The 57348-nt window shown below is 53.6% G+C and carries 54 protein-coding genes, 2 tRNA genes and 1 pseudogene (1 of these 57 only partly in view); 50 read left to right on the top strand and 7 right to left on the bottom strand.

Going from position 1 to position 57348, the window contains the following annotated elements:
- The 4 genes from hrcA to dnaJ all read left to right on the top strand — a co-directional run.
- Nucleotides 1-665, top strand: the 3' portion of a protein-coding gene (gene hrcA / locus OCV69_RS10885) for a heat-inducible transcriptional repressor HrcA (protein ID WP_022273187.1). It extends 373 nt beyond the left edge of the window; only the last 665 of its 1038 coding nucleotides appear in the window; its start codon lies off the left edge, out of view; its stop codon occupies nucleotides 663-665.
- Nucleotides 666-690: 25 nt separating this feature from the next.
- Complete coding sequence (gene grpE / locus OCV69_RS10880; protein ID WP_262563099.1) at nucleotides 691-1323, top strand: nucleotide exchange factor GrpE; 633 nt, start codon at nucleotides 691-693, stop codon at nucleotides 1321-1323.
- Between the two features lie 45 nt (nucleotides 1324-1368).
- A complete protein-coding gene (dnaK, locus tag OCV69_RS10875; protein WP_158359137.1) occupies nucleotides 1369-3237 on the top strand; it encodes a molecular chaperone DnaK in 1869 nt (622 codons plus the stop codon).
- Between the two features lie 101 nt (nucleotides 3238-3338).
- A complete protein-coding gene (gene dnaJ / locus OCV69_RS10870; RefSeq protein WP_158359135.1) occupies nucleotides 3339-4478 on the top strand; it encodes a molecular chaperone DnaJ in 1140 nt (379 codons plus the stop codon).
- 46 nt (nucleotides 4479-4524) lie between these two features.
- Here the strand turns inward: dnaJ and OCV69_RS10865 are convergent, their stop codons facing one another.
- A complete protein-coding gene (locus tag OCV69_RS10865; RefSeq protein WP_158359134.1) occupies nucleotides 4525-5235 on the bottom strand; it encodes a hypothetical protein in 711 nt (236 codons plus the stop codon).
- A gap of 648 nt (nucleotides 5236-5883) precedes the next feature.
- Between OCV69_RS10865 and OCV69_RS10860 the strand changes: the two genes are divergently transcribed.
- Together OCV69_RS10860 and OCV69_RS10855 are read left to right on the top strand one after the other, a co-directional pair.
- Nucleotides 5884-6228, top strand: a complete 345-nt coding sequence (locus OCV69_RS10860; protein WP_022273192.1) for a PadR family transcriptional regulator — start codon at nucleotides 5884-5886, stop codon at nucleotides 6226-6228.
- The gene (locus tag OCV69_RS10855; protein WP_158359132.1) at nucleotides 6225-7631 is read left to right on the top strand and encodes a DUF4097 family beta strand repeat-containing protein; all 1407 of its coding nucleotides are present in this window, start codon (nucleotides 6225-6227) and stop codon (nucleotides 7629-7631) included. The genes OCV69_RS10860 and OCV69_RS10855 overlap by 4 nt, the downstream gene beginning before the upstream one ends.
- Nucleotides 7632-7716: 85 nt before the next feature.
- On the opposite strand, the gene OCV69_RS10850 is transcribed toward OCV69_RS10855, so the two are convergent.
- Nucleotides 7717-8199, bottom strand: a complete 483-nt coding sequence (locus OCV69_RS10850) for a hypothetical protein (RefSeq protein WP_158359130.1) — start codon at nucleotides 8197-8199, stop codon at nucleotides 7717-7719.
- A 401-nt stretch (nucleotides 8200-8600) separates the two neighbouring features.
- Here OCV69_RS10850 and OCV69_RS10845 point away from each other — a divergent pair, with 401 nt between their 5' ends.
- Nucleotides 8601-10124, top strand: a complete 1524-nt coding sequence (locus OCV69_RS10845) for a 4Fe-4S dicluster domain-containing protein (RefSeq protein WP_158359129.1) — start codon at nucleotides 8601-8603, stop codon at nucleotides 10122-10124.
- A gap of 238 nt (nucleotides 10125-10362) precedes the next feature.
- Here OCV69_RS10845 and OCV69_RS10840 read toward each other — a convergent pair whose 3' ends face one another.
- Complete coding sequence (locus OCV69_RS10840; RefSeq protein ID WP_158359127.1) at nucleotides 10363-11769, bottom strand: phospholipase D family protein; 1407 nt, start codon at nucleotides 11767-11769, stop codon at nucleotides 10363-10365.
- Nucleotides 11770-11894: 125 nt separating this feature from the next.
- On the opposite strand from OCV69_RS10840, the gene OCV69_RS10835 reads away from it, so the two are divergent.
- From OCV69_RS10835 to thiI, 6 genes are all read left to right on the top strand, one after another.
- On the top strand, nucleotides 11895-12392 hold the full coding sequence (locus OCV69_RS10835; RefSeq protein ID WP_158359125.1) for an HD domain-containing protein: 498 nt from the start codon (nucleotides 11895-11897) through the stop codon (nucleotides 12390-12392).
- Between the two features lie 195 nt (nucleotides 12393-12587).
- A complete protein-coding gene (locus tag OCV69_RS10830) occupies nucleotides 12588-13346 on the top strand; it encodes a sulfite exporter TauE/SafE family protein (protein WP_158359123.1) in 759 nt (252 codons plus the stop codon).
- A gap of 126 nt (nucleotides 13347-13472) precedes the next feature.
- On the top strand, nucleotides 13473-14429 hold the full coding sequence (gene prmA, locus OCV69_RS10825; RefSeq protein ID WP_022273722.1) for a 50S ribosomal protein L11 methyltransferase: 957 nt from the start codon (nucleotides 13473-13475) through the stop codon (nucleotides 14427-14429).
- Complete coding sequence (locus tag OCV69_RS10820; protein ID WP_158359121.1) at nucleotides 14429-15184, top strand: 16S rRNA (uracil(1498)-N(3))-methyltransferase; 756 nt, start codon at nucleotides 14429-14431, stop codon at nucleotides 15182-15184. The genes prmA and OCV69_RS10820 overlap by 1 nt, the downstream gene beginning before the upstream one ends.
- A gap of 8 nt (nucleotides 15185-15192) precedes the next feature.
- Entirely contained in the window at nucleotides 15193-16359 is a 1167-nt protein-coding gene (locus OCV69_RS10815; protein ID WP_158359119.1) for a cysteine desulfurase family protein, read from the top strand.
- A gap of 46 nt (nucleotides 16360-16405) precedes the next feature.
- The gene (thiI, locus tag OCV69_RS10810; protein ID WP_022273718.1) at nucleotides 16406-17587 is read left to right on the top strand and encodes a tRNA uracil 4-sulfurtransferase ThiI; all 1182 of its coding nucleotides are present in this window, start codon (nucleotides 16406-16408) and stop codon (nucleotides 17585-17587) included.
- A 48-nt stretch (nucleotides 17588-17635) separates the two neighbouring features.
- On the opposite strand, the gene OCV69_RS10805 is transcribed toward thiI, so the two are convergent.
- On the bottom strand, nucleotides 17636-17872 hold the full coding sequence (locus OCV69_RS10805; RefSeq protein WP_022273717.1) for an HPr family phosphocarrier protein: 237 nt from the start codon (nucleotides 17870-17872) through the stop codon (nucleotides 17636-17638).
- A gap of 136 nt (nucleotides 17873-18008) precedes the next feature.
- Here OCV69_RS10805 and mtaB point away from each other — a divergent pair, with 136 nt between their 5' ends.
- The 26 genes from mtaB (at nucleotide 18009) to OCV69_RS10675 (ending at nucleotide 45497) form a co-directional block, all read left to right on the top strand.
- Nucleotides 18009-19331, top strand: coding sequence for a tRNA (N(6)-L-threonylcarbamoyladenosine(37)-C(2))-methylthiotransferase MtaB (gene mtaB / locus OCV69_RS10800; protein WP_158359117.1), 1323 nt, complete (start codon nucleotides 18009-18011; stop codon nucleotides 19329-19331).
- A gap of 36 nt (nucleotides 19332-19367) precedes the next feature.
- Nucleotides 19368-19631: an IreB family regulatory phosphoprotein gene (locus tag OCV69_RS10795; RefSeq protein WP_022273714.1), complete on the top strand. Its 264-nt coding sequence runs from the start codon at nucleotides 19368-19370 to the stop codon at nucleotides 19629-19631.
- Nucleotides 19632-19721: 90 nt separating this feature from the next.
- Entirely contained in the window at nucleotides 19722-20156 is a 435-nt protein-coding gene (gene ruvX, locus OCV69_RS10790; RefSeq protein ID WP_215653610.1) for a Holliday junction resolvase RuvX, read from the top strand.
- 10 nt (nucleotides 20157-20166) lie between these two features.
- Complete coding sequence (locus tag OCV69_RS10785) at nucleotides 20167-20439, top strand: DUF1292 domain-containing protein (RefSeq protein WP_022273712.1); 273 nt, start codon at nucleotides 20167-20169, stop codon at nucleotides 20437-20439.
- An 11-nt stretch (nucleotides 20440-20450) separates the two neighbouring features.
- Nucleotides 20451-20810, top strand: a complete 360-nt coding sequence (locus OCV69_RS10780; protein WP_331485710.1) for a Fur family transcriptional regulator — start codon at nucleotides 20451-20453, stop codon at nucleotides 20808-20810.
- Between the two features lie 104 nt (nucleotides 20811-20914).
- A complete protein-coding gene (locus OCV69_RS10775) occupies nucleotides 20915-22591 on the top strand; it encodes a ribonuclease J (RefSeq protein ID WP_262427511.1) in 1677 nt (558 codons plus the stop codon).
- 33 nt (nucleotides 22592-22624) lie between these two features.
- Entirely contained in the window at nucleotides 22625-23008 is a 384-nt protein-coding gene (locus tag OCV69_RS10770; RefSeq protein WP_158359115.1) for an MltG/YceG/YrrL family protein, read from the top strand.
- On the top strand, nucleotides 23008-23664 hold the full coding sequence (locus OCV69_RS10765) for an O-methyltransferase (RefSeq protein WP_022273708.1): 657 nt from the start codon (nucleotides 23008-23010) through the stop codon (nucleotides 23662-23664). Before OCV69_RS10770 ends, OCV69_RS10765 begins: the two co-directional genes overlap by 1 nt.
- The gene (locus tag OCV69_RS10760) at nucleotides 23661-24887 is read left to right on the top strand and encodes a peptidase U32 family protein (RefSeq protein WP_158359114.1); all 1227 of its coding nucleotides are present in this window, start codon (nucleotides 23661-23663) and stop codon (nucleotides 24885-24887) included. Before OCV69_RS10765 ends, OCV69_RS10760 begins: the two co-directional genes overlap by 4 nt.
- An 18-nt stretch (nucleotides 24888-24905) precedes the next feature.
- Nucleotides 24906-25727, top strand: a complete 822-nt coding sequence (locus OCV69_RS10755) for a YdcF family protein (protein WP_158359112.1) — start codon at nucleotides 24906-24908, stop codon at nucleotides 25725-25727.
- Between the two features lie 346 nt (nucleotides 25728-26073).
- Nucleotides 26074-29028 carry an insulinase family protein gene (locus OCV69_RS10750; protein ID WP_158359110.1) on the top strand — a complete coding sequence of 985 codons (2955 nt, stop codon included), beginning with the start codon at nucleotides 26074-26076 and terminating at the stop codon, nucleotides 29026-29028.
- A 34-nt stretch (nucleotides 29029-29062) separates the two neighbouring features.
- On the top strand, nucleotides 29063-29965 hold the full coding sequence (gene era, locus OCV69_RS10745) for a GTPase Era (RefSeq protein ID WP_022273705.1): 903 nt from the start codon (nucleotides 29063-29065) through the stop codon (nucleotides 29963-29965).
- Nucleotides 29966-29971: 6 nt separating this feature from the next.
- Complete coding sequence (gene recO / locus OCV69_RS10740; protein WP_022273704.1) at nucleotides 29972-30631, top strand: DNA repair protein RecO; 660 nt, start codon at nucleotides 29972-29974, stop codon at nucleotides 30629-30631.
- A 73-nt stretch (nucleotides 30632-30704) separates the two neighbouring features.
- Nucleotides 30705-31358: a hypothetical protein gene (locus OCV69_RS10735; RefSeq protein ID WP_158359108.1), complete on the top strand. Its 654-nt coding sequence runs from the start codon at nucleotides 30705-30707 to the stop codon at nucleotides 31356-31358.
- 49 nt (nucleotides 31359-31407) lie between these two features.
- Entirely contained in the window at nucleotides 31408-32796 is a 1389-nt protein-coding gene (locus OCV69_RS10730; RefSeq protein WP_022273702.1) for a glycine--tRNA ligase, read from the top strand.
- Nucleotides 32797-32926: 130 nt separating this feature from the next.
- Nucleotides 32927-33505: a Maf family protein gene (locus OCV69_RS10725; RefSeq protein ID WP_334307932.1), complete on the top strand. Its 579-nt coding sequence runs from the start codon at nucleotides 32927-32929 to the stop codon at nucleotides 33503-33505.
- A gap of 12 nt (nucleotides 33506-33517) precedes the next feature.
- A complete protein-coding gene (locus OCV69_RS10720) occupies nucleotides 33518-34309 on the top strand; it encodes an HAD family hydrolase (RefSeq protein ID WP_158359104.1) in 792 nt (263 codons plus the stop codon).
- Nucleotides 34309-35310 carry a peptidylprolyl isomerase gene (locus OCV69_RS10715; RefSeq protein WP_158359102.1) on the top strand — a complete coding sequence of 334 codons (1002 nt, stop codon included), beginning with the start codon at nucleotides 34309-34311 and terminating at the stop codon, nucleotides 35308-35310. The genes OCV69_RS10720 and OCV69_RS10715 overlap by 1 nt, the downstream gene beginning before the upstream one ends.
- A complete protein-coding gene (locus tag OCV69_RS10710; protein WP_158359100.1) occupies nucleotides 35307-35801 on the top strand; it encodes a DUF5721 family protein in 495 nt (164 codons plus the stop codon). Before OCV69_RS10715 ends, OCV69_RS10710 begins: the two co-directional genes overlap by 4 nt.
- Before the next feature lie 10 nt (nucleotides 35802-35811).
- Nucleotides 35812-36762, top strand: coding sequence for a LysR family transcriptional regulator (locus tag OCV69_RS10705; protein WP_158359098.1), 951 nt, complete (start codon nucleotides 35812-35814; stop codon nucleotides 36760-36762).
- An 89-nt stretch (nucleotides 36763-36851) separates the two neighbouring features.
- Entirely contained in the window at nucleotides 36852-38231 is a 1380-nt protein-coding gene (locus OCV69_RS10700; RefSeq protein WP_158359096.1) for a YfcC family protein, read from the top strand.
- Between the two features lie 15 nt (nucleotides 38232-38246).
- The gene (locus tag OCV69_RS10695) at nucleotides 38247-39455 is read left to right on the top strand and encodes a M20 metallopeptidase family protein (protein ID WP_022273695.1); all 1209 of its coding nucleotides are present in this window, start codon (nucleotides 38247-38249) and stop codon (nucleotides 39453-39455) included.
- 155 nt (nucleotides 39456-39610) lie between these two features.
- Nucleotides 39611-41323, top strand: coding sequence for a M3 family oligoendopeptidase (locus OCV69_RS10690; RefSeq protein ID WP_158359094.1), 1713 nt, complete (start codon nucleotides 39611-39613; stop codon nucleotides 41321-41323).
- Between the two features lie 241 nt (nucleotides 41324-41564).
- Nucleotides 41565-43580 carry a molecular chaperone HtpG gene (gene htpG, locus OCV69_RS10685; RefSeq protein WP_022273693.1) on the top strand — a complete coding sequence of 672 codons (2016 nt, stop codon included), beginning with the start codon at nucleotides 41565-41567 and terminating at the stop codon, nucleotides 43578-43580.
- 9 nt (nucleotides 43581-43589) lie between these two features.
- Nucleotides 43590-44555, top strand: a complete 966-nt coding sequence (locus OCV69_RS10680) for a CPBP family intramembrane glutamic endopeptidase (RefSeq protein WP_158359093.1) — start codon at nucleotides 43590-43592, stop codon at nucleotides 44553-44555.
- Between the two features lie 105 nt (nucleotides 44556-44660).
- Nucleotides 44661-45497: a DegV family protein gene (locus tag OCV69_RS10675; protein WP_158359091.1), complete on the top strand. Its 837-nt coding sequence runs from the start codon at nucleotides 44661-44663 to the stop codon at nucleotides 45495-45497.
- 23 nt (nucleotides 45498-45520) lie between these two features.
- Here the strand turns inward: OCV69_RS10675 and mnmL are convergent, their stop codons facing one another.
- On the bottom strand, nucleotides 45521-46444 hold the full coding sequence (gene mnmL, locus OCV69_RS10670; RefSeq protein WP_158359089.1) for a tRNA modification radical SAM protein MnmL/YtqA: 924 nt from the start codon (nucleotides 46442-46444) through the stop codon (nucleotides 45521-45523).
- 115 nt (nucleotides 46445-46559) lie between these two features.
- On the opposite strand from mnmL, the gene OCV69_RS10665 reads away from it, so the two are divergent.
- The 7 genes and pseudogenes from OCV69_RS10665 to OCV69_RS10635 all read left to right on the top strand — a co-directional run bounded on the left by OCV69_RS10665 (nucleotide 46560) and on the right by OCV69_RS10635 (nucleotide 54436).
- Nucleotides 46560-47846, top strand: coding sequence for a galactokinase (locus OCV69_RS10665; protein ID WP_158359087.1), 1287 nt, complete (start codon nucleotides 46560-46562; stop codon nucleotides 47844-47846).
- The gene (locus OCV69_RS10660) at nucleotides 47833-48849 is read left to right on the top strand and encodes a TAXI family TRAP transporter solute-binding subunit (protein WP_262563098.1); all 1017 of its coding nucleotides are present in this window, start codon (nucleotides 47833-47835) and stop codon (nucleotides 48847-48849) included. The genes OCV69_RS10665 and OCV69_RS10660 overlap by 14 nt, the downstream gene beginning before the upstream one ends.
- Nucleotides 48850-48892: 43 nt before the next feature.
- Nucleotides 48893-49831 (top strand): DUF1177 domain-containing protein, encoded by a 939-nt coding sequence (locus OCV69_RS10655; RefSeq protein WP_158359084.1) that lies wholly within the window; start codon nucleotides 48893-48895, stop codon nucleotides 49829-49831.
- A 106-nt stretch (nucleotides 49832-49937) separates the two neighbouring features.
- A pseudogene (locus OCV69_RS10650) lies at nucleotides 49938-50744 on the top strand (tyrosine-type recombinase/integrase).
- A gap of 158 nt (nucleotides 50745-50902) precedes the next feature.
- The gene (locus OCV69_RS10645) at nucleotides 50903-52687 is read left to right on the top strand and encodes a C40 family peptidase (RefSeq protein WP_262427527.1); all 1785 of its coding nucleotides are present in this window, start codon (nucleotides 50903-50905) and stop codon (nucleotides 52685-52687) included.
- A gap of 147 nt (nucleotides 52688-52834) precedes the next feature.
- A complete protein-coding gene (locus OCV69_RS10640) occupies nucleotides 52835-53242 on the top strand; it encodes a hypothetical protein (protein ID WP_158359082.1) in 408 nt (135 codons plus the stop codon).
- A gap of 102 nt (nucleotides 53243-53344) precedes the next feature.
- A complete protein-coding gene (locus OCV69_RS10635; protein WP_331485706.1) occupies nucleotides 53345-54436 on the top strand; it encodes an N-acetylmuramoyl-L-alanine amidase in 1092 nt (363 codons plus the stop codon).
- Between the two features lie 223 nt (nucleotides 54437-54659).
- Here OCV69_RS10635 and OCV69_RS10630 read toward each other — a convergent pair.
- Together OCV69_RS10630 and OCV69_RS10625 are read right to left on the bottom strand one after the other, a co-directional pair.
- A tRNA-Ala gene (locus tag OCV69_RS10630) sits at nucleotides 54660-54732 on the bottom strand.
- A 20-nt stretch (nucleotides 54733-54752) separates the two neighbouring features.
- Nucleotides 54753-54826: transfer RNA gene (locus OCV69_RS10625), tRNA-Val, on the bottom strand.
- Between the two features lie 409 nt (nucleotides 54827-55235).
- Here OCV69_RS10625 and OCV69_RS10620 point away from each other — a divergent pair.
- The 4 genes from OCV69_RS10620 to OCV69_RS10605 are packed head-to-tail and all read left to right on the top strand — an operon-like array spanning nucleotide 55236 to nucleotide 57175.
- Nucleotides 55236-55406 (top strand): hypothetical protein, encoded by a 171-nt coding sequence (locus OCV69_RS10620; RefSeq protein ID WP_262563097.1) that lies wholly within the window; start codon nucleotides 55236-55238, stop codon nucleotides 55404-55406.
- Between the two features lie 16 nt (nucleotides 55407-55422).
- The gene (locus tag OCV69_RS10615; RefSeq protein WP_158359080.1) at nucleotides 55423-56805 is read left to right on the top strand and encodes a DUF6138 family protein; all 1383 of its coding nucleotides are present in this window, start codon (nucleotides 55423-55425) and stop codon (nucleotides 56803-56805) included.
- 10 nt (nucleotides 56806-56815) lie between these two features.
- Nucleotides 56816-56962 carry a hypothetical protein gene (locus OCV69_RS10610; protein ID WP_262563096.1) on the top strand — a complete coding sequence of 49 codons (147 nt, stop codon included), beginning with the start codon at nucleotides 56816-56818 and terminating at the stop codon, nucleotides 56960-56962.
- 21 nt (nucleotides 56963-56983) lie between these two features.
- Nucleotides 56984-57175: a hypothetical protein gene (locus OCV69_RS10605; protein ID WP_470207084.1), complete on the top strand. Its 192-nt coding sequence runs from the start codon at nucleotides 56984-56986 to the stop codon at nucleotides 57173-57175.
- Nucleotides 57176-57348 lie beyond the last annotated feature (173 nt).

Genomic DNA, 57348 nt, shown 5'->3' with positions numbered 1-57348 from the left:
CCAATTACCACCAGACGAAGCTGAAGTTCATCCAGCTTTCGAGAGTAGAGGCCAACAAGCTTCTGATCGTGGTGGTGGTGGAAGGAAATATCATCCGGAATTCCTTTGTGACTTTGGATGAAGAGCTTTCCAATGAAGAGATATTAAACTTAAATATCCTTTTGAACAACAGTCTCAACGGGCTTACGATCCAGGAGATCAACCTGGGAGTGATCGCAAGGCTCAAGGAGCAGGCGGGGATCCACAGACAGGTGGTGGAATTTGTCCTCAACGAGGTCTCTGAGGCCATTGGCTCCCAGGCGGAGGATCTTCAGATTTATACCAGCGGAGCTACAAATATTTTCAAGTATCCGGAGCTCTCCGATACGGAAAATGCCAGCAAGCTGATCAGTACCCTGGAGCAAAAGGAACTTTTAAAGGGACTGTTTGATGAAAGCCAGGCGCCGTCGGCATCGGATTCCCAGATCCAGGTTTATATCGGAGATGAAACGCCGGTGAAGACCATGAAGGACTGCAGCGTGGTCACTGCCAACTATGTGCTGGGAGACGGCCTTAGGGGAACCATCGGGATCATCGGACCCAAGAGGATGGACTATGAAAAGGTCGTCGGGACCCTAAGGACTCTGGTGACCCAGCTGAATGAAACATTTAATAAGCAGCAGTAAATAGAAATGAAAGGTGTCGAGTCAAGTGGAAGAGAAGGAACTGGAAAAGAAAGCTCCAGGAGAGGCAGAAGCAGAAAATATTCCCGAAAACGGAGCGGGAGCTGAAAACACAGCTGAAAACGCGGCTGGGCCGGCAGGGGCCAGCGCAGACGGAGAAGCTGCTCCGGAAAATGGAAAAGAAGAAAAGAAAGAGAAAAAGGGGCTTTTTGGAAAGAAGAAGGACCCGAGAGATAGCCAGATCGAGGAGCTGACAGATCAGTTAAAGCGGTCCATGGCAGAGTTTGACAATTACAGGAAGCGGACGGATAAAGAAAAGTCCGCTATGTATGAGATCGGAGCCAGGGATGTGATCGAGAAGATCCTTCCTGTGGTGGATAATTTTGAGCGAGGCCTTGCCACCGTTCCCGAGGATGCGAAGGAAACGCCCTTTGCCGAAGGAATGGAGAAAATATATAAGCAGCTTATGAAGACCCTGGACGACATGGGCGTAAAGCCCATCGAAGCTGTGGGCAAGCCGTTTGATCCCAATTTCCATAATGCAGTGATGCATGTGGACGACGAATCCCTGGGAGAGAACGTGGTGGCATCGGAGCTGTTAAAGGGATATATGTACCGGGATACTGTGGTACGCCACAGCATGGTGCAGGTTGCCAACTAACTGGAAGTAATTTATCATTGTTTATAAATTCAGGAGGAAATCACTATGAGCAAGATTATTGGTATTGACTTAGGTACAACAAACAGCTGTGTAGCAGTTATGGAAGGCGGTAAACCGACCGTTATCGCCAATACAGAAGGAATCAGGACCACACCGTCCATCGTGGCATTTACAAAAAATGGAGAAAGACTGGTAGGTGAGCCGGCAAAACGTCAGGCCGTGACCAACGCAGACCGCACCATCTCCTCCATTAAGAGACACATGGGTACAGATTATAAGGTAGACATCGACGGAAAGAAATATACTCCCCAGGAGATCTCCGCAATGATCCTCCAGAAGCTGAAAGCAGACGCAGAAAGCTATCTGGGCGAGAAGGTGACAGAGGCAGTTATTACCGTTCCGGCTTACTTTAACGATGCTCAGCGTCAGGCTACCAAGGATGCAGGTAAGATCGCAGGCCTGGAAGTAAAGCGTATCATCAACGAGCCCACAGCCGCAGCCCTGGCTTATGGCCTTGATAATGAAAAAGAGCAGAAGATCATGGTATATGACTTAGGCGGCGGTACCTTCGATGTTTCCATCATTGAGATCGGTGACGGCGTCATCGAGGTTCTGGCTACCAACGGCGATACCCGTCTCGGCGGCGATGACTTCGACAACCGTGTGACCCAGTGGATGATCGACGAGTTCAAGAAGGCAGAGGGCATCGACCTGTCCGGCGACAAGATGGCTCTCCAGAGATTAAAAGAGGCTGCTGAGAAGGCAAAGAAGGAGCTGTCCACAGCCACCACCACCAACATCAACCTTCCGTTCATCACAGCCAACGCAGAGGGACCGAAGCATCTGGATATGAACCTGACAAGAGCGAAATTTGACGAGCTGACCAGCGATCTGGTGGAGAGAACTGCGATCCCGGTACAGAATGCCCTGAAGGATGCCGGACTTTCTGCATCTGAGCTTTCCAAGGTCCTCCTGGTAGGTGGCTCCACCCGTATGTTAGCCGCACAGGAGAAGGTAAAACAGCTGACAGGCAAAGAGCCCAGCAAGACCCTGAACCCGGATGAGTGCGTTGCCATCGGAGCAGCGATCCAGGGCGGTAAATTAGGCGGCGATGCAGGCGCAGGCGATATCCTCCTTCTGGATGTAACACCGCTTTCCCTGTCCATCGAGACCATGGGCGGCGTTGCCACAAAGCTGATCGAGAGAAACACCACGATCCCCACCAAGAAGAGCCAGATCTTCTCCACTGCAGCCGATAACCAGACTGCCGTTGATATCCATGTGGTACAGGGTGAGAGACAGTTTGCAAGAGACAATAAGACTCTGGGCCAGTTCCGTCTGGACGGCATCCTTCCGGCCAGAAGAGGCGTTCCGCAGATCGAGGTTACCTTTGATATCGACGCCAACGGCATCGTAAACGTATCCGCTATGGATAAGGGAACAGGCAAAGAGCAGCACATCACCATTACCTCCGGCTCCAACATGTCTGACGCAGATATTGAGAAGGCCGTGAAGGAGGCAGCCGAGTTCGAGGCCCAGGATAAGAAGAAGAAAGAGGCCATCGACACAAGGAACGATGCAGATTCCATGGTATTCCAGACCGAAAAGGCCCTGGAAGAGGTAGGCGATAAGATCGATGCCAACGATAAGGCAGCCGTTGAGGCAGACTTAAATACACTGAAAGAGGCTGTAAACCGTGCGCCCATCGATCAGATGACAGACGCCCAGGTGGAAGACATCAAGGCCGCAAAAGAAAAACTGATGCAGAGCGCACAGCAGCTCTTCACAAAGGTTTATGAGCAGGCCCAGGCGGCTGGCGGAGCCCAGGGAGCAGGTTCCCAGGCAGGACCCCAGGACGCAGGCCAGGCAGGCTACGGCGATGATGTGGTAGACGGAGATTACAAGGAAGTCTAATAATAAAAGCTGCGAAGCGTATAAATCGAAGGTATGGGGATTAGGCGGCATTCCGCCTAACCCCTTTCCCACTATATAGAGTTTGAAAGGTAAGACTTGAAATGGCAGAGAGCAAGAGAGATTATTATGAAGTCCTTGGCGTGCCGAAAGATGCAGATGATGCGGCGTTAAAGAAGGCATACAGAGTTCTGGCGAAGAAGTACCATCCCGATGCCAATCCGGGAGATAAAGAGGCGGAGGCTAAGTTCAAGGAGGCTTCCGAGGCATACAGCGTGCTCAGCGATCCGGAAAAAAGAAGACAGTACGACCAGTTTGGCCATGCGGCCTTTGACGGAGGCGCCGGCGGGGCCGGAGGCTTTGGAGGCTTTGATTTCAGCGGCGCAGACATGGGCGATATTTTCGGCGATATTTTCGGCGATTTCTTCGGCGGCGGCAGGAGCAGGGGGCGCAGCAACGGGCCCATGCGCGGAGCGAATTTAAGGACCGGTGTCCGGATCACCTTCGAGGAGGCGGTATTTGGCTGTCAGAAGGAGATTGAATTAAACCTGAAGGATGAATGCCCCAAATGCCATGGAACGGGTGCAAAGCCGGGAACCTCTCCGGTGACCTGCCCCAAGTGTAACGGGAAAGGAAAGATCGTTTATACCCAGCAGTCCTTCTTTGGACAGGTACAGAACGTGCAGACATGTCCGGATTGTCAGGGATCCGGCAAGATCATAAAGGAGAAATGCCCGGACTGCTATGGCAGCGGATATATTTCCAGCAGAAAGAAGATCCAGGTGACGATCCCGGCAGGTATCGACAACGGACAGAGCATCCGGATCGCCGGAAAGGGAGAGCCGGGGATCAACGGCGGTGACCGGGGAGACCTTCTGGTGGAGGTGACTGTATCCAAGCACCCGATCTTCAAACGGCAGGAAACCACCATCTTCTCCACCGTGCCCATTTCCTTTGTAACAGCGGCACTGGGCGGCCCGATCCGTATCAAGACCGTGGACGGGGAAGTGGAGTATGAGGTAAAGCCTGGCACCCAGACCGATACCAAGGTACGGCTCAGAGGAAAGGGCGTTCCGTCCTTAAGGAATAAGAATATCCGTGGAGATCATTTTGTGACCCTGGTGATCACAGTGCCTGAAAAGCTCAATGAAGAGCAGAAGGAGGCCCTGCGGCGCTTCGACGACGCCATGAACGGCATTGCGCCGGAAGGCGGAAAGAAGAAGCGGGGACTTTTTGGAAAATAAAACAGGATGATCCGGGAGCTGCTGCAAAATTTTTGCAGCAGCTTTTTTATTCGCTTCCCGCAGTGTTTTTCAAAAAAAGTTCTTTTATATAGAGCATATCCTGGAATAATGGAATAAATAGCTTTTCATGCCCTCTGCTGCCATTGAGATTTGTGACCTGTGGATGGCAGAAGCTGATGACAGGGATCTGTTTTTTATTGATCTCAGTAAAATAATACTGCCAGTCCCGGTCAAAGGTCCTGGACCGGAAGGATGCCCATTCCGTTGAAACTGGCAATACATGATCTTTAAGCAGGGCAGCATTTCCTTTGATCCCGGAACTGGCCAGACCGCAGCAGATGATCATGCCTGGATCACACAAACAGATCTCTTCCAGGATCTTTCCATGCTGCATCTGCACCGCATCCAGAAGCTGGCTTCCAGAGGCGCGGCTGCCGCCGCCCTCCTTCTTCAGATTCATAACAGCAACGCGCCTTAGCTGTGCCGCGCGGCTGGGGGAGGACATATCCCACGGATACTCCCCGTCACCGTCCAGCAGTGCTTTTGTCCATCTGCCGATGTTGTTCCATGTTCTCCATCCGCTTCCATCTCTGCGGAGATCCGCACACAGGTCCCGCTCGTGCCGGCAGTTCATATCGCGGAGAATAAATAAAATGTGCGGCCTGTCATAGTGAGCGGGATCAACAATCCCGTCCCGGATAAAAGCGTTAAACGAATATTCGGATTTCCATTTTGTAAACAGCTCATCAAAGTTCATGGAAAGGCCTCCCTGCTTTTGCAAAAGTCTTCCGGCTCCTGGCCGGATCTATATGGCGTTTGGTACAGAGCATATCCAGGCCTTCGCGGCTAATGTCATAGGAAAGTGCATCCTATGACATAAAAAACGCTCCGCGGGGATCGCTATACAGCGGAAGGAAATTTGTCCGCAGAAGCGGCCCGCCGCAGGCGGAGAAGCCCTGTCCGATCATTATAAACGGGAACAGGCAGAAGTGTAAGCCCCTTTTTGGGCATAGACAGGGACTTTTTTCTGCTATGCCCAAAATTTCGGAGATTTTTGGGTATATACAGAGAAAAAAGAGAAATATGCCCAATCCATAGGAGAAATCCAGTGAAATCCGGTGAAAATCCCAGGATTTCCGTGAGATTTTTGGGCACTGTGGGAAAAAACGTACATTTTTGCCCAATATTTTCAAAAATAGGGGAGGGGGGAATATGGGACCGGAAGGATCCCGGTTTTCGCAGACGGCGGTGATCTGAAAGGAAACATGGGGCGGGAGCCTGGAACGGGCGCGGGAGGCGCAGGGCGGCTGGATATCTGCGGCAAACATAATACTAAATAATCAAATATACATTGACAGACGAGGTATTATATTGCATAATGAAACTAAGGAAAGGTGGTGGGAGCGTGTCGATCACATCGGATATTTTACGGGGACACACAGAAACGATCATCCTGTCCCTGCTGCTGAAGCAGGACAGCTATGGCTACAAGATCAACAAGGAGATCCTGGCCCGGACGGACCGGAGGTACGAGCTGAAAGAAGCGACCCTGTATTCAGCGTTTAAACGGCTGGAGCAGGCGGGCTGTATCCGGACGTATTGGGGAGACGAGACCACTGGAGCCAGGCGAAGATATTACTCGATCACAGAAAAAGGGAGAGAAACCTACGCTTCCAACCGGAGGGACTGGGAGGAGGCAAAGGAGCTGATCGACCGGCTGCTGGACGATGACGGGGAGGGCACAGCATGAAAGAAAAACTGAGAAAATATGTGGAAGATATGGTAAGGGATATCCCGAAAACCAGAAATGTGGTGGATTTAAAGGAAGAGATCATTGGAAATATGGAGGAAAGGTACGATGATCTGCGGGCAGAGGGGTACGGGGAGCAGGACGCCTTCGACTGTACCATCAATGCCATGGGCGACATCCGCTCGCTTTTTGAAGAGGAAAACAAGGAAAACGGCGGCGGAAAGGGAGAGCCTGTAATGGCGGGAGAAAGACCAGAAAAGAAAAAAGACCATACGGTGAAGATCCTGGTTCTGGGAGCTGCCCTTGGAGGCCTGCTGTTTCTTCTGGGCACCGGTATGGTGGCAGCCAGGGTGGACAGGGGCCATAAAGGAGGAGAAGAGACCCTTGAGGCATCGGGACGTCTGGACGGGGAAAATCATTTTGAAGACCGGAAGGAGACGGGAGAGACTGGCCCTGGCATGGAGGAACCGGGGATAGGAGAGGCTGGCCCCGGTGTAGGACAGCCAGAAATAGGAGAGAGCGGTCCTGGAACAGAAAAGCCGGGTACGGAGGAGACTGGTTCTGGCGCAGGAGCTGACCCTGGAGATACTCCCGATGGATGGAGATGGACAAAGCTCGGCGATGGCGGGATCCTTAAACGTCAGATCCCTATGGACGAGGCAGAGGACATCCAGATCTCCTATATACTGATCGATCTGAACGTGGAGGTGACAGATTCCGAGGAGATCCTTCTGGAGGAGGAGTACGTGGTCCCGTGGGAAGAGATCCATCAGACCAGGGTGTCTTCTGGCGGAGGCCGGGTGGAGATCGTCAACGATGATCCAGATGGATCAAAGGGAACGATCGTCTTAGGACTGACAGGACTGAGGTTTGAAGACGAGGAAAAGAAAAGGCTCCCGGTTTCCGCCAGGATCCAGATCCCAGAGGATTTCCGGGGAGAGCTGGAGATCAATACGGTATCGGGAAACATACGGATTCCGAGATTTGAGGGAGAGAGCCTGGAGGTCGCCACAGTATCCGGCGATCTGGATGGAGGAACGATCAGAGGAGCAGTGGAGGGAGAGAGTGTATCCGGGGATCTGAGCATTGAGAAGGCAGCGGCAGGCGCAGAGCTTTCCACCGTATCCGGGAAGATGACGATCGGAGAGGCCCTGGGAGATATTTCCATGGAAAGCGTGTCTGGAGAGATCCTTGTGGAAAAAGCAGAGGATCCCCGGTTTAAGTTCGAGGCCCAGTGGGTCAGCGGCGGTCTGGAGACAGATTTTGACGGGCAGCTGGAATGGGAGAAAATGGGTGCCAGTGGGATCGTGGACAGAGGAAACGGCAGGGAAAGCGGAAAGAACCTTTCCAGGATCCAGTTCACCACCACATCGGGAGATATGGAATGTTATACAGGAAAATAGAAGGATGAAAAATAGCCAGAGAGCTGCAAACGGGGGATCTGCGGATCACTTCCTCCGTTTTGCAGCTCCTTTTTAATGGAAAAAATTATTCTTCAGCTTCCAGCAGATCATCGATCTGCTTCCAGATGGCGTTGATCTCTTTGAGAGAATCCAGGCGGTCCTGCTTCTGTTCCATGGCTTCGCCCATGGCCTTTAAGGCTGCGTCAAAATCTTTTTCCTTTACAGCGGCCCTGGCCTGGGTCCGCAGGGATTTTATGGAGAGACTGTCCATGGAAGAACGGACCTCACGGATCCTGGCCTTCAGTTCCCGGGCTTTTTTCCAGGTATCTTTGGAAACAATCAGCTCCCCGGTCTCCTTACGGATCTGCCGGATCTCGCTGAAACGGGCCGACAGGGCCTTATTTTCGGTGCGGACAGCGTCCATCTCCTCCTCCAGGGCCTTTAATTCCTCCCGGATGGGAGTTACGGCCTCTTTATATTCCGCCCTTGTTTCTGCCGCAAAGGCCGGGAAGGACAGAAGGCATCCCATAACAACGGTCGTGACCGCCAGCTTCATACATTTTTTCATTGTGCATCATATCCTTTCTTTTCAGTGTGGGACCGGAGCTTTTATTCCATAGGAAAGCACATCCCGTAACAAAAAAATGTTTTGCAGGGACCGCCACGCGGCGGAAGAGAAGTTTAATGCAGAAACGGCCCGCCGCAGACGGAAAAGCCCACAGGCGGGCTTCTTTCCCGCAGGACTGCTCCGGATAGGAATATATTACCAGGTCCATCTGCAATAGAAAAGGTGCAGGCTGCGGCAGTCCTGCGGCAGAAATGGGGCAAAATCATAAATGGAAGGAACCGGGGCTTCTGGAAAAGAAAAAGCGGATTGTATGCGATTAAAAACTTGAAGTTACAGCTGGGATATGTTATCTTTTTCACAAAACAGAGACGACTGCAAAAAATCACAGGAGGAATAATTCGATGAGAGGTGTTGAGACCAGGATCCAGGAGATCCGCCACAGGATCTTCCGCGAGGCGGCCCGTATGGCCTACCATACCGAGTGGCCCATTGACAAAAGGATCGAGGAGCTTCCATATAAGATCATCCCCGGGGAGGTTGGAAACTTCCGCAATGACGTGTTTTTAGAAAGAGCCATCGTAGGAGAACGGCTGCGCCTGGCCATGGGACTTCCCTACCGCGGGGCGGGAGACCCGGCCCCTGTGTCCGATGGGATCGAGGCGGCAGACCGGCCGGAAACGTATTATACGCCGCCGCTGATCAATGTGATCAAATTTGCCTGCAATGCGTGTGCAGAAAAAAGGGTCATGGTGACCGACGGCTGCCAGGGCTGCCTGGCCCACCCTTGTGTGGAGGTTTGCCCCAAGGATGCGGTGAGCCTGGACCGGACCAACGGGAAATCCAGGATCGATCCGGAGAAGTGCATTAAATGCGGCCAGTGTGCAAAGGTGTGCTCCTACAACGCCATCATTATCCAGGAGCGTCCCTGTGCGGCGGCCTGCGGCATGGACGCCATCCACTCAGACGAGAACGGAAAAGCAGATATCGACTATGACAAATGCGTTTCCTGCGGCATGTGCCTGGTGAACTGTCCCTTTGGAGCCATTGCGGACAAGTCCCAGATCTTCCAGGTGATCCGCGCCATCCAGACAGGAGAGCGGGTATACGCCGCTGTGGCTCCTGCCTTTGTGGGACAGTTCGGCCCCAAGGTGACGCCCGGAAAGCTGCGGGCGGCCATGAAGCAGCTGGGCTTTGCCGATGTATTCGAGGTTGCCATCGGGGCAGACCTCTGCGCGGTCCAGGAGGCCGAGGACTTTATAAAAGAGGTGCCGGAGCATATCCCCTTTATGGCAACCTCCTGCTGCCCGGCCTGGTCTGTGATGGCAAAGAAGCTGTTCCCGGAATACGCAGACTGCGTTTCCATGGCCTTAACGCCCATGACCCTGACTGCCAGACTCATTAAAAAGCAGCATGAGAAGGCAAAGGTGGTATTCATCGGACCGTGTGCGGCCAAAAAGCTGGAGGCCATGCGCCGCAGCGTCCGCAGCGAGGTGGATTTCGTGCTGACCTTTGAGGAGATGGCAGGGATCTTTGATGCCCGCCATGTGGATATTGAGAACATGGAGGAGGATCCCGACGGCGTCAACGACGCTTCCGCAGACGGCCGCAATTTTGCCGTGGCCGGAGGCGTGGCAAAATCGGTGGTCAATGTGATCAAGGAACGGTATCCCGATAAGGAGATCAAGGTAGCCAACGCCGAGGGCCTTAAGGAATGCAGAAAGCTCCTGGCCATGGCCAAGGCTGGAAAATATAACGGGTATCTTCTGGAGGGAATGGCCTGTCCCGGCGGCTGCGTGGCCGGGGCCGGGACCATGCAGCCCATTAAAAAATCCCAGGCTGCCGTGGGGCTTTACGCCTCCAAGGCGGGCCACAAGACCTCCGACGGAACGGAATATGTGAAGGAGCTGGAGAAGCTGGTGGAATAGGATCCATGTAAAAACGAAAAACGCTTAAGCAGAGAAATGGTATCTGCTTAAGCGTTTTTTTATGTCATAGGAAAGTGCGTCCTATGACATAAAAACGTTCCGCGGGGATCGCCATGCGGCGGAAGGGAATTATGCCGCAGAAGCGGCCCGCCGCAGGCGGAGAAGCCCGCAATCGGGCTTCTTTATGGGCTGGTCCCGGAAATGCGCATCAGGGAGGACATGTTTTCAGCACGTTCTTTTACAGGAATCTCCGGAAGGGCATGATCAGGACCCGGAGCACGCCGTAAAAGAGTTTTTTACCTGCACTCATTTCCCGGGGCACATAGTTTTCGCCGTTGATGTACGTCCCCTCCGGCGTCATGTACCGGCTGTACGTCTTGTTGACCTCCGCTTCTTTGCGGATGACGGCGTTTAATTCCGGGGAATCCACAGCCAGCATCAGCTCTGTATCCTGGTAGGTGCTCCGCATATCCATATTATAGGAGCCGACGATGCTCATGCGGTCGTCGATGAGGACGGCCTTGGAATGGCTGGAATGTTCTCCCAGATATTCGTAGACACGGACGCCGGTGGCCCAGATCTTCTTTTTCTGGTTCAGATAGTCGGTGCAGCCCCAGGGATTGGCGCCGCTGGCCACATCGTTGGTGATGATCTCCACTAGGTCTGTTTTCTTACACAGGGCCGTAAGGTCTGCGTACATTTCCTTTCCGCAGATGATGTAGGGCGTGTAGACCGTGATCTCCTTTCCGGTCCCCATGAGGTGGCAGACGGTTTCCCACATCCAGGGCTCCTTATTGGAGGCATTGATGGGGTTGTGAAGGAGGGTGATCCGGTTGGTCTCCATGGTGAGGGCTTCATAATCCCAGGGCTCATAGGCGGACGGATAAGAGGACTTCAGGGCGTCAGCGTGGGCGGTGAGCCACTGGATGCATTCCTGGGATTTTTCCCAGTCGCCCATTTTCGTATACAGCTTCGCATCGGGCAGCTCCCAGACGGACTGGAAATACTGCTTTAACTGATGGATGGAGGCCTCCGGGTCCCCGACGGTCTCATAGATGAACAGCTCCCGGTCGATGTTTTTCACCGGCGTATAGTCTCCCAGGAACAGGTTAAAGGTATTCCTGCCGCCTAAAAGATACATCTGGTCGTCGATGATCAGATATTTGTCATGGAGTCTGGCCTGCATTTTCCACGGTGCATAAAAATGGATGGGATTATAGATCTTCAGCTCGATATTTTCATGGGAAGCCATGGCCTCGAACCATGGGCTGTTGTTCACATCCAGCATGCCGCTGAATCCGTCCACCAGCATCCGGATCCGGACTCCGCGTTCTGCTGCGGAAAGGAGAGATGCCATGATGTCCTTGCCGGCTTCATCCACGTTAAAATCGAAGGTGGAGAAGATGATCTCCTTTTCGGCCTGGTCAATGAGGTTCAGACGGTAGAGGAGGGCGTCGGTGTTGTCGTCTATGTAGGCGGCCCGCTCAGCGCCGGGAAGCTCTGAGTAATATTTTGCGGAACGGATCCGGTCCAGGATCTCCTGGGGGACCTTTTTATGGGCCACATAGGGCAGGGTCAGCAGGAGGATGTAAAGGAGCAGCAGGAACAGAAATGAGACGCCAAAGAATTTTAAAATCCTGATCATAAGCAATTCACCTCAAAATGAAAGAAAAAATTAAAGAAAAGGCCTTGAAATTTTCACGGTACTTTATCATAATAAAAGTGTAGGGGAAATATCCATCATTCTTTACAGAAAGCGAGTGACAGCCGATGGAGCTTACATTTAACGGACAGATCGAACCCGGGTACATAAAGGAAGTAAAGGATATCCTGGAAAAGCGGGAATTTATGCAGCTGGGAGCGTTTTCCCATCACCAGAGTACATCCAGACTGATGCACAGCATCAATGTATCCTATATATCCTGGCATATAGCCAGAAAGCTGGGGTGCGATGCAAGAATGGCCGCCAGGGCCGGACTGCTTCACGATTTCTGCCTTTATGATTTCAGGGAAAAGCCTCCCACAGGCGGCTTCCAGGCATTTTACCATCCCAGAGTCGCGGCTAAGAACAGCCAGGAGGTCTTTGGGATCAGCGAGCGCGAGAAAAGCGCGATCCTTTCCCATATGTTCCCTCTGGGGCCGGTGCCAAAGAACCGGGAGGCGTGGATCATTACCATGGCCGACAAGATCTGTGCATCCATGGAATACTGCCATATCTATATTGCCCTGGAGCGGGGCCGCCGGGTGGTGGTCGCCGCCAACAGCTGATCGTTCCAGAACTCAGGATACCGCGGTACAAAGAGAACGGCCGTCACTAAAAATAGTGGCGGCCATTTTTTTCCCCTATTTCTGAGTACTATATCATACCGCATCTGGGTATTCAAGGAATAAATTATTAAATTATCATGAAAAATGTCGGAGGCCATGCTATAATATGGGTAAAAATAACAGAAGGAGACAGGTATGGAACAGTTTCTGATCGTATGCCCGCTGGTATTTCTGGCGGGATTTGTAGACTCCATTGCCGGAGGCGGGGGATTGATCTCATTCCCGGCGTATATGCTGGCCGGGGTTCCCGTCCATGTGATCCTGGGAACTTCAAAGCTGAGCGCCTTTCCGGGATCCATCGTTGCAGCCTTAAGATTTGCCAAGAGCGGCTATATCCGTTTTAAGCTGGCCCTTCCCTGGGCGGCTTCTGCGGCCCTGGGAGCTGTGGGAGGAGCCAGCCTGGCCCTTAAGACCGATGAAAAGCTGATCCGCTCGCTGATGGTGGTGGTGCTTCCGGTGGTGGCCTTTTATGTGCTGAAGAATAAAGAACTGGGCGGCGGGGAGGCTCCGGACCGGTCCGAGGATCCGGACGGATTCCGCCGTATGTTTTTTACAGGCCTGGCTGTCTCCTTTCTGATCGGCGGATACGACGGCTTTTACGGTCCGGGGACAGGGACCTTCTTGATCCTCGTATTCACTGGCCTTTTGAAGCTGGGGACCAGAGATGCGGCCGGGATCTCCAAGGTGGTCAACCTGAGCGCAGATATCGGGGCCCTGGGGACGTTTTTTGTCGGCGGAAAGGTGGATTATGCCCTGGGGATCGCAGCGGCCCTTTTCTGCATGGCAGGCAGCTACTTTGGAGCGGGGCTCGTGGTCAACAACGGGCAGAAGATCGTAAGGCCTGTGGTCATGGGCGTGCTGGCTCTGCTGTTTGTGAAGATCCTGGCGGGGTGACGGCCGTTCCCTGTCCCGGCGGCAGGCCGTTTGCTCTCTTGTATTCGGGGACGATCTGTGATATGATATCATGTGACTTTTTAGCGGTTCTTAAAAGGAGCCGTTCTGAGACCGGAGGAAAAAAATATGAAGTGGAAAAAATTTACGCTGAAGACCACCACAGAGGCGGTGGACTATATCAGCAGTCTGTTTGATGAGATCGGGATCCAGGGCATTGAGATCGAGGACAACGTGCCTCTGACCGAGAGCGAGACCAAGGGAATGTTCATCGACATCCTGCCGGAGCTGCCGCCGGACGACGGTACAGCCAGAGTGAGCTTTTATCTGGACGACGATGACGACGCGGAGGCCATCTTAAAAGAAGTGGATGAGGGGCTTTCTGAACTGCGCCAGTACGTGGAGATCGGTGAGGGGACCATCACAGCCTCTGAGACCGAGGACAAGGACTGGATCAACAACTGGAAGCAGTATTTCAAGCCGTTTACTGTGGATCACATCCTTATAAAGCCCACCTGGGAGGAGATCCCTGAGGAGCACAAGGACAAGCTTCTGATCCAGATCGACCCGGGAACGGCCTTTGGGACCGGAAAGCATGAGACCACCCAGCTCTGCATCCGCCAGCTGGAAAAATATGTGAAGCCGGGTGTGCGGATCCTGGATCTGGGCACCGGCAGCGGCATTCTCGGTATTACGGCCTTAAAGCTGGGAGCTGGTTCTGTATTCGGAACGGATCTGGACGAGAACGCCATTACCGCCGTCCATGAAAACCTGGAGGCCAACGGGATCCCGGAGGAGAAATTCGGAGTGGTCCAGGGAAATATCATCGATGAGAAGGAAGTCCAGGACGCTGCGGGATACGAGTGCTACGACATTGCCGTGGCCAATATCCTGGCTGATGTGATCATCATGATCCAGAAGGAGGTTCCGGTGCATCTGAAGCAGGGAGGGATCTTTATTACCTCCGGCATCATCGATATGAAGGAGCAGGCGGTCAGGGATGCGCTGTCCCAGAACGACGCCTTTGAGATCCTGGAGACCACCAGACAGGGAGAGTGGGTCTCCATCACAGCGAGGAAGCGGTAGTGTATCATTTTTTTACTGAAACAGAATTTTTTACAGAGTCTGAGGCCGTGATCACCGGGCCGGATGTGAACCATATAAAAAATGTGCTGCGGATGAAGCCGGGCGAGCAGATCCTTTTAAGCGACGGAAAGGGGACTAACTGCCTGTGTGAGATCGCGGAGATCGAAAGCAGCCGGGTTCTGGCGCGGATCCTGCCGGAGCTGGTGGAGGACACGGAGCTTCCGGTGGAAGTGACCCTGTACCAGGGCCTTCCCAAGGGCGATAAGATGGAATTCATCATCCAGAAATGTGTGGAGCTGGGCGTCTCCCGGATCGTACCAGTGGAAATGGCCCGGTCGGTGGTAAAGCTGGATAAGAAGAAGGAAGAGGCAAAGAGGAAGCGCTGGCAGGGCATTTCCGAAAGCGCCGCCAAGCAGTCCAAAAGGATGATCGTTCCAGAGATCGGACCGGTCCTTTCTTATAAGGAAGCGGTGGCTGAGGCGGCTTCCATGGACCTGTTCCTCCTGCCCTATGAGGATTCTGAAAGCCTTTCGGGAGCCGGAGGCATGGAGCTTACCAGAAGCCTGATCGGAGGACTGAAGCCGGGAAAGAAATGCGCGGTGCTCATCGGTCCCGAGGGCGGCTTTTCCGATGGGGAAGTGGAGGCTGCCAGAAACGCCGGGGCCAGGACCGTGACCCTGGGAAAGCGGATCTTAAGGACCGAGACGGCGGGGCTTTTTGTGCTTTCAGCCGTGGGGCTTCTTTTGGAGGATTGATTTTTTAAATGGAAAACAGAAAAGAAGTATATTTTGACAATTCAGCCACGACCCGGGTCTTTGACAGTGTCCGGGACGTGATGGTGGAGGCCATGACCTCCGATTACGGCAATACCTCCTCCAGACATATGAAGGGCGTGGAGGCGGAACGGTACATCCGGGAGGCCCGGGAGGAGATCGCAGGCTCTCTGAAGGTAAAGGAAAAGGAGATCGTTTTTACCTCCGGCGGAACGGAGTCCAACAATATGGCCCTCATCGGCGCCGCCATGGCTGCCAGAAGAAAGGGAAACCATCTGATCACCACCTGCATCGAGCATGCGTCCGTCTATAATACCATGAGCTTCCTGGAGGAGCAGGGCTTCCGGATCACCTATCTTCCGGTGGATCAGGACGGGATCGTATCCCTGGACGCCCTGCGGGAGGCCATCTGCGACGACACGATCCTGGTCTCCATCATGTATGTGAACAACGAAATGGGAGCCGTGGAGCCGGTGGCAGAGATCGGGAAGCTCATAAAGAGCATCCGTCCGGACATTTATTTCCATGTGGACGCCATCCAGGCCTACGGGAAATATGTGATCCGTCCCAAAAAAGAGGGCATCGATCTCATGTCCGTCAGCGGCCACAAGATCCACGGACCCAAGGGAGTGGGCTTTTTATACGTGGATGAGAAGGTCCGGATCAGGCCCATCATCTTCGGCGGCGGCCAGCAGAAGGGAATGCGCTCGGGGACAGAAAACGTTCCGGGCTGCGCCGGTCTGGGCATGGCTGTCAGGGAGATCTATAAGGACCATGACGAAAGGGTGGAGCGTCTGTACGCCTTAAAGGACCGCCTGGTCCAGGGGCTTTCCAGCCTGGAGGGCGTAACGGTCCACGGACGGACCGGCAGGGATTCGGCCCCCCAGATCGTCAGCGCCGGCTTTGAGGGCGTAAGGGCAGAGGTGCTTTTACATGCCCTGGAGGACCGGGGGATCTACGTTTCCTCCGGCTCTGCCTGCTCCTCCAATCATCCGGGGGTCTCCGGAACCTTGAGAGGGATTGGCGTCAGGGAATCCCTGCTGGATTCCACCCTGCGTTTTTCCTTTGGCGTGTTCAACACGGAGGACGAGGTGGATTACTGTCTGGAGGTCCTGCGGGAGCTCCTTCCAGTGCTCCGCAGATACCGGAGGGCTTAAGAGCCAGAAGAACAGAAAATCAGATTTACAGAACAGAAGGAGAAATATGAATTACAGATCCTTTCTTATTAAATATGCAGAGATCGGCGTCAAGGGAAAGAACCGTTATCTTTTTGAGGACGCCCTGGTAAAGCAGATCCACCACCGGCTGAAGCGGCTGGAGGGCGGCTTTACAGTAACAAAGGAGGCCGGGCGCATTTACGCCGAGGCCAGTGAAGCCTTTGATTTTGACGAGGTGGTAAACGCCCTGCAGCACGTGTTCGGAATCGTGGGCATCTGCCCCATGCTGCAGATCGAGGACAACGGCTATGAAGATCTGAAGGCCCAGGTGGTGCGGTACATCGGCGAGGCCTATGAAAACAAAAACTTTACCTTTAAGGTGGTGGCCCGCCGGGGCAACAAGCAGTATCCGGTGGTGTCTGACCAGATCAACAGGGACCTGGGCGAGGTGATCTTAAACGCGTATCCGGAGACCCGGGTGGACGTGCATAACCCGGACGTTCTCCTGCGGGTGGAGGTGCGCCATAAGATCAATATCTTTTCCGAGACCATCCCTGGTCCCGGGGGAATGCCCATCGGAACGGCCGGGAAGGCCATGCTCCTGCTTTCCGGCGGCATCGACAGCCCGGTGGCAGGGTACATGGTGGCCAAGCGCGGCGTGACCCTGGAGGCGACCTATTTCCATGCGCCGCCCTATACCAGCGAGCGGGCCAAGCAGAAGGTGGTGGACCTGGCGAAGCTGGTGGCAAAGTACACGGGCCCCATTAAGCTGAATGTGGTGAATTTCACCGATATCCAGCTTTATATCTATGACCAGTGCCCCCATGATGAGCTGACCATCATCATGCGCCGCTATATGATGCGGATCGCGGAAGCCATTGCAAAAGAGTCCGACTGTCTGGCATTGATCACCGGCGAGAGCATCGGCCAGGTGGCTTCCCAGACGTTACAGTCCTTAGGTGTGACCAACGCAGTCTGCGAACTTCCGGTGATGCGGCCGCTGATCGCCTTTGACAAGCAGGATATCGTGGATATTTCCTTAAAGATCGACACCTATGAGACCTCTGTCCTCCCCTATGAGGACTGCTGCACGATTTTCGTGGCCAAGCATCCGGTGACAAAGCCGAACCTTAAGAGGATCGAGATGTCAGAGACAAAGCTTTCTGAAAAGATCGATGAAATGGTGAAGACGGCCATTGAGACCAGAGAAGTGATCCGCTGTATTTAAAACAAAAACTGCCCGGAGCGGACCGCTTCCGGGCAGACTTTAAAGGGCTTATGATTCCACGATATACGGGGCCAGTACGGTAAGGATCTCCTCAGCGTCTCCCTCCGCGTGGATATTTAAGTCGATGGGTCTGGAAAGATCCAGGCTGAAGATGCCCATGATGGATTTGGCATCGATCACATAGCGGCCGGAGATCAGGTCGAAATCGGTATCAAACTTCGTCAGGTCGTTTACAAAAGACTTAACTTTATCGATGGAGTTCAAAGAAATTTTAACGGTTTTCATGTTAAAGTCCTCCCAGTTCATTATATAGATAAATTACGTTCTTATATTCATACTAAATGGACATCCCGCAAAAGTCAAGAGCCAGATTGCATGAAAATCGGGAATGCATGATTGAATTTAGACAGGAGAGAAGAAAATGAGAAAAGCTGCACTCCATAACCTGGGCTGCAAGGTCAATTCCTATGAGACAGAGGCCATGCAGCAGCTTTTAGAGGCTGCCGGCTACCAGATCGTGGACTTTGAGGAAAAGGCTGACGTTTATATCATCAACACCTGCTCCGTCACAAATGTGGCGGATAAAAAATCCCGCCAGATGCTCCACCGGGCCAAGGCGAAAAATCCGGAGGCCCTTGTGGTGGCTGCGGGCTGCTATGCCCAGGCGGCTGGAGAAAAGCTCCTGGATGATACGGCCATCGATCTGGTCATCGGAAATAATAAGAAGGCGGAGCTGGTGCAGCTTCTGGAGGAGCGGCTGGCCGGACGGGAGCCCCAGGACGCGGTCATCGATATTTCCGCAGCCCAGGAATATGAAGCGCTCCACATTGAACGCCAGGCAGACCATACCAGGGCCTTTATCAAGGTGCAGGACGGATGCAACCAGTTCTGCAGCTACTGTATCATTCCCTACACCCGGGGGCGGGTCAGGAGCCGCCGGCCGGAGGATGTGGAAGAGGAGGTCAGGACCCTGGCAGAAAAGGGATACCAGGAGATCGTCTTAACAGGCATTCACTTAAGCTCCTATGGCACAGACTTTAAGGAGGAGCCCCAGGACCTTCTGGAGCTGACAAAGCGGCTCCACCAGATCCCTGGCGTGAAGCGGATCCGGTTCGGTTCCCTGGAGCCCAGGCTGATCACCGAGGAATTTGTACGGGAGCTCTCTGCCATGGAAAAGATCTGCCCCCACTTCCATTTATCTCTGCAGAGCGGCTGCGACGCCACCTTAAAGCGCATGAACCGCCACTATACCTGTGAAGACTATTTATACCGGTGTGGGATCTTAAGAAAATATTTCAGGGATCCGGCCATTACCACTGACGTGATCGTGGGATTCCCGGGAGAGACGGACGAGGAATTTGCAGAGACAAAGAAATTCCTGGAAACGGTCCATTTTTACGAGATGCATGTATTCAAATATTCGAGACGGGCGGGGACCCGGGCGGACCGGATGCCGGACCAGGTGCCGGAGCCGGTAAAGACGAAGCGGAGCGCAGAGCTTCTGGCCCTGGAGAAGGAGATGTCAAAGGCGTACCGGGCCTCCTTCCTGGGAAGAGAGACGGAGGTCCTTCTGGAGGAGCCTGTGGAGATAGGCGGAGCCCGGTACATGATGGGCCATACAAAGGAATATGTAAAGGCCGCTGTGCCGGAAGCTGGCGGAAAAAACTGCTTTGTCCGGGGAGTGTTAAAAGAATTCCTGACAGATGAAATCATTTATCTTGCAGAAAATCCGGATTTGGGGTAAAATAAGGAATAGCAACTAAAGGACGTGAGGACATTTATGGGCGATATCAGCAACACACAGTATTTCAGGGCAGTACAGGAAGAAAAGAAGATGGAGGTCAGCCAGGTCCTTCGGGAGGTTTACGAGGCTCTGACTGAAAAGGGATATAACCCCATCAACCAGATCGTAGGCTATATCATGTCTGGAGATCCGACGTATATCACCAGTCATAAAAGCGCCAGAAGCCTGATCATGAAGGTGGAGCGGGACGAGATCTTAGAGGAATTGATGGAAAATTACATCAATACGAGACTGAAATAGACAAAATGGCGGAAGCCAGAAAAGAACCATAGGGGGAAAGCGGCAGAACAGTTGGGGGATATGAGGCCAGCTGATTTTGTCGTGGAGAAAATGAGGATACTTGGACTTGATTTCGGATCCAGGACTGTGGGGGTGGCCGTAAGCGATGAGCTGCTTTTAACGGCCCAGGGACTGGAGACCATCGAACGGAAAGATGAGAATAAGCTGAGAAAGACCTGCGCCAGGATCGAGGAGATCATAAAGGAATACGGCGTGGAGGAGATCGTGCTGGGACTCCCGAAAAATATGAACAATACCGAGGGAGACCGGGTGGAGAAAACAAAGGAATTTAAAGAGATGCTGGAGCGCCGGACCGGGCTTCTGGTGACGCTCTGGGATGAGCGCCTCACAACAGTTGCTGCAGAAAAGGTCCTGATGGAATCCGGAGTGCGGAGGGAGAACAGGAAAGCCGTCATCGACAAGGTGGCTGCCTGTCTGATCCTCCAGGGGTATCTGGATCACCATGGCCGGACTGTTACGAAATAGGAGAGAAAAAATGGAAGAAAGAAAGATCACGCTGGTGGACGACGAGCAGACCCTGGAATTTTACGTGCTGGAAGAGACAAAATTAAACGGATCAGATTATCTGCTGGTGACGGACGCCGAGGATGAGGAGGAAGAGGCCGACTGCTATATCTTAAAGGATATGTCTAGGGAGGGAGAGGCCGACGCTCTTTATGAATTTGTGGAGGATGAAGCGGAGTTAGAGGGCCTTATGAAGATCTTTGAGGAGCTTCTGGATGACGTGGACATTGAGACAAAGGAATAGGAAGTTATTTCATGAACGAAGAAAAGGTAAAGGATCTTTTGCGGGAAAAGGGGCTTAAGGTTACCAGCCAGCGGCTCATGGTCTTAAATATCCTGAGCGCCCACGGGGACGAGCACCTGACGGTGGAGGAGATCTATGACCTGGCAAAAGAGGAAAGCCCGGAGATCGGGCTTGCAACCATATACAGGACCGTACAGGTCCTTCTGGAACTGCATGTGATCGAAAAGGTCACCTTTGACGACGGTTTCGCCCGGTATGAGCTGAACGGAGAAGAGACGGGATCGGGCCACCGCCATCACCATGCCATCTGTACCCAGTGCGGGAAGGTGTATTCCCTGGAGACGGATCTTCTGGACACTTTGGAAAAGTAGGTGTTCGAGAGTCTGGGCTTTGAGGTTACGGACCATGAGGTAAAGCTGTATGGCCTTTGCAGCGCGTGCAGAAGAAAAGCGCAGAACGCAATGGAGGTTAAAACTTGAAGAACGCAAACAAAGACAATAAGAACTGCAAAGTAAAGATCATCCCCCTGGGAGGTCTGGAGCAGATCGGAATGAACATGACTGCTATCGAATATGAGGACAGCATCATCGTCATGGACTGCGGCCTGGCCTTCCCCAGCGATGATATGCTGGGCATTGACCTGGTGATCCCGGACGTGACGTATCTGACGGACAATATTGACAAAGTAAAGGGCTTTGTGATCACCCATGGACACGAGGACCATATCGGAGCCATCCCCTATGTGCTTAAAATGGTCAACGCTCCGGTCTACGGGACAAAACTGACCATTGGGCTCATTGACCATAAATTAAAAGAACACAATATGCTGAAAAACGTGAAGCGCAAGGTGGTAAAGCACGGCCAGTCCGTGAACCTGGGCTGCTTCCGTGTGGAATTTATCAAGATGAACCACAGCATCGAGGACGCCGCAGCCCTGGCAGTATTTACGCCGGCAGGCATCCTTTTAAATACCGGAGACTTTAAGATCGACTATACACCTGTATTTGGAGACGTGACAGATCTCCAGAGGCTGGCGGAGCTGGGGAAAAAGGGTGTTTTAGCCCTTATGTGCGATTCCACCAACGCCATCAGAAAGGGCTTCACCATGTCCGAGCGGACTGTGGGAAAGACCTTTGACGCGATCTTTGCAGAGCACACCCAGAACCGGATCATCGTGGCGACCTTCGCTTCCAACGTGGACCGGGTGCAGCAGGTCATCAACTCAGCCTGCAAGTACGGAAGAAAGGTGGTCATCGAGGGCCGCAGCATGGTGAACGTCATCGGGACGGCCCAGGAGCTGGGATATATCAACATCCCCGACGGCACGCTCATCGATATCGAGCAGTTAAAGAATTATAAGGAAGAGGACACGGTGCTCATCACCACAGGAAGCCAGGGAGAGTCCATGGCGGCCTTATCCAGAATGGCCTCCTCCCTGCACCGGAAGGTATCCATCACGCCGAGAGACGTGGTGATCTTAAGCTCCACGCCCATTCCGGGAAATGAAAAGGCAGTGGCAAGGGTCATCAACGAGCTTTCCATGAAGGGAGCAAAGGTGATCTCCCAGGATACCCATGTATCGGGCCATGCCTGCCAGGAGGAGATCAAGCTGATCTATTCCCTGGTGCATCCCAAATATGCCATCCCCATCCATGGTGAATTCCGTCACAGGATGGCCCAGAAGGAGCTGGCAGAATCCCTGGGGATCCCCAAGGAAAACATCATGATGCTCCATACGGGCGATGTGCTGGAGATCGGCGAGGAGAGCGCCCAGGTCATCGACCATGTCCAGTCCGGCGGTGTCCTGGTGGACGGCCTTGGAGTGGGCGATGTGGGAAACATCGTTTTAAGAGACCGTCAGAACCTGGCCCAGAACGGGATCATCATCGTGGTGCTGACCCTGGAGAAATACTCCAACCAGCTGCTTTCGGGACCAGATATCGTGTCCAGGGGCTTTGTCTATGTGCGTGAGTCAGAGGATCTGATGGAGGAAGCCCAGGCCATTGTGGACCACGCCGTGGCTGACTGCCTGGAGCGGCACGTTTCCGACTGGGGCAAGATCAAGAACATCATCCGCGACAGCTTAAGCGATTTCTTATGGAAGCGGATCAAGAGAAACCCGATGATCCTTCCGATCATCATGGAAGTATAACGACCGTCCCAAAGGACGGGACAAAGGAGCCGTATGAGCAAACTGACAAAGGAAATCAATAAGATCAGCCTGGCTGTCATCGGCATTTCCGGCCGCCTTGTGTTTTACGCCCTGGTGCTGGTGCTTCTGGTGCTGGGCGTCAGAAAAACGTATGAATTCGGCCATGATATTTTCTATGCCCCGGGAATGGAAGCACTCCCGGGGACGGAAAAGACTGTGACCCTGGACGGTACAGAGTCGGTGGCGGACGTGGGAAAGCTCCTGGAGGATGCCGGTCTGATCCGGGACCATGTGGCCTTTTCCATCCAGGCAAAATGCTACGATTATGAGGTGAAAAAGGGAAGCTTTTCCCTGAATACCTCCCAGAGCTCCAAGGAGATCATCAATATTTTGGACGAGGAGACGAAAAAGGAGTAATGATCACTGACAGCAGGATCACAGATTATATCAATTCCCTGGATCCAGGAGACGGGGAGCTGTGCGACGGGATCGCCAGGGAGGCGGTCCGGTCCGGCGTGCCCATCGTCCGGCGGGAGACGGCGGCTCTTATAAAGACCATGCTCGCTTTAAAGAAGCCGGAGCGGATCCTGGAGGTGGGAACGGCTGTGGGCTATTCGGCTCTTTTAATGGCCCGGTCCATGCCGGAAACGGCACACATTACCACCATAGAAAAATACGAAAAGCGCATCCCCATTGCCCGTGAAAACTTTAAAAGGGCGGGGATGGAGGAAAAGATCACGCTGCTGGAGGGGGACGCGGGAGAGATCCTGGGATCCCTTTCCGGCTCCTTTGATTTTATCTTCATGGATGCGGCCAAGGGCCAGTACGTCCACTGGCTGCCGGACGCCTTAAGACTTCTGGCCCCCGGCGGACTTTTAATGTCCGACAATGTGCTCCAGGATGGGACCATTGTGGAGTCCAGGTACGCGGTGGAGCGCCGGGACCGGACCATCCATGTCCGGATGCGGGAATACCTTTATACTTTAAAACATATGAAAAATCTGGAGACCGCCATCCTCCCCATCGGGGACGGGGTGGCCCTAAGCGTCCGGAAAGAAAGGGAAGACTCATGAGAAAGACTGAGCTTTTGATCCCGGCGGGAAGCCTGGATGTATTAAAGACTGCTGTGATCTATGGAGCCGACGCCGTTTATCTTGGAGGCGAGGCCTTTGGACTCCGGGCGAAGGCTAAAAATTTTACAAATGAAGAGATCCGGGAAGGGATCGCCTTTGCCCATGAGCGGGGCGTGAAGGTGTACATCACAGCCAATATCTTCGCCCATAACGACGATCTTCCGGGAGTGGAGGAATATTTTAAAGAGCTGGGGGAGATCGGCCCGGACGCTCTGATCATTTCCGATCCAGGCGTGTTTATGACTGCAAAGCGGATCCTGCCGGAGATGGAGATCCATATCAGTACCCAGGCCAATAATACCAACTACGGGACCTACCAGTTCTGGTATGGGCTGGGAGCGAAGCGTGTGGTATCGGCCAGGGAGCTTTCCCTAAAGGAGATCCGGGAGATCCGGGACCATATCCCCGAGGATATGGAGATCGAAAGCTTTATTCACGGGGCCATGTGCATCTCTTATTCCGGAAGGTGCCTTTTAAGCAATTATTTTACCGGCCGGGACGCCAACCAGGGAGCCTGTACCCATCCCTGCCGGTGGAAGTATTCAGTGGTGGAGGAGACCCGGCCCGGCGAATACATGCCGGTCTATGAAAACGACAGGGGAACCTTTATTTTTAACTCCAAGGATCTCTGTATGATCGAGCACGTTCCGGAGATGATCGAAGCCGGCATCGACAGCTTTAAGATCGAGGGGCGCATGAAAACGGCCCTGTATGTGGCCACCGTGGCCAGAACATACCGGAAGGCCATCGATGATTATCTGGAAAGTCCGGAGAAATACCGGGAAAATCTGGAGTGGTACCGGGAGGAGATCGGAAAATGCACCTACCGGGAATTTACCACGGGCTTTTATTTCGGAAAGCCTGGAAGCGACACCCAGATCTATGACAGCAGCACCTATGTGAAAAACTATACCTATCTGGGGACTGTGGAGGAAACGGATGGACGCGGCTTGGGGCGGATCGAGCAGAAGAACAAGTTTTCCGTGGGAGAGACCATTGAGATCATGAAGCCCGACGGCCGGAACGTGGAGGTGACGGTGAAGGGGATCTTCCGGGAAGACGGGGAAAGCCAGGAAAGCGCTCCCCATCCGCAGCAGGTGCTCTTCATCGACCTGGACGGCCAGGCAGAGCCGTATGATATCTTAAGAAAAAGAGAAGACTAAGGGGAAGGGAGCGGGGCCATGGAATTTCTATTTTGGTTTTTTGGCGTATTCTGCCTGGCATATTACGGGGTGATCGTCTGCTATTCCGGGCCGTCCACCTCCTTCGCACCGATCTGGCTGGTGCTGTCCGCCTGTCTTTTTATCATTGCGACGGTGGTACACTTTTACGACAGGTTCCGGGACCGGATCTCGCTGCGCCTGGAGGTTTCGGCGGTGACGGCCCTGACTGCCATTTTTGTGGTCTTTGTGTGTGTGGAGATCGCCATGGGGGTCAACTTCTTTTCCCTGGATAAGCAGAGCGCCGATTACGTCATCGTCCTGGGCGCACAGGTGCGGGGAAAGGCTCTGAGCAGAACCCTGGAGTACCGTCTGGAAAAAGCCCTGGAATACGCCAGGGTCCATCCAAACACCGTTCTGGTGCTGTCCGGCGGTCAAGGGGCAGGCGAGGAGATGACAGAGGCGGAGGCCATGTACGAATATCTCAAGGCCCACGGCATCCCCGAATCCCAGATGCTTCTGGAGGAGCAGTCTGCCAGCACCTACGAAAATCTGGTATACAGCAAGCTCCTGATCCAGGAACGGGAAGCAAAAAGACGCCAGACCATCCGGGACGTGATGGCAGCGTCGGGCTATCTGTCCCCTCCCGACGAGGAGGTATCCATCCGCGTGGGGATCATAACCAGCAACTTCCACGTACTCCGGGCCAAGGCCATAGCCAGAAAGACCGGCATCCCCGGCATCACCGGCATCGCCGCCAAATCCGACCCGGTGCTGTTTTTACACTTCTCCGTCCGGGAATGCTTCGCGATCCTAAAAGATAAATTTGTGGGAAATATGTAGATACAAGGGGATCAAGGCCGGAAAGCCCCGGCGCAGGCATGCCTGCAGAGGGGGTTCCGGCCTTGAGACCCGCCCAGAACATGAATAAGGAGCCATTTTTCGGAGAAAAATGAGCGGATTATGAATGTTCTGGAAGGGCTGTGGAGCGCGCACGCGCGCAGCAGCCCTGTATCGTCATCGCCGGGCCAGTCTCCCCCGGAAAGCCCCGGCGCAGGCATGCCTGCAGAGGGGATTCCGGCCTTGAGACCCGCCCAGTATCGTCCCCGTCGGCCCAGTTTCCCATCCCGGCCCCCCACCTTCCCCCTATATCTTCAATCGTAATCGTAATAGAAAGGAAGAAATCAATATGCACAGTCAGCGTAAGGAGATCGGAAGCCTGTCCGCATACAGAGTCCTGGATGCAAGAGAGATCCGGGAACTGAATTCAGAGGGCTTCGTCTTAGAGCATAAAAAAACGGGAGCCAGACTGTTCCTCATGAGCACCGACGACGAAAACAAGGTGTTCTGCGTGGGCTTCCGCACACCGCCGGGAGACAGCACAGGCGTTCCCCATATCCTGGAGCACAGCGTCCTCTGCGGTTCAGAAAAATTCCCGGTGAAGGACCCCTTTGTGGAACTGGTGAAGGGCTCCATGAACACGTTTTTAAACGCCATGACCTATCCGGACAAGACTGTGTATCCCATTGCCAGCTGCAACGACAGGGATTTCCAGAACCTGATGGACGTCTATATGGATGCAGTCTTAAATCCCAGGATCGGAAAAGAGAAAAAGATCTTCATGCAGGAGGGCTGGCATTACGAGCTTTCAGAGCCGGACGGCGAGCTGACCTACAACGGAGTGGTATACAATGAGATGAAGGGAGAATTTTCCTCGCCCGAAAGTCTTCTGGACCGGTATACCAAGGCTGCCATGTTCCCGGACACCTGCTATGGATTTGAGTCCGGCGGAGATCCCGAGGCCATCGTGAACCTGACCTACGAGGACTACCTGGCCTTCTATAAAAAATATTACCACCCCTCCAACAGCTTCATCTACCTTTACGGCGACATGGACATGGCGGAAAAGCTGGAGTGGCTGGACCGGGAATACCTGGGAAAATATGAGAGAGAAGAGGTGGATTCTGAGATCCAGATCCAGAAGGCCTTTAAGGAGCCGGTGGAGCAGGAGTATTTTTACTCTGTGTCAGAAACCGACGACGTGGAGAATGCGGTTTACCTTTCCTTAAGCACCCAGGCCGGAAACGAGCTTTCCCCCCGGGAATATATTGCTTTCCAGGTACTGGAGTACGTGCTCCTGGACGCTCCGGCGGCGCCCTTAAAGAAGGCGCTTCTGGACGCGGGGATCGGCGACGACATCATGGGCGGCTATGACAACGGGATCCTCCAGCCGTATTTCACTGTGGCGGCCAAGAACGCCAGAAAAGACCAGAAGGGAGAACTCCTGGCGGTGGTCAAGGGGACCCTGCGGAAGCTGGCCCTGGGAGGCCTGGATGAAAAGAGCCTGCGGGCCGGCATCAACCTGTATGAATTCCAGTACAGGGAGGCAGATTTCGGGTCTGCACCCAAGGGCCTTATGTACGGCCTCCAGTGCCTGGACAGCTGGCTTTACGGCGGCGATCCCATGATGCACCTGGAGTATGAGGAGACCTTCAAGGCTCTGAAAGAGGGAGCGGGAAACGGATATTTTGAGGGACTCATAAAGAAATATCTTCTGGATAATCCCTATGAGGCTCTGGTGATCTTAAGCCCGGAGCGGAACATGACCGCCAGGCTGGAGGCGGAAACGGCAGAAAAGCTGGCGGAATATAAGGCGGGACTTTCCAATGACGAGATCCTGGACCTGGTGCGGCAGACGAAGGAATTAAAGGAGTACCAGGATACGCCCTCCACAAAGGAGGAGTTGGAGCTGATCCCCCTTCTTGGCCGGTCGGATATGGAGCCGGAGGCGGCGAAGCTGATCTTTTCTGAGACGGAGGTGGATGGGATCACAGTGGTCCGCCACGATACATTTACCTCGGGCATCGGATATCTAAAGGTGCTTTTTGATACCAGCCGCGTTCCGGTACAGGATCTGCCCTATGTGGGGCTTTTAAAGGCTGTTCTGGGCTATGTGGATACCGCCCGCCATACCTACGGGGATCTGAGCAGCGAGATCTTTTTAAACAGCGGCGGCGTGAGCTTTTCTGTGACTGCCTTCCCGGATCTTAAAAACGGCGGCTTTACAGGACTGTTTGCGGCCAGCGTCCGGGTGCTTTATGAGAAACTGGACTTTGGCTTTGAGATCTTAAAGGAGATCCTTACGGAATCCATTCTGGAGGATGAAAAACGGCTGCGGGAGATCTTAAACGAGGTGAGATCCAAGAGCCAGATGCGGCTCATGAGCTCTGGTCATACGGCCGCTGTCTCCAGGGCCACCTCCTATTTTTCGGACGTTTCCTACTACAACGAGATCACAGCCGGCATCGATTATTTCCAGTCTGTGGAGCAGTGGGTACGGGAGTTTGACAGTAAAAAGGGAGAGATCATCGCAGGCCTTAAGAGAGTCATGGGGGCCCTTTTTACAAGGGACAACATGACGGTCAGCTATACGGCGGACGACCGGGGCTTTTCCTTCCTTCCGGAAGCCTTGAAGAAGCTTTCCCAGGCATTGCCGGAGGGTGAGAAAAAGACGTATGCAGTGAAGGCGCCGGGGATCCGCCGGAACGAGGGCTTTACCTCCTCCTCAAAGGTCAATTATGTGGCCCGGTGCGGCAGCTTTGCGGGCAGCGGCTATCCTTATACCGGAGTGCTCCGTCTCCTTAAGGTGGCATTAAATTACGATTATCTCTGGATCAATCTCCGTGTCAAGGGCGGCGCCTATGGCTGCATGAGCGCCATCACCCGGTCCGGGGACGGGTATTTCGTATCCTACCGGGATCCCAATATGAAGGAGACCAACGATATCTACGAGGGGATCCCCGAATACCTGGAAAACTTCAATGCGGACGAGAGAGATATGACGAAATATGTGATCGGTACCATCAGTGAGCTGGATACGCCGCTGACACCGTCCCAGAAGGGAGCCAGGGGCCTGGCCGCCTGGTATTCCGGACTGACGGACGAGATGGTCCAGAAGGAGAGGGATGAGATCTTAAATGCCAGAGTGGAGGATGTGCGGGCCCTTTCCGGTATCGTGCGGGAGGTTTTAAAGACCGGCGCTCTCTGTGCCATTGGAAATGAAGAAAAGATCAAGGCGGATGCGGCCATGTTCGGTGCCATCCAGCCTCTGTATAACGGAACGGCGTCAGAAGATGGGCAGTAATGCCCGCCCTCCGGCGCCTTATGGGAGGAATTGAATGAACAAAAAATATAAATCCGGCTTTGTGACCCTGATCGGGCGGCCCAATGTGGGAAAATCCACGCTGATGAACCATCTGATCGGCCAGAAGATCGCCATTACCTCAGAAAAGCCCCAGACCACAAGAAACCGGATCCAGACGGTCTACACTGATGACCGGGGACAGATCATCTTTCTGGATACGCCGGGGATTCACAAGGCGAAAAACAAGCTGGGAGAATACATGGTAAGCGTCGCCGAGCATACTTTAAAAGAGGTGGACGTGATCCTGTGGCTGGTGGAGCCGGGGACCTACATAGGAGCCGGAGAGCAGCACATCTTAAAGGTGCTGAACAAGGTGAAAACGCCGGTGATCCTGGTGATCAATAAGATCGATACCGTAAAAAAGGATGAGATCATAAAGACCATGGACACCTATAAGGATGTGTACCGGTTTAAGGAGATCATCCCCGTATCGGCCATGAGAAAGACCAACACCGATACCCTGATCCGCACCCTGTTCCAGTATCTGCCGGAGGGCCCCCAGTATTATGACGAGGATACGGTCACAGACCAGCCCATGCGCCAGATCGCTGCGGAGCTGATCCGGGAGAAGGCGCTGCGTCTCATGTCCGACGAGATCCCCCATGGGATCGCTGTGGTCATCGAGCGCATGGAAGAGCGGGATAACGGGATCTTTGATATAGAGGCTACCATTGTCTGTGAACGGGAGTCCCACAAGGGGATCGTCATCGGCAAGGGCGGATCCATGCTGAAAAAGATCGGCACCGCGGCCCGGATCGAGATCGAGAATCTGATGGATGCAAAGGTAAACCTGCAGCTCTGGGTCAAGGTCCGCAGGGAATGGCGGGACAGCGAGCTTTATATGAAGAATTACGGGTATAACCCAAGGGATATCTAAATTGTCATGAGGGAACAGATAAGTGTCACCGGAATGGTCCTGATGGCCGCTCCGGTGGGGGAATATGACCGGAGGCTGGTGATCCTGACCCGCGGACGGGGAAAGATCACCGCCTTTGCCAGGGGAGTGAGACGGCCTGGGAACCAGCTTATGGCAGCGGCGGCCCCCTTTGTATTTGGAAAGTTTCTGCTGTACGAGGGTCGAGACGCCTATACCCTGGCGGGTGCGGAGGTGGAAAATTATTTTCGGGAGATCGCCGGGGATATGGAGGCAGCCTGCTATGGCTCCTATTTCCTGGAGATGGCCGATTATTATGGAAGGGAAAATATAGACGCCACGGAGACGCTGCGGCTTTTATACCAGTCCCTGCGGGCTCTTTTAAAGCCGTCGGTCCCCAACCGTCTGGTAAAGCCCGTATATGAGCTGAAGCTCATGGAGATCAACGGAGAATACCGGGAGCTTCCCCTGGGCCGTCTCAACGATTCCACCCTGTACGCCTGGCAGTACGTCCTGGCCGCTCCGGTGGAGAGTCTGTATACATTCACCCTGACGGACCAGGTACTGGGAGAATTCGTCCGGTGCGTGGAGCAGAACAAGGAAAGATTTATTGATAAAACGTTCCATTCCCTTGACATTTTGAACGCAGTAATGGATAATGCTACGTAAGCACCAAGCTGCGGGGCTCCGGCAAAGATCCATGCCATGGGGCCTGGAACAACTCAGGAGGTCTGAAAGATCCATGAACCGAATCAGAAATACATGTCTCTGTGCCCTGACGGGGCTTGCCGTATTTTGTACGGCGGCCTGTACCCGCGGTCCGGCGCAGGCCTTTGAACCCACAGAGGACAGCCTGTACATCACCGGCAGCGGCCAGGTCACCAGCGCTGCCATAGAGACATATGAGAAGGACTATTACACAGAAGAAGGATTAAAGGCTTTTGTGGAAGAAAACCTGGCAGCCTTCAACCAGGACGCGGCCAGCATGGCCGGGGACGGAGAGAAGGCCCCAGCGGTCTTAAATGCGTGTACACTGGCAGACGGGACTGCCTCCCTGCTCATAGACTTCTCTTCTCCGGCGGCCTATATGGAATTTATGGCCGCGTATCCGGATGAGGAGAGCGGAGTCCAGGTAAAGGCCCTGTCCATCCTTTCCATGGAAGAAGCAGAGCTTGGGGACGTATCCTTGACGGCTGCGGCAGGAAAGGAAAAGGGAACGGCCGTACCGGCGGACCAGGTCAAGAAAAAATCAAAGCTCCATGTGGCCGTGGTCGAGGGCCCGGCGCTTTTAGAGACCGACGGAGCCATCCAGTACATTTCCGACGGAGTGACGCTGACGGGAGAAAACGGGGTCAGGACCCCGGACGGAGGCGTGTCCTATATAATTTTTAAATAAGGAACATACAGGGCGCTGTCCTGAAAACAGAATGAAGAGGAGAGACGATATGGAAAAGACAATGGAAAAGATCGTAGCGCTTGCGAAATCCAGAGGCTTTGTTTACCCGGGATCCGAGATTTACGGAGGCCTTGCCAATACATGGGATTACGGCAACCTGGGCGTAGAGCTTAAGAACAATGTAAAGCGGGCCTGGTGGAAAAAATTCATCCAGGAAAGCCCCTATAACGTGGGTGTGGACTGCGCCATCTTAATGAACTCCCAGACATGGGTGGCTTCCGGCCATCTGGGCGGTTTCTCCGACCCCCTTATGGACTGTAAGGCATGTAAGGAGCGTTTCCGCGCCGATAAGCTGATCGAGGACTATATGGCAGAAAAGGGCATCGAGCCGGAGACAGGGATCGACGGCTGGACCCAGGAAGAGATGAAGAAGTATATCGACGACAACAACATCTGCTGTCCCAGCTGCGGAAAGCACGATTTCACCGATATCCGCCAGTTTAACTTAATGTTCAAGACCTTCCAGGGCGTGACCGAGGATGCTAAGAATACGGTATATCTCCGTCCGGAAACGGCACAGGGTATTTTCGTGAACTTCAAGAATGTCCAGAGAACCTCCAGAAAGAAGCTTCCCTTTGGTATCGGCCAGATCGGTAAGTCCTTCCGTAACGAGATCACTCCTGGAAACTTCACCTTCCGTACCAGAGAGTTTGAGCAGATGGAGCTGGAATTTTTCTGTAAGCCGGGAACGGATCTGGAGTGGTTCTCCTACTGGAAGCAGTTCTGTATCGACTGGCTGCGGAATTTAGGCATTAAAGACGACGAGCTGAGAGCCCGGGACCATTCCGCAGAGGAGCTCTGCTTTTACAGCAAGGCCACCACAGACCTGGAATTTTTATTCCCCTTTGGCTGGGGCGAGCTCTGGGGCATTGCAGACCGTACCGACTATGACCTGACCCAGCACCAGAACACCTCCGGTCAGGATATGACGTATTTTGACGACGAGAGCAGTGAGAAATATATTCCATATGTGATCGAGCCGTCTCTGGGAGCCGACCGTGTGACGCTGGCCTTCTTATGCTCCGCATATGATGAGGAAGAGATCGGCGAAGGCGACGTAAGGACCGTTCTCCACTTCCATCCGGCCATCGCTCCGGTGAAGGTGGGCGTGCTGCCCTTATCCAAAAAGCTCAACGAGGGCGCAGAGAAGGTGTACGCAGAGCTTTCCAAATATTATAACTGTGAGTTTGACGACAGAGGAAACATCGGAAAACGTTACAGAAGACAGGACGAGATCGGAACTCCGTTCTGCGTGACCTATGACTTTGATTCTGAAACCGACGGAGCCGTTACGGTCCGCGACCGGGATACCATGGAGCAGGTACGGGTACCCATTGCAGAGTTAAAGGCATATCTGGAAGAAAAATTTGAATTCTAAATACGGAAGCAGGGCTCAGAAATGCTTTTCGGGCATCCTGGACCTGGAAGATCCGTAGAGGGAAAGAGGCGGCTGAAGGCTTTTTAGCAGTTGGCGGCCTCTTTTCTTAGAAAGGAAGCAGAAAATGGAAATAAAGAGTGTAGTTCTGGCATCTGCGTCTCCCAGAAGGAAGGAGCTGCTTTTGCAGATCGGGATCCAGCCGGAGATCGTTGTGAGCCATGTGGTGGAACAGGTCACCTCCAGCGTGCCGTCAGAGGTGGTCATGGAGCTGGCGTCCCAGAAGGCGGCCGACGTGGCAGCCGGGAGAAAGGCCGGGGAGACTGTCATCGGCTCTGACACGGTGGTGGCCATAGATGGGAAGATCCTTGGAAAGCCAAAGACCCACGAAGAGGCCCGTGAGATGATCGGGATGCTGTCCGGCCGGGTCCACCAGGTGTATACGGGCGTCTGTGTGATCCTTAAGGGAGAAGACGGAAACGACCGTTCCAGGGTCTTTTTCGACAAGACCGATGTGGAGGTGTATCCTCTGACAGAGGAGGAGATCTTCCAGTACGCCATGTCGGAGGAGCCCATGGACAAGGCTGGGGCCTACGGCGTCCAGGGCTTTTTTGCCAGGTATATCAAGGGGCTTAAGGGTTCTTATGCCAATGTCATGGGACTTCCTGTGAGCAGGCTGTACCAGGAACTGAAGGAATTAAACGGAATTTAAGGAGTGCCGAAGATGATCAGACTGATCGTATCAGACATAGACGGGACCCTCACAGAGGATGGGGGAAGCCGGCTGGATCCGGAGCTTTACGAGGTGATCCTGAAGCTCAAAAGCCAGGGGATCTATTTTGCGGCTGCCAGTGGCCGCCATTCAGCCAGCATTGAATATATTTTTGATCCAATAAAGGATAAGATCTTTTACATCGGGGACAACGGGGCGTATCTGGGCTGCTATGGCAGGGAGCTTTTTCTGACCCGGTATAAGCAGGAGCTGGCTATGGACGTGATCGCCGATATGAAAGCCGCCGGTCTGGACGTTTTAGTGGACTGTGCGGACTGCGCCTATACGGATTCCAGGAATCCGGAGTTTCTCCGGTGGATGTTAAACGGATATCATTTCCGCTTAAAGAAGCTGGAGGATCTGAGTACCCTTGCTGAGCCCATTGTGAAGATCGCCGGCTGCCGTATGGAGGGCCTGGGAAGCCGGGCGGACGGGTTTAAGGAAAAATACGGAACGAAGCTTAAAGTGACCCTGGCGGGAGAGCAGTGGCTGGATACCATGGATCCGGGAGTCAGTAAGGGCGCGGCGGTGAAGCTTCTCCAGGAAAGCCTCATGATCCGTCCCGAAGAGACCATGGTTTTTGGCGACCAGTTAAATGATATCGAGATGTTAAACCAGGCGTATTACAGCTTTGCAGTGGCTAATGGACGGCCGGAGACCCGGGCCGCCGCCAGATTTCTGGCGGATTCCAATGTAAACCAGGGGCCGTTGAAGGTATTAAAGCTGTTGGTGGAGCGGAAATAATGGAAAAGAAGATGAAAAAACGGAAAAGCGCGTGGATATGCCGGGCGGCTGTCTCCATGGCGGCCATGGCGGCAGCCGTATGCTTAGGGGGCTGCGGCGCAGTGGAAACGCTGTATTCCGGAAAAGGAGAAAGGGAATACGGAAAGGCGGAGACCATGGTGATCCTGACCACGGAGCGGCTCCGCTACGAAAACGTATATTCAGAGGAGATCTGGACCGCAGAGGTGGACGGCGGTGGAACGGCCTTTGAGACGGTCCTCACAGGCCAGATCCATGATTTTTTAAAGGAGCTGAAGGTCATGAGCCTCATGGCCCGGGAAAAGGAGATCACCCTTTCCAGCCGGGAAAAGGAGCTGGCCAAAACAGCGGCCGGCCAGTATATGGACGCTCTGGGCTCTGTCCAGGCAGAGGAGTTCGGGCTGACAGAGGAAAAAGCGGAGGCCTTGTATACGGATTACTGGACAGCGGAAAAGCTGGTGGAGACCATTACAGGGGATATGAACCTGGAGGTCAGCGACAGCGAGGCCAAGGTGATCTCCGTGGCCCAGATCCAGGTTTCCGACAGGACCCGGGCAGAAGAGATCCGTTCAAAGATCCAGGAGGAGGGAATGGATTTTTTTGCCGCAGCCAAGGAATATTCAGAGGATCCGGAGATAAAAAAACAGCTCTGGTACGGCCTCATGGGAGAGGAGTATGAAAAGACGGCCTTTTCCATGGCATCCGGGGAGGTGAGCCCGGTGGTGGAGGACGGAGGGAAATATTACATCCTGAGGTGCGAAAACGATTACGATGAGGCTGCCACCAGAGTCCGCAAGGAGCAGATGATACGGGAAAAGAGAAGCGCTGCCTTTTACAGCTCCTACCAGGCGTTCCAGGCGGAACACCCCCTGACCGGGGACGAGGAGCTGTGGCAGGGGCTTACGGTCACTGGGAGCCCGGCTGTGACGGCGGATTTTTTTGAGATCTTTGAGACGGTATGTGCCGGGGAGGAACAGGTATGATCGCATTGCGGATCGAGGAACAGAAGAAATTTACCTCGGGGCTTTTTATCGGAGAGCTGTTCGATCAATTTCTTTTAAGGGAGGCGGACATCGTCACCTTCAACCGGTTCACCATCGACGGCCGGGTGCGCCGGGGCTACTATACAGGAGAGGAGCAGGAGGAGGGGAAGATCGGTGAGTTTTCCTCCTGGAGGACCATAAAGCCCGTATGCTTTTCCCTGATCCGGGGAAAGCGTCTGCCGGAGACCTTCCGCATCGTCCTCTGCCTGTCGGAGGAGGCCAGGAGCCGGTTCGTACAGGCCCATGCTCCGGGGATCCTGCCGGAGCAGGCAGGCGGCCTCTATATCAACATCCAGTATGAAAACCAGGAAATGACCTGTGTTACGGGCACATCCATGAACGTTTTCACCATGGACCGGACCCTGGAGCGGGAATGGGATGAGAGCGTAAAGCAGTTTTTAAAAAGAAGCGGGATCGCGTTTACCTGTTAGGAGGCGGCAGTTGAATTTTGATAATTACAGATATTTTGCAGCAGCGGCGGAGGAGTTAAACTTCACAAAGGCGGCCAGAAAGCTTTTTATGACCCAGCAGGCCCTCAGCAAGCAGATCGACAAAATGGAAAAGGAGTATAATACCCGGCTGTTCAACCGGGAAACGCCCATGAGCCTTACGCCGGCCGGAGAGTGTATGTACCGGCACGTCTGCCGGATTCTGGACAATGAGCGGCAGATGCGGGCAGAGCTGGACGCGGTTCTGGGGCAGGAAAGCCGGAATCTGGTGGTGGGCGTCTCCTATTTCCGCAGCAGCATCCTGATCCCGCGGATCATGAAGGAGTTTTCAGGGCTTCATCCGGAGATCTGCGTGACCGTGAAGGAAAAGAACCTGGCGGGCTGTGTTGCGGATCTAAAGCTTGGAAAGCTGGATCTGATGTTTGGTTATCATATGGAGGACGATCCGGCCCTGGTGTCCCACCGGCTGTCCCGGGAGGAGACCGTCCTGGCTGTGCCGGAGCCCATGGCAGCGGAATGCCTGTCTCCGGAGGAGATCCGAGGCTTTAAAGAAGAGGGGATCGTCTCGCTGCGTCCTTTTTCCGGATGTCCCTTTGTGCGGATGGATGCAGATACGTGGATGGGGGAGCAGTTTGACCGGTATTGCAGGGAGGATGGCTTCGATCCGAAGATCTTCGTCATATCCCAGAGCGTCCTTACGGTGCTGGAGTGCTGTGCCGAGGGCATCGGGGCAACGCTGGTTCCTGCCGGCTATCTGGACCATCTGACGGCGGAGCAGAGAAGGGGGATGGTATTTTTCAGATGGAGATATCCGGATATCATACCGTCGGGGGCCGTCCTTCATCTGAAGAGCAGCTACATCACAAAGGCAGCCATGGACTTTGTGAAGTGTTCACAGAAAATATGCGGAGAAGAGGAATCTCTTTGGAATGGATTCTTTTAGTTGTGCCATGCGACAAAAACGTTGTTTGTTAAAAATGACGGAAGAAGATAAAATAATCATAAAATATTACTAAAAAAGGAGAAAGACTTATGCAGGCAGACAAAAAGAAAAAAGAGTCCATGAGCATGTGGAAGATCATCCTCATCGTAAACCTGGCTGTGTACATCCTGTCGTTTGTGATCCCGTCGGGAGCGTACCAGAGAGATGGAAAGATGGCAGTTCCAGGCACCTATGAGGTGGTGGAAAAGACGTATCTGAACCCGGTGGATGTGATCCTGGCCGTGGGAGATACGGTATATTCCTCCTTCGGAAAGCTGTTCGTGACACTGATCATCATGGGCGGCATGATGGGGATCGTCAACTCCACAGGAGTCCTGGACCGGGCCCTGGGGAATCTGATCCACCGGCTGAAGGATAAGGCCCTGGCGATCATTCCGATCTATGTATTTGCCACGGCCCTTTTAGGCTGTGTGGGCTCCATGATCTCCACAGTGATCCTGTTCGTTCCCCTGGGACTTCTGATCGCCAGAAAGCTCCGGGCAGACCGGACCTTTGCCGTTGGCCTTGTGATCCTGGGCTCCTTCACCGGCTTCATGTCCTCCCCCATCAATCCCCTTACTGGCGTTATGGGACAGGAGATCGCCGGCCTGGTTCCTTATTCCGGCGCAGGTCTCCGGACCATCGTAACGATCCTCAATGTGGCGGTGGTTTCCGCATACCTGGTATGGTGGGCAAAGCGCTGCCAGAAAAATACAGCCATATACGAGGCGGATTTCGGCGGAGAGGAGGACGTGGAGAGCGGAGAGTATGAAAATACATATAAGCCTCTTTCCGGCCGTGAAATGGCGATCCTGGCGATCTTCTTCGGCGCATTTATCTTTTTTGCTGCCGGCGGCCCGACCCTGGGCCTGGGCATGACCCAGTTAGGCTCCATTATGCTTCCCGTTGCCTTTGTGGAAGGGATCCTGGCCGGATACAGCCTGGACGATACCATGAAAAACTTCGTAAAGGGAACCCAGTCCATGTGCGGCGTTATGGTATTCATGGTCCTGGCCTCCATTATGAGCATTATTTTAAACCAGGCGGGAGTCCTGGACTCCATCGTTTATTACATCTCCATCCCCTTAAGCCATTTAAGCAGCGCTATGGCGGCTGTGGGAATGTTCATTGCAAATGCGTTCATTAACGTATTCATCGGCTCCGGCTCCGGCCAGACCGTGGTTGCCATGCCGATCATGGCTCCCTTAGCCGATGTGGTGGGCGTTACCCGCCAGATGGCAGTGCTCACCCTCCAGTACGGAGACGGCTTTACGAACCTGTTCCTGCCCACCAACGTAAACCTTATGGCATGTCTTGCCATGGCCGGTGTGGACTTTAAGCGGTGGATGAAGTTCCTGGTGCCCTGCTATGCGATCCTGTTTGTGATCATGGTCGCTTCCATCTTCATCGGAACTGCCATCGGATTTTAAGAGGAGGCCGGAAATATGGAATATAACGAAACCTTACAGGAAGAGCTGGTCCGCCTGTCGGATGAGCTGGAGGAGCAGACCCTCCGCCTGCGCCATGAGATCCATCAGTGCCCGGAGCTGTCCTTCCAGGAATTTAAAACCAGCCAGCTGGTGATGCGGGAGCTGGACCGCATCGGGATCCCTTATGAAAAGAGCCCCCAGGAGCCAGGGATCATCGCTGTCATCGACAGCGGCCGCCCGGGTAAGTTCCTGATGCTGAGAGCTGATATGGACGCCCTTCCAATCCAGGAAAAAACAGGGCTTCCCTTTGGTTCCCAGGTCCCAGGGGTCATGCACGCCTGCGGCCATGACGTCCATACGGCCAATCTCCTGGCTGTGGGAGAGCTTCTTTTCCGTACCAGAGAGCGCTGGAACGGAAAGGTAAAGCTGGTGTTTCAGCCGGCAGAGGAAAACGGCGGCGGCGGCCGTGAGATGATAAAGGCAGGACTGATGGAGGAGAAGCCGGACGCCTGCTTTGCCCTTCATGTGAAAAACGGGGCCAGCGGCCTCATTTACTTAAAGCAGAAGTACCTGTCTTCCTATTCGGATGGCTATACGCTGACGATCCATGGCCGGGCAGCCCACTCCTCCATGCCGGAGGAAGGCGTGGATGCCATTTACATTGCGTCGGCAGTGGTGTCCGCCCTTCATGGGATCGCGTCCAGAAACCTTTCGCCCATGGCCCAGGCCACGCTGAACGTGGGGACCATCCACGGAGGTTCGGCGCCCAACATCATTGCGGACCAGGCAGTCCTGGGCGTGATGATGAGAAACGTATCCAGGGAATCCAGGGATGTAATGCGCCATCAGATCGAGACCCTGGCAAAGGGGATCACAGAATCCATGGGAGGAACCTGCGACATCGCCTTCCGGGCCGGATATCCGGCAGTCTACAACGACGTAGAGTTTACAAAGACCGTGGAGCAGGCCTTCCGCAGCAATGCGGACCGGCTTTATGAGAACATGGGAGATGGCCGTCCGGAGGGGTGGCTGGTCACAGACCTGGATCCCATGCTGGGAGCCGAGGACTTCGGTTTTTTTGCCCAGGAGGCCCCGTCCTGTATGATCTTTGTGGGAACGGGAGGGGATGCGCCCATGCACAATCCCGGTTTCCAGGTGGACGAGCGTTACATCAAGCTCTGCACCAGAGCCATGGCTTTTGTGGCGGCAGAATATCTGAAATAAAAAAGAGGCCTGCGGGCCTCTTTTTTTCGTAGGAAAAAGCGTCCCATCTGCTGGAAAGAGAGCGGGATCCGGCAGAAATCTTTCTCTCCCAGATTGCAGAAACTCCGTCTTTGTAGTAAAATAAAGACAGAAAACTCCTGGCAGGGAGGTTTCATATGGGAAAGAAGAAAGGGGAAGCAGAAACTATGGAAAAATTTTCTGAACTTCAGTATGTCCGCCCGGATATGGAAAAGGTACTGGGAGACATGAGAGCAGTCACAGAGGCTCTGAAAAATGCCGCAGACTTTGGGGAGTTTAAAGCGGCGTACATGGATTATGTGAATACGGATATCCAGGTCTCCACAGCCAGACAGCTGGCCCACATCCGGAACACCATCAATATGATGGATGAATTTTATGAGACAGAGATGGGATATTTCCACGCATGGATGCCGAAATACGAGATCCTGGTAAAGGAAATGGGAACGGTGATCTTAAATTCTCCCTTTAAGAAGGATATGGAGGAGGAATTCGGCTCCATCCTGATCCAGAATATGGAGGTGGGACAGCTCCTTTCCAGTGAGGCCGTGGTGGACGATATGGTAAAGGAAGCGGAGTTAGCCAACCTGTATTCCAAAACTGTGGCTGGTGCGTCTGTGGAATTCCGGGGGGAAATGTGCAGCACCTACGGCCTTTTAAAGCATATGCAGAGCACAGACCGCCAGGAGCGGAAGGAAGCGTTCGAGGCCTGGGCCCGTCTGTTTGAGGGGATCTCACCGAAGATCGACGAGATCTATGACGGTCTGGTACAGCTCAGAGCCGGAATGGCAGAGAAGCTGGGCTTTGAGAGCTTCATCCCCATGGGATATTATAAACGCCGCAGATACGATTACAACGCAGAGGATCTGAAGGTATTCCGCCGCCAGGTGCAGGAGGTGATCGTCCCCGCCTGTGTAAAGCTGTATGAAAGACAGAGAAAGGCCCTGGGCGTGGATACCCTTCATTATTATGACGAATCCATTTCCAGTCCCCAGGGAAATCCGGTTCCTGTGGGAGACCGGGACTATATGGTGAAGAAGGCCCAGGAAATGTACCGGGAGCTGTCTCCGGAAAGCGGGGAATTCTTTGATTTTATGGTGGAGCACCAGCTGTTTGACCTGGAGACCAAAAAAGGAAAACGGGTCGGCGGCTACTGCACCTCCCTTCCCCTGTACCATGCGCCCTTTATCTTCTCCAACTTCAACGGGACCCAGGCGGATGTGAACGTGCTGACCCATGAGGCCGGCCATGCCTTTGCTGGCTTTACGGCGGATAAATTCCAGAAGACCCCGGAGCTCTGCCACAGCACCAGCGAGATCAATGAGATCCACTCCATGGGCATGGAGCTTTGGACCTATCCGTGGATGGAAAGCTTCTTTGGAGATAAGGCGGAGCAGTACCGGAAGGAGCATTTAGCCGACGCGCTGATGAAGATCCCGTATATGGTCTGTGTGGATGAATTCCAGCACCGGGTATTTGAAAAGCCGGAGATGACGGCCATGGAGCGGAGGGCCGTATGGAGCGAACTGGAGAAGGTCTATATGCCCTGGAGAGATTATGACGGAAACGCCTTCCTTACAGGAGGCGGATTCTGGATGCAGAAGCAGCATATTTTCCTGTATCCTTTCTACTATGTGGACTACGCCATGGCCCAGATCGGCGCCTTCGAGTTCTATACCAAGATGAAGGCGGACCGGAAGGCCGCATGGGCAGATTATTATAAGTTGTGCCAGGCGGGAGGCTCCATGGGCTACTTTAAGCTCTTAGAGTACAGCGGGCTTCACAATGTATTAAAGGAAGGTTCCGTAAAGGAAGCCCTGAAGGCTGTCCTTGAGGAGCTGGAGGTATAATAAAAGAGATCTGCGGTTTATGCCGCCCGGGGCCGGGAACGTATCCTGGCTTCGGGCGGCGTTTTTGCGGCCAGAAACCCGGACAGACAGTTTTGCTAGCACTCACTTCGCGCGAGTGCTAAATTTTTGTTGACATTTCCATCCAAAGGTATTACAATATCCATTGTTGCAGAAAAAATAACCGTCGTCTGACGGAGACATACATTCAGAACAGCAGAAATATCGAAGGAGTGGATTTTTTATGGCAAAGAGCGGAAGTTTATCCATTAACAGTGAGAACATTTTCCCCATTATCAAAAAGTGGCTGTACTCAGACCATGACATTTTTTACAGAGAACTGGTGAGCAACGGCTGCGACGCCATCACAAAGCTGAAAAAGCTGGCGCTGATGGGCGAGTACGAGGAGCCGGACGGGGTGGAATATAAGGTGTCCGTCACCGTAAACCCCAAGGAAAAGACCATCCAGGTCTCCGATAACGGTCTGGGAATGACCGAGGACGAGGTGGAGGAATATATCAACCAGATCGCCTTTTCCGGGGCTCAGGACTTCTTAAATAAATACAAGGACAAGGCCAACGAGGACCAGATCATCGGTCATTTCGGACTGGGCTTTTATTCTGCGTTCATGGTGGCAGACCGCGTGACCATCGATACCTTATCCTATAAGGCAGACGCCAGGGCGGTCCACTGGGAGTCCGAAGGCGGCACGGAGTATGAGATGACCGACGGGGACAAAACAGAAGCCGGAACCACCATCACCCTTTATTTAAACGACGACAGCACCGAGTTTGCCAACGAGTACCGGGCCAGAGAGGTCCTGGAAAAATACTGCGCCTTCATGCCAGTGGAGATTTATGTGGCAGACGAGACGGCGGAGCCCCAGTACGATACCATCGAAAAGGATGAGCTGACCGATAAGGACACTGTGATCGAGACCATTGTGGAAGAGGCAAAGACCGAGGAAAAGGAGAACGAGGACGGTACAAAGGAGACTGTGGAGGTTTCCCCAGCAAGAGAAAAATATAAGATCTTAAGACGGCCCGAGCCCATCAACGATATCCATCCCCTGTGGAATAAGCATCCCAACGAGTGCACAGAGGAGGAATATAAGGAATTTTACCGCAAGGTATTCATGGACTTCAAGGAGCCCTTATTCTGGATCCACCTGAACATGGACTATCCCTTCAACTTAAAGGGGATCCTGTACTTCCCCAAGATCAATATGGAGTACGAGAGCATCGAGGGAAAGATCAAGCTGTATAACAACCAGGTGTTCATCGCCGATAATATCAAAGAGGTGATCCCGGAGTTCCTGATGCTGTTAAAGGGCGTCATCGACTGCCCGGATCTGCCCCTGAACGTATCCAGAAGCGCCTTACAGAACGACGGCTTTGTGAAAAAGATCTCCGATTACATCACAAAGAAGGTGGCAGACAAACTTTCCGGCATGTGCAAGACCGACCGGGAGAATTATGAGAAATACTGGGACGATATCAATCCCTTCATTAAATTTGGCTGCTTAAAGGATGAGAAGTTCGCAGAAAAGATGAACGATTATATTATCTTTAAAAACCTGGACAGCAAATATCTGACCTTGAAGGACTGCCTGGATGCCAATAAAGAAAAGGGCCATGAAAACCAGGTGTTCTATGTGACCGATGAAAAGGAGCAGAGCCAGTATATCAACATGTTCAAGGAGGCTGGCCTGGATGCGGTGATCCTTCCCAATGCCATCGATTCCCCGTTCATCTCCCATCTGGAGCAGAAGAACGAGAAGGTGAAATTCCTCCGGATCGACGCGGATGTCAACGAGACCTTTAAGGAGAAGGAAGAGGACGACGAGGCCGCAAAGGAGCAGGCAAAGAAGGATGCAGAAAGCCTTTCAGAGATCTTTAAGAAGGCCCTTGGAAACGATAAGCTGGAAGTGAAGGTGGAGAAGCTTAAGAATGAGTCGGTGGCCTCCATGATCACCGTTTCCGAGGAGAGCCGCAGAATGGCCGATATGATGAAGATGTACAGCATGTACGGCGGCGGCGCAGACATGTTCCCGGTATCGGAGACTCTGGTGTTAAACGCCAATAACCAGCTGGTGAAATTCGTGCTGAACCACAAAGACGGAGAGAACACCGGAAAGATCTGCCAGCAGCTTTACGATCTGGCCAAGCTGGCCCATGGAAGCCTCTCTCCGGAGCGCATGACAAAGTTCATTGCAAGAAGCGGCGAGATCATGATGGACATGGCCCGGGAAGAGCAGTAAAGGACGTTTATGGAATATAAAAGACGGGACTATTTTATCACATTTACCATGCTGGGACTTTCCGCAGCGGCCCTGATGGCGTACCAGTACGCCGGGGCCCTGCTGTTCGGCCTGGCTGAAACGTGGGCAAAAAGCCAGGAGACCGGCGTTTTCCGCTGGTTTTCCTGGCTTTTTGACTCTCCCTGGACCGCTGTGCTGGTGAAATATCTGTTCGTCATCGGCGGCGCCTATCCGATTATAGCCCTCCTTTTGTGCCGGATCCCAAAGTTTAAGGGAAAGCTTCAGCCCCTGTCCCTGGCGGCCTTTCTCCTGTGTCTCATCGCCGCCATGGGGACCGGGAACGTTTTTAATCTTCTGGGCAATCTGGTGAACGCCTTTTTCTCCGCGTTCAACGGCAGGACCATTGAGGAAATGAACCCGGCGGCGGAGATGATGATGGACATGACGCCGTCCATGGTCATTTACGCCTGCTTTCTGGGACCGTTCATGGAGGAGCTTCTGTTCCGGGGCATGATCTTAAAACGGGCCAGACGGTTCGGAGACCGGACGGCGGTGGCGTTCACAGCGGTGCTCTTCGGGCTCATGCACGGAAACCTGCTGCAGTTTTTCTATGCGGCTGCCATCGGCCTGATCCTGGGCTACGTGGCCGTAAGGACCAGCAGCATCCGCTATACGGTCCTGATGCACATGGCCATCAATTCCTTCAGCACCGTCATGGTGGCCGGGCAGGAGCTGGTGGCAGCGGCCCTGGGAGACCTGGCAGCGGTCCCTTATTCCATGGCATTCCTGGCCTTCCTCGTTTTTATGACAGCCGGCGGGGCCATGGTCCTCTGGCGGTTCGGCCCCATCTGGTACCGCCAGGTGACGGCCCATAACGGGGAAAAGAGCCCATGGAAAAAGTATGTCTACTGGAATCCGGGATTTCTTCTGTTTCTGGGACTGTGCCTGCTGGAGATGATCGTGTACCTGTTTTGAGGAAAAGCTTTTCCGGGGGATTGACTTTCCGGCAGTGAGATCCTATAATATGTAGTAATGATTACTACATCGCGCAGGGCGCGGTTTTAAGCTGGAGGAAGCGGTATGAGATATAAGATTATAGGGGACAGCTGCCTGGATCTGACAAAGGAAATGAGAAAGGATCCCTGTTATTCCACGATCCCTCTGACACTGATGGTGGGAGAGCGGCATTTTGTGGATGACGAGACCTTTGACCAAAAGGAATTTATAAAAGTAGTAAATGAGTACCCGGAGTGTCCGAAATCGGCCTGTCCGTCTCCGGAGATGTTTAAGGAGGCGTACTGCTGCGAGGAAGAGAACGTGTTTGTGATCACTCTCTCCGCGGCCTTAAGCGGAAGCTATAACAGCGCGGTCCTGGCGAAGTCCCTTTATGAGGAGGAGTATGGGAAGAAAAATATCCTGGTGCTGGATTCAAAATCTGCGTCCAGCGGCCAGTTAAATATCGCCATGTATATCCGGGAACTCTGTGACCAGGGCCTGGAGTTTGACGAGATCTGTGAAAAGGCTGCTGCCTACCGGGACCGGATGAATACGTATTTTGTCCTGGAATCCCTGGATACGCTGAAAAAAAATGGACGCCTTACGGGGCTCCAGGCATTTTTTGCCACCAAGTTAAACATCAAGCCGGTCATGGGTGCGGACAACGGAACGATCATTAAGCTGGACCAGGCCAGGGGGATCCAGAAGGCCCTGCAGCGTATGGCGGAGATCGCCGTGAAGGAAGCTGGGACCACAAAAGACAAGCGTCTGGTGATCGCCCACTGCAACGCCCCAGAGCGCGCCCAGTTCATGAAGGAAAAGCTCTGCTCCATGGCAGAGTTCAAAGAGGTGGTCATCACCGATACCTGCGGAGTATCTACCGTATACGCCAACGACGGAGGCGTGATCTTAGCATTATAGGAGCCAGAAAAGGGCCGGGAGTATCAGTACTCCTGGCCCTGATAAATTTTATTTTCTTTCAGATACCTGGCCATGGAATTCAGCACCAGACGTTTGTTTCCGCTCCATAAGGGGGCTGTCAGCAGGGATCTGGGCCCGTCGCCGGTGAGCCGGTGGATCACCGTTTCCGGAGGAAGGAGCTTTAAACAGTCTCCCACCAGCTCCAGATACTGGGAAAACTCCAGGACCTGGAAGGCGCCCTGGCGGTACAGCCGGTCCAGGTCAGTGCCCTTTAATACATGGAGGAGCTGAAGCTTGATCCCGTCGATCTTAAGGCCTGCCAGGTACCGGATGGTTTCCAGCATATCCTCCCGGGTCTCGCCCGGAAGGCCCAGGATCACATGGACGATGACCGTCAGGCCTGCGGCCCGCAAACGGCGGAAGGCGTCCTCGAAAACGGGAAGCCCATAGCCGCGGCGGATGAACCGGGCGGTGGACTCATGGATGGTCTGGAGGCCCAGCTCCACCCATACGGGCTTTTCCTGGTTCAGCCGGGAAAGGAGAGCCACAGTCTCATCCGGCAGACAGTCGGGCCGGGTGCCGATGGACAGGGCGCAGACCTCCGGCAGGGAGACGGCTTCTGTAAACAGGGCTTCCAGATAGGGAAGAGGGGCGTAGGTGTTGGTGTAGGACTGGAAATAGGCGATATACAGGGCGTCGGGACCGGCCTTTTTCTCCACCAGTTTTTTTGCCAGGTCCGCCTGCTCACGGAGAGAGAGCTGCTTTTTGGCGGCAAAATCCCCGGAGCCGCCCTGACTGCAGAAGATGCAGCCGCCCCGGCCCACAGAGCCGTCCCGGTTGGGACAGGTCATGCCGCCGTCCAGGGCCAGCTTATATACTTTTCTGCCAAACATTTCTTTTAAATGAAAATCCAGAGAATGATAGGGTTTTCCGTTCCAGCTGTTCATGTTTTACAAAACCTTTCCACGAAACTATTGCAAGTATGTAGGTATCTATTATATAATGGGAAAAGGCTGGCTGGCAAGGACCAATGACAGCCATATGGAAAAAGGAGATGGATCGATGGAAAAAAATTTGCTGTTACAGCAGCTGGACGGCGGGAAGGCCGCGGACTTCCTGGAAAAAATGTATGGAAAGGACCATGCAAAGGAAAATAAAAACCGGTATCTCCATGTAATGGAGGGCTTTGTCCAGGCCTTTAAAAATACAGACATGTATCTGTTCACCTCCGCTGGCCGTACAGAGATCAGCGGAAACCACACGGACCACAACCATGGAAAGGTCCTGGCAGGAAGCATCAACCTGGACTGTGTGGCTGCGGCCGCAGCCAACGGGACCGATGAGATCCATATCATCAGCGAGACCTACAACCAGAGGTTTACGATCCGCCTGGACGACCTTTCTCCCAGCGAAAAGATGGCGGGGACCATCGATCTGACCAAGGGAATGTTAATGGGCTTTCAGGAGATGGGGTACAGGATCGGCGGCTTTGACGCCTTTATCACCAGCAACGTCATCAGCGCTGCCGGAGTCAGCTCCTCTGCATCTTATGAGATGCTGATCTGCTCCATGATCAATACCTTCTTTAACGGGAATAAAGTGGATGTGGTCACCTACGCCCATGTGGGAAAATATGCGGAAAACAAATACTGGAACAAAGCTTCCGGCCTGCTGGACCAGATGGCCTGCGCCGTGGGCGGCATGATCACCATTGATTTTAAGGATCCCTTAAAGCCAGTGGTGGAAAAGATCAATTATGATTTCGGAGCCCAGGACCACAGCCTGATCATTGTCCAGACAGGAAAGGGCCATGCGGATCTCAGCGCAGAATACTCCTCCATCCCCTCGGATATGAAAAAGGTAGCTGCCGTGTTCGGAAAAGAGGTCTGCGCCGATATCACAGAGGAAGAGGTCATCGCGCGTGTGACCGAGGTGAAGGAAAAGGCCGGGGACCGGGCGCTCCTTCGGGCGCTTCATTTCTTCGAGGAAAATAAGCGGGTGGAGAAGGAAGTCTGCGCCTTAAAGGAGGACCGGTTTGAGGACTTCCTGGAGCTGATCACTGAATCAGGCAATTCCTCCTGGAAGTGGCTCCAGAACTGTTATGTGCCGGGAAGCGAGGAGCAGGGCATCACCACCGCTCTGGCCCTTACAGAGCTGTTTCTTAAGGAAAAAGGCTGCGGAGCCTGCCGGGTACACGGCGGCGGTTTTGCCGGCGTGATCATGGCCATGATCCCCAATGCCCTGGCAGACGAGTATATTGCATACATAGAAAAAGCCATGGGCCAGGGAAGCGCCTACCGCATGAGCATCCGTCCCTATGGTGCCGTGTGCGTCAATGATTTTATATAAGATGGGATACAGAAAGAGAAACAGAACGCCCGGATGGCCATCGCGGCTTCTGGTGGCAGCGGTCCTTTTGGGAAGCGCCCTGGCGCTGTGGGGCTGTGCTCCGGACGAGGAGGTAAAGAGAGAACGGCAGTGTGTGACTCTGGCCGGAGGGCTCCACGGGGAGCTCATTCACAGGGAGGCCATCGCCCTGGCCGATTCAGTTAATACCTCTGAGTCCACGGTCTATGTGGAGCTGAAGGAGTCCAAGGGCTCTCCTGTGAGCCTGGAAAACCTGTGCCAGGGGAAATATGATCTGGCCCTGGTATCCGGAGATGTGGTTTATGACGCCTGGAACGGGGAAGGGACCTTTGAGGGAGAGAAAAAAGAAAATTTCCGCATCCTCATGGCCTGTTATCCGGCGGCGTCCCAGTGGCTGGCCCGGAGGGACTCGGGTCTGGCCTTTGTCCATGAACTGGACGGCCGGAATCTTTCGGCCGGACCGGCGTTTTCGGAGACGGGAATGGCATCTGCGGCGGCCTTTGACGCCCTGGATATGGATGTGAAGGAAGAAAATTTCTGGCAGCGGGGGATCGAAAACAGTACAGGGATCTTAAGAGACGGGACCGTGGACGGGATCCACGGCTTCCTGGAGGCTCCCGCAGACGTTTTCATCAGACTCTCAGAGGAAATGGAGGTTTCAGTCCTTTCCTATACGGAGGAGGAGCTGGACCGGATCCTGGAGATTAATCCGGGATACCAGAGGCTCACGCTCCCGGCAGGAACATACAGGGGTCAGGAGGATCCTGTGAGGACCTTTGGCTTTCCGGTATTTTTATGCGCCGGAGCGGAGATGGAGGATGGGCTGGCCTATGAGATCGTCAGGGCCATGGATGAAAATATAGGAAAAGCGGGAGATCCGCGCCTGGCGGCCATGGAGGATAAATCCTTTTTGTGCCAGGATGGGTCTGGGCTCCTTCACGAAGGGGCCAGGCGGTATTATCAGGAAAAGGGATATATAGATTAAACAGCTAAAAATAGCGGCGGCTTTACGCAAGGAGGGTTTTATTATGTTATATAAGCAGCTCATTGAACTTTTTGATATCTTAGACAGCGCTTCGGCATCCGGAGCACAGGTGGTGGAATATCTCCGCTCCATCGTTCCGGACTGCCAGGTGGAGACTTACCCGTTGGAGGGACCCAAGGGCCACACAGATATGGTGCGGATCCTGATCCCCGGAAAGAACGGAAAGAGCAAAGGCGGCTCTGCAAAGACCATGGGTATCTTAGGCCGTCTGGGCGGCCTGGGAGCAAGACCGGAGCAGCTGGGCTTCGTTTCTGACGGAGACGGCGCTTTAACGGCTCTGGCAGTGGCTGCAAAGCTTCTGGATATGCAGAAAAAGGGTGATTTCTTAGAGGGAGACGTATTTATCTCTACCCACGTATGTCCCGACGCGCCCACCACGCCCCATGAGCCCGTTCCGTTCATGAACTCCCCGGTTGAGACCTGGCAGGTAAATAAGGAAGAGGTTACCGATGACCTGGACGCCGTTTTAGTGGTGGATACCACCAAGGGCAACCGGATCATCAATCACCGCGGCTTTGCCATCTCCCCCACTGTGAAGGAGGGATACATCTTACGGGTCAGCGAGGATCTTCTGGATGTAATGATCAGCACCACAGGACGGCTGCCCCACGTATTTGCCTTAAGCCAGCAGGATATCACTCCCTACGGAAACGGCCTGTACCACTTAAACAGCATTTTACAGCCGGCAACAGCCACCAAGGCCCCGGTGGTAGGCGTGGCAGTGACCACAGAGACCACAGTGGCAGGCTGTGCCACCGGAGCTACCCATCTGGAGGACCTGGAGGATGCAGGACGGTTTATGCTGGAGGCAGCCAAGGCCTTTGGAAATGGTCTGTGCTCCTTCTACGATGAGGAGGAATTTGGACGGATCCAGAAGCTGTACGGCTCCATGGAGCACTTCCAGACCCTGGGGAAACAGTAATCGGAGAGTTATAAAACATCGGCTTCGATGCATGTCGAAAAACAGGGAAATACATGGTATTTTGAGAAATGTCTGATAAAATCATATTGAAAGGAGGTCTTTCAATATGAGAGAAGACGATTTTGAGGTATATCTCCGGAACACGAATCTGTCGGAAAATACCATCGCATCCTACAAATTTGCTGTCAAGCAGTATTTCGCCCAGTTCGATACGGTGACGCAGAAAAAGCTGCGGGACCATAAGATTTGGCTGATCGAATCCTATAAGCCCTAAACGGTGAATTTAAGGATCCGCGCCATCAACTGCTACCTGGACAGCATTGGAAAGGGAGAGTGGAAGCTGCAGTTTGTAAAGGTGCAGCAGAAGGCCTTTCTGGAGAATGTGATCAGCGAGGCGGATTATGAGTATTTTAAAAGCTGCTTAAAGCGGGACGGAGAGCTGTTCTGGTATTTTGCAGTCCGCTTTATGGCAGCCACCGGGGTCCGGGTCAGCGAGCTGATCCAGATCAAGGCGGAGCATGTACAGATCGGATATATGGATCTGTATTCCAAAGGCGGAAAGCTGAGGCGGATCTACATACCGAAGCTTTTGCAGGAGGAGGCGCTGGCCTGGTTGGAAGGAAGAAACCAGACCAGCGGCTTTCTTTTTTTAAACAAGCAGGGACGCCGGATCACCACCAGGGGTGTGGCGGGACAGCTGAAGGTCATGGCCCTCCGGTACGGCATCGATCCGGCGGTGGCCTATCCCCATTCCTTCCGCCACCGGTTTGCCAAAAGCTTTCTGGAACGGTTCAATGACCTGGCCCTGCTGGCGGACCTTATGGGACATGAGAGCATTGAGACCACCAGGATCTATCTGAGGAGGACCAGCACCGAGCAGCAGGCCATCGTGGACCGTGTGGTGGACTGGTGAGGCCTGGTACGGCGTATTTTCCACTCTTTCCTCATGAAATCGTAAGAAAAATATCATGGTTCATCCCGGGAAAAAATTTGACAGGAACCCTTATAATCTGCTAAAATGGGTTACGGTATGTATATAAATCCGGAAATTCCCGGAGATGGAGAGTATCAATGACGGATGAAGAGAAAGTAACGGAAAAAAAGAATAAGGTACAGCCGGAGGAGAATATTGAACGGCTGAAAAAGATCCGGCAGAAACGGACCAGCGGCGTTTCCATGAAATATATGGCGGGCGCAGGCGCGGCTGTGGCAGTCGTGATCGTCGTGGCTGTGGCTGGAGGCGTTCTGGGAAAGAGCGGGGAAAGCCGGGCCGGAAGGATAAAGGTGGAGACCGTGGAGGCGTCCCTGGAGACGACGGCTCCGCCGGAGACCAGCGGGGAACCGGCGTCCATTGTTCTGGAGACCACCCTTTCGGCGGAGGAGATCGCCGAGAAGGAGCATGACGAGGCGGTCCAGAAGGTCCTGGACGGTTATGCAAACCTGGGGATCGCCGGGGTATCCGGCTATCTGAATGTGAGAAAGATCCCGGAGACCTATGGAGAGGTGGTGGGAAAGCTTTTAAGCGGCGGTGCCTGTGAGATCATCGACACCTCCACCGACGGCTGGTATAAAATATCCTCCGGCGGCGTCACCGGCTACGTCAGCTCCCAGTATATCTATACGGGCGACAAGGCCAGGGAGGTGGCGGCGGAAAACGTCATCCAGCGGGCAGTGGTCAGCACAGATAAGCTGAATGTGAGAAAAGAGCCCAGCCAGGACAGCGAGATCATGGGCCAGGTCTATAAGGACGAGCGGTATCCGGTGGAGAGCATCCAGGACGGCTGGGTGCAGATCGACGACGGATATCTTTCTGCGGACTATGTGACCGTCCGCTATGCCCTCAATGAGGCCCGGAAGCAGGATATGCGGACCACGGTCTTAAGTCTTTATGAGAATCTGGGCGTTTCCAACGTGAGCAATTATCTGAACGTCCGGGATAAGGCCAGTGAAAGAGACGGAAAGATCATTGCAAAGCTGCCCAGCAACGCGGGCTGTGATATCCTGGAGACCACGGATGACGGATGGTATAAGATCCGTTCCGGAAAGATCACAGGCTATGTGAAGTCAGAGTACATACTGACAGGCCAGCAGGCGGAGGATAAGGCCATGCAGGTGGCAAAGCTCATGGCCATTGCCAACACCGACGGCGTCAACGTCCGGTCCGAGCCCAATACGGAATCCAGGATCTGGACCCAGATCGCCAGCAGCGAAAAGTTCCTGGTGGTCAGCCAGCAGGACGGCTGGGTGGAGATCGAGCTGGATGATTCCACTGCCTTTATCTCCAGCGATTACGTGGATGTGAAATACGGCCTCAATGAGGCGATCCCCTATACTCCGGTGGTGGAGGCCCCGGCAAAAGGAAATGGAAGCACTGGAAGCTCTAAGCCGTCTGGCGGGACCACGTCAAAGCCTGGTAAGGGCGGAAGCTCCAAGCCATCCGGCGGAAGCGCCAACGACGGGGCGGCCGGTTCCAGCGCAGGAAGCGTTTCCTCGAAACGGGCCCAGATCGCCAACTATGCCGTGCAGTTTGTGGGCAATCCTTACGTATGGGGAGGCACGAGCCTTACAAACGGCGCGGACTGCTCTGGCTTTACCATGTCTGTCATGGCCCACTTTGGGGTATCCCTGCCCCACAGCTCTGCGGCCCAGGCAAACTGCGGAAAATCCATCAAATCCAGCCAGATGCGGCCTGGAGATCTGGTATTCTATTCCGGCAGCGGCGGCGGGATCAACCATGTGGCCCTTTATATCGGCAACGGCCAGGTGGTCCATGCCTCCAGTAAGCGGACGGGAATCAAGATCTCTTCCTGGAATTACAGGAGCCCGTCCAAGATCGTCAACGTGCTGGGAGACTAATGCAGCAGCGGCTGGCTTCCTCCGCCGGAGGAGCCCGGCCGGGGCAGGTCTTTGGTTTTCTGGCTGCGGAATGGAAAAGCCTGCACCTTTTTTGCGGCTGTCCCATATGATAAAGTACAACCTTAAGTAAAAAAGGAGATTTATCATATGTGCTGCAATCGAAATAATTTTGTGAACAACGGATGTTACAGAAACTGCCGGAACACCTGCTGGAACAGCTGGTGGTACCAGAACTGCGGCTGCCAGAGTACAGGAAATATTGGTTCCGCAGGCTGTGGCTGCGAAAATACTGGAAACGCTGGGAACCATGGTGGCTGCGGAAATACTGGAAACGGTGGAAACTGCGGCTGCGGAAACAGCGGAAACGCCGGGAACAACGGTGGCTGCGGCTGCGGAAACAGTGGGAACGCTGGAAACAATGGCTGCGGAAATACCGGAAACACTGGGAACTGCGGCTGCACTGGCAGCGGCGGATGCTGGATGGAGGTGTACTGCAACGGCCAGTGGTGGACCATCCGGTGCCAGGCCGGAAGATACGGGTGCAGGACGGAATAACAGAAACAAAAAGGCGGGCGGGAGGCTGTGCTTCCCCCTGCCTTTTACATATCGGGCAGGAGCCTGGCCGGAAAACGGCCGGAGAGAAAGAGGAGGGGTTATATGAACAGAAAGAAAGTAGGACTGATGGCTGGCATCGGGCTTCTTATGGCGGCCGCGGCGGTGCCGGGAACGGCCCTGGCGGATACGGTATATGTGACGGCGGGCAATTTAAACTGCCGGGAGGGAAAATCCACAGACAGCGCAGTTCTGGGAACGGTACCCAGGGGGACGAAGATCCAGCGGGAATCGGACGACGGAACCTGGAGCCGGGTGACGGTCAACGGAAACGCGTGTTATGTGGCCAGCCGGTATCTGAGCAGCCAGGAGCCGTCCAGTGTCCTGGATGGGAAGTCAGCCGTACAGGTCCATGAAAAAAATGTACATGTGGAAAGCTCGAAGGACGTGTTCCTGGACAAAAACTGGGAATTTGCTTCATTTTCCAAGATAAACAGCGAGGCGGCGGTGTATTATAAGAACGGAAGGGCGGACCGGAAGGGAAAGACGGTCTGTGTCAATGCGGGCCATGGGACCCGGGGCGGAAGCTCCATGAAGACCCTCTGCCATCCGGACGGATCTCCCAAGGTGACCGGAGGGACCACAGGAGCCGGAGCCGTGTATGCGTCCGCCATATCGTCCGGGATGACTTTCGCAGACGGAACGCCGGAAAGCACAGTGACCCTGGCCATGGCAAAAAAACTGAAGGATAAGCTGCTGGCAGAGGGCTACGACGTGGTGATGATCCGGGAGGAGGAAGATGTGCAGCTGGATAATGTGGCACGGACGGTGATCGCCAACAATACGGCAGATATCCATATTTCTCTGCACTGGGATTCCACCACATCCGACAAGGGCTGCTTTTTCATGAGTGTCCCGGATCACAGGTCATACCGGGCCATGGAGCCGGTGGCCTCCCACTGGCAGTCCCACAACGCCCTGGGGGAAAGTCTGGTAAAGGGGCTTAAGGAAAAAGGAAATAAGATCTTTTCATCGGGCGCCATGGCCATGGATCTGACCCAGACCTCTTATTCCACCATCCCCAGCGTGGATATTGAGCTGGGGGACAAGGCATCGGATCACTCAGACGCGGCGCTTGAAAAGCTGGCAGACGGTCTGGTCCTGGGGATCGGAAGATATCTGGACGGGCAGAAGTAGGCATACAGCAATGAGGCTGTACATAAGGACGAAACAAGAGAGAGGCCCGCAGGCGGGCTTCTCCGTCTGCGGCGGGTTGCTTCTGCGGCAAAGTTTCCCTTCGCCCCATGAAGATCCCCGCAGAGCGTTTTTTATGCCATAGGGTGCCATTTCCCATAACAAAAATACCGGAACCATCCAAAACGGTATGGTCCCGGTATTTTTGTATTGACAGAATAAAACATGGAGCATATGGGATTCGAACCCACGACCTCAACAATGCGAATGTTGCGCGCTCCCAACTGCGCTAATGCCCCGGATCTCATAAATAAGAAAATGGAAGCAATGGGGCTCGAACCCATGACCTCTCGCGTGTGAGGCGAACGCTCATCCCAGCTGAGCTATGCTTCCAAAAAGGTTTTCCAACTAAACGTTAGTATAGCACCAAACGGAAAATTTTGCAAGTTTTTTGTATACAGGAATTAACTTAGTTAAAATTTTATTTTAGGCATATGGATTCCTGTAAGAAAAATATTCCCGAATCAAACAATATGTGGTATAATGCCTGGAAACAGACATTATACCATCGCGCATCTGGTTTTCGCGTTCACCGCGAAAATCCAGGCGCTCAATTCTCCCGGAGAGGTACCATGTCCGAAGGGCATGGTATAATGTCTGTAAAACAGACATTATACCATCGCGCATCTGGTTTTCGCGTTCACCGCGAAAATCCAGGCGCTCAATTCTCCCGGAGGGGTACCATGTCCGAAGGGCATGGTACAATAAAAAACAATACTATGCGAACAAAAAGGGTGCTGCGATGAATCAATATATTGGACAGCCATTTGCTGCTTTAAGATACGAAAAAATTATTTTGGTTGTTGAAGAAACTACATTTGCTGGTGGATGCGGCTCCTTCAACGCGGCTTCTTCATGTCCTGCGTCAGCCTGTCTTCATGACAGTGCGGCGTGGGGCTTTTTTATTGTCTAAAAAGAGGTGATCAGACATGAGTTTGCCAAAACGCGACGGCGTAAATGACCGTTATTATCTGATACATAAACCGGATACTGACCCCGAAGTGCTGAAACACGCAGATCGGTGCATCCAGGATGTGTTGGATGGGACCGCAAAAGAAAACCATTCTGGCTCCCCGATGGTAGTTCGGAATCAAAGCGGAACTCCCTTCCTTCCCAGTCAGCTGCTGGATCGGTATCTGTCCAAGCTGCCTTTGAAGGGATTTCCCTGCGAGGAGGCGGTTGTATTCTGCGATGCCCTGCGGCGGTTGGCGGGCTGGAATGAGATCCGCTATAAGTTGGAGAAGTACATAGAAAAGCAGGTGCAGGAACGGTACTTCCTTGTTGGAGAGCGTGAAGATGGGTTTACAGTCTTTCCGCCCTGCACGGTGTGGGCGGAATTGCGCCCGGAGGATGTGGATGAAGGACTGCTGCACTTTGCCTGCTATGTGGCGGTCTGCCATACAGTGTATGGGCAGAGTTTTGAAGCTCTCATGACCGGGCATATTCTCGGTCTGGTTTCCCAGCTCCGCCCGGACATGGTAAAGGAGCTGAAAACGAGTGGCAGCGGCAAATTGCCGCCTAACATCCAAAAGCGAAAAACAAAGCACCTGACCGCCTCGGCCAACGACGCTTTCGCTGCCATCCGCATCACCGCCAAGGACTCCACAGATGAGTGCTATGCTGAAATCCTGGACTACCTGTGCGCGGTGCTGGAGCAGGAGGACTTCCCCCGCAGTTACTCTGTGGAGTTCCGTGGCCCAGAGAAAAACTATCTGCCCATTCCTGGGCTTCCGAAAAAGGGAGTGAATCAGCTCTTTGCCTGTGCTGTCCAGTACCCCAGATTACACGGCGATATTGAGCGGTATGCACGGCTGGCCATGCGGGAGTATGAATGGTACAACAATCTCCCCGATGAATCCTGCGCCATGCCCGGAACTTTTGCCGTGTTTGCCCTGGGGCTGGAAGGAGAACAGTGGGCACCGCTGGTGGTAGAGTATCTGGATCTATGCGATGATGAGCACTCTTCCCTGCAAGAGAAATTCCTCCATGCCTTTATCCGCAAGTTCGGTTTCCAGCTGTGGACCTTGGGCGTACTGGTGCGGGGTGCATTATCGATGCAGTGGCTGGAGCCTGCCAAGGAATTCCGCAGCCTGATTGCCAATGAGGAAAGCCTGGATGCTCTGCTGACAGTCAAGCACCGCTTCTCCGCCTATCTCCTGCCAGACGAGAGAAAGGATGCAAAATTCCAGGCTATCGCTTGGCAGAGCCTGCTCTGGGCCATCTGGGGAAAGGATTCTCAGAACGGCGGCAGCAAGGTCATCAAGACGGCGCCGAAGGAACTGAAAGAGAAATACCAGCAGGTATTTGCGTAAAGAGAACGCCATGAAAAAGAGAAAAGTCAAGGACTTTATTTCCCTGGACGCTCAAAAACTGGTTCGGGACTGCGAGGAATATCTGGAGGAGGAAAAAGATCTGGAGCTGGATTTAAAAGAGCGGGAAGGAGATTATCCAAAAGGAAACTCCCGATGATGAAAAGGGGGATATATGTAAATGAACCGCGAACCGATCACAGCGTTCTTGCAGGAACATTGGTATATTGCCTCGGTGATCATCGGGGCCGTGATTTTGATTGGAGCAGTCCGCAACTGGAACTGGCTCTGTGACCCACTGGTACGCGGGATGCTTACCGTCACAGCAGAGGATACCGGCGGGTGGTGTTCTTCCTGTTGGGCCTCCTCCTGATCGTGGTGAGTATCTGGGGATTTGTGCTGAAATTGAAATAGAAGCATTCTGGTGATATGTCAAGAACCTTTTGAAAAAGATTTTGATGTGTCTTTCCGAAAAAAGGGTAACCTTAATAAGACCTTCGGTATGTATCTCAAAAACCGAATGTCAGTTCGACCAGGTATTATATT

This window comes from Alitiscatomonas aceti (genome assembly GCF_025567195.1).
GTDB lineage: Bacteria > Bacillota > Clostridia > Lachnospirales > Lachnospiraceae > Alitiscatomonas > Alitiscatomonas aceti.
Note: the sequence above shows the minus strand (reverse complement) of the source record. Positions and strands in the feature narration are given on the sequence as shown.

Bases quoted from the DNA above. Each gene is read 5' to 3' on its own strand.
- dnaK (WP_158359137.1), top strand. From the start codon at position 1,369: ATGAGCAAGATTATTGGTATTGACTTAGGTACAACAAACAGCTGTGTA.
- dnaJ (WP_158359135.1), top strand. From the start codon at position 3,339: ATGGCAGAGAGCAAGAGAGATTATTATGAAGTCCTTGGCGTGCCGAAA.
- OCV69_RS10865 (WP_158359134.1), bottom strand. From the start codon at position 5,235: ATGAACTTTGATGAGCTGTTTACAAAATGGAAATCCGAATATTCGTTT.
- OCV69_RS10855 (WP_158359132.1), top strand. From the start codon at position 6,225: ATGAAAGAAAAACTGAGAAAATATGTGGAAGATATGGTAAGGGATATC.
- OCV69_RS10850 (WP_158359130.1), bottom strand. From the start codon at position 8,199: ATGAAAAAATGTATGAAGCTGGCGGTCACGACCGTTGTTATGGGATGC.
- OCV69_RS10845 (WP_158359129.1), top strand. From the start codon at position 8,601: ATGAGAGGTGTTGAGACCAGGATCCAGGAGATCCGCCACAGGATCTTC.
- OCV69_RS10840 (WP_158359127.1), bottom strand. From the start codon at position 11,769: ATGATCAGGATTTTAAAATTCTTTGGCGTCTCATTTCTGTTCCTGCTG.
- OCV69_RS10835 (WP_158359125.1), top strand. From the start codon at position 11,895: ATGGAGCTTACATTTAACGGACAGATCGAACCCGGGTACATAAAGGAA.
- OCV69_RS10830 (WP_158359123.1), top strand. From the start codon at position 12,588: ATGGAACAGTTTCTGATCGTATGCCCGCTGGTATTTCTGGCGGGATTT.
- prmA (WP_022273722.1), top strand. From the start codon at position 13,473: ATGAAGTGGAAAAAATTTACGCTGAAGACCACCACAGAGGCGGTGGAC.
- OCV69_RS10815 (WP_158359119.1), top strand. From the start codon at position 15,193: ATGGAAAACAGAAAAGAAGTATATTTTGACAATTCAGCCACGACCCGG.
- thiI (WP_022273718.1), top strand. From the start codon at position 16,406: ATGAATTACAGATCCTTTCTTATTAAATATGCAGAGATCGGCGTCAAG.
- OCV69_RS10805 (WP_022273717.1), bottom strand. From the start codon at position 17,872: ATGAAAACCGTTAAAATTTCTTTGAACTCCATCGATAAAGTTAAGTCT.
- mtaB (WP_158359117.1), top strand. From the start codon at position 18,009: ATGAGAAAAGCTGCACTCCATAACCTGGGCTGCAAGGTCAATTCCTAT.
- OCV69_RS10795 (WP_022273714.1), top strand. From the start codon at position 19,368: ATGGGCGATATCAGCAACACACAGTATTTCAGGGCAGTACAGGAAGAA.
- ruvX (WP_215653610.1), top strand. From the start codon at position 19,722: ATGAGGATACTTGGACTTGATTTCGGATCCAGGACTGTGGGGGTGGCC.
- OCV69_RS10785 (WP_022273712.1), top strand. From the start codon at position 20,167: ATGGAAGAAAGAAAGATCACGCTGGTGGACGACGAGCAGACCCTGGAA.
- OCV69_RS10780 (WP_331485710.1), top strand. From the start codon at position 20,451: ATGAACGAAGAAAAGGTAAAGGATCTTTTGCGGGAAAAGGGGCTTAAG.
- OCV69_RS10770 (WP_158359115.1), top strand. From the start codon at position 22,625: ATGAGCAAACTGACAAAGGAAATCAATAAGATCAGCCTGGCTGTCATC.
- OCV69_RS10765 (WP_022273708.1), top strand. From the start codon at position 23,008: ATGATCACTGACAGCAGGATCACAGATTATATCAATTCCCTGGATCCA.
- OCV69_RS10760 (WP_158359114.1), top strand. From the start codon at position 23,661: ATGAGAAAGACTGAGCTTTTGATCCCGGCGGGAAGCCTGGATGTATTA.
- OCV69_RS10755 (WP_158359112.1), top strand. From the start codon at position 24,906: ATGGAATTTCTATTTTGGTTTTTTGGCGTATTCTGCCTGGCATATTAC.
- OCV69_RS10750 (WP_158359110.1), top strand. From the start codon at position 26,074: ATGCACAGTCAGCGTAAGGAGATCGGAAGCCTGTCCGCATACAGAGTC.
- era (WP_022273705.1), top strand. From the start codon at position 29,063: ATGAACAAAAAATATAAATCCGGCTTTGTGACCCTGATCGGGCGGCCC.
- recO (WP_022273704.1), top strand. From the start codon at position 29,972: ATGAGGGAACAGATAAGTGTCACCGGAATGGTCCTGATGGCCGCTCCG.
- OCV69_RS10735 (WP_158359108.1), top strand. From the start codon at position 30,705: ATGAACCGAATCAGAAATACATGTCTCTGTGCCCTGACGGGGCTTGCC.
- OCV69_RS10730 (WP_022273702.1), top strand. From the start codon at position 31,408: ATGGAAAAGACAATGGAAAAGATCGTAGCGCTTGCGAAATCCAGAGGC.
- OCV69_RS10720 (WP_158359104.1), top strand. From the start codon at position 33,518: ATGATCAGACTGATCGTATCAGACATAGACGGGACCCTCACAGAGGAT.
- OCV69_RS10715 (WP_158359102.1), top strand. From the start codon at position 34,309: ATGGAAAAGAAGATGAAAAAACGGAAAAGCGCGTGGATATGCCGGGCG.
- OCV69_RS10710 (WP_158359100.1), top strand. From the start codon at position 35,307: ATGATCGCATTGCGGATCGAGGAACAGAAGAAATTTACCTCGGGGCTT.
- OCV69_RS10700 (WP_158359096.1), top strand. From the start codon at position 36,852: ATGCAGGCAGACAAAAAGAAAAAAGAGTCCATGAGCATGTGGAAGATC.
- OCV69_RS10695 (WP_022273695.1), top strand. From the start codon at position 38,247: ATGGAATATAACGAAACCTTACAGGAAGAGCTGGTCCGCCTGTCGGAT.
- OCV69_RS10690 (WP_158359094.1), top strand. From the start codon at position 39,611: ATGGGAAAGAAGAAAGGGGAAGCAGAAACTATGGAAAAATTTTCTGAA.
- htpG (WP_022273693.1), top strand. From the start codon at position 41,565: ATGGCAAAGAGCGGAAGTTTATCCATTAACAGTGAGAACATTTTCCCC.
- OCV69_RS10680 (WP_158359093.1), top strand. From the start codon at position 43,590: ATGGAATATAAAAGACGGGACTATTTTATCACATTTACCATGCTGGGA.
- OCV69_RS10675 (WP_158359091.1), top strand. From the start codon at position 44,661: ATGAGATATAAGATTATAGGGGACAGCTGCCTGGATCTGACAAAGGAA.
- mnmL (WP_158359089.1), bottom strand. From the start codon at position 46,444: ATGAACAGCTGGAACGGAAAACCCTATCATTCTCTGGATTTTCATTTA.
- OCV69_RS10665 (WP_158359087.1), top strand. From the start codon at position 46,560: ATGGAAAAAAATTTGCTGTTACAGCAGCTGGACGGCGGGAAGGCCGCG.
- OCV69_RS10660 (WP_262563098.1), top strand. From the start codon at position 47,833: ATGATTTTATATAAGATGGGATACAGAAAGAGAAACAGAACGCCCGGA.
- OCV69_RS10655 (WP_158359084.1), top strand. From the start codon at position 48,893: ATGTTATATAAGCAGCTCATTGAACTTTTTGATATCTTAGACAGCGCT.
- OCV69_RS10645 (WP_262427527.1), top strand. From the start codon at position 50,903: ATGACGGATGAAGAGAAAGTAACGGAAAAAAAGAATAAGGTACAGCCG.
- OCV69_RS10640 (WP_158359082.1), top strand. From the start codon at position 52,835: ATGTGCTGCAATCGAAATAATTTTGTGAACAACGGATGTTACAGAAAC.
- OCV69_RS10635 (WP_331485706.1), top strand. From the start codon at position 53,345: ATGAACAGAAAGAAAGTAGGACTGATGGCTGGCATCGGGCTTCTTATG.
- OCV69_RS10620 (WP_262563097.1), top strand. From the start codon at position 55,236: ATGAATCAATATATTGGACAGCCATTTGCTGCTTTAAGATACGAAAAA.
- OCV69_RS10615 (WP_158359080.1), top strand. From the start codon at position 55,423: ATGAGTTTGCCAAAACGCGACGGCGTAAATGACCGTTATTATCTGATA.
- OCV69_RS10610 (WP_262563096.1), top strand. From the start codon at position 56,816: ATGAAAAAGAGAAAAGTCAAGGACTTTATTTCCCTGGACGCTCAAAAA.
- OCV69_RS10605 (WP_470207084.1), top strand. From the start codon at position 56,984: ATGAACCGCGAACCGATCACAGCGTTCTTGCAGGAACATTGGTATATT.